Source organism: Streptomyces sp. MS06, assembly GCF_047200655.1.
Lineage (GTDB): Bacteria > Actinomycetota > Actinomycetes > Streptomycetales > Streptomycetaceae > Streptomyces.
The window spans coordinates 1-57,671 of the sequence record NZ_JBJZOJ010000027.1; the positions used below are offsets into that span (position 1 = coordinate 1).

50 protein-coding genes and 1 tRNA gene (1 of these 51 running past the window's edge) are annotated in these 57,671 nt (G+C 68.9%); 28 read left to right on the forward strand and 23 right to left on the reverse strand.

Annotated elements, in window-relative coordinates:
- Positions 1–217 precede the first annotated feature (217 nt).
- From ACL02U_RS16565 to ACL02U_RS16580, 4 genes are all read left to right on the forward strand, one after another.
- Complete coding sequence (locus ACL02U_RS16565) at positions 218–1,123, forward strand: LysR family transcriptional regulator (protein WP_412791602.1); 906 nt, start codon at positions 218–220, stop codon at positions 1,121–1,123.
- A 166-nt stretch (positions 1,124–1,289) separates the two neighbouring features.
- Positions 1,290–1,772, forward strand: coding sequence for an NUDIX domain-containing protein (locus ACL02U_RS16570; RefSeq protein WP_412791603.1), 483 nt, complete (start codon positions 1,290–1,292; stop codon positions 1,770–1,772).
- Between the two features lie 122 nt (positions 1,773–1,894).
- Positions 1,895–2,761, forward strand: coding sequence for a GNAT family N-acetyltransferase (locus tag ACL02U_RS16575; protein ID WP_412791604.1), 867 nt, complete (start codon positions 1,895–1,897; stop codon positions 2,759–2,761).
- Positions 2,762–2,879: 118 nt separating this feature from the next.
- Entirely contained in the window at positions 2,880–3,332 is a 453-nt protein-coding gene (locus tag ACL02U_RS16580; protein ID WP_412791605.1) for an N-acetyltransferase family protein, read from the forward strand.
- Between the two features lie 75 nt (positions 3,333–3,407).
- Here the strand turns inward: ACL02U_RS16580 and ACL02U_RS16585 are convergent, their stop codons facing one another.
- The 6 genes from ACL02U_RS16585 to dnaB all read right to left on the reverse strand — a co-directional run bounded on the left by ACL02U_RS16585 (position 3,408) and on the right by dnaB (position 9,450).
- Complete coding sequence (locus tag ACL02U_RS16585) at positions 3,408–4,793, reverse strand: serine hydrolase domain-containing protein (RefSeq protein ID WP_412791606.1); 1,386 nt, start codon at positions 4,791–4,793, stop codon at positions 3,408–3,410.
- A 335-nt stretch (positions 4,794–5,128) separates the two neighbouring features.
- Positions 5,129–5,455, reverse strand: a complete 327-nt coding sequence (locus tag ACL02U_RS16590; RefSeq protein WP_412791607.1) for a deoxyxylulose-5-phosphate synthase — start codon at positions 5,453–5,455, stop codon at positions 5,129–5,131.
- 66 nt (positions 5,456–5,521) lie between these two features.
- The gene (locus ACL02U_RS16595) at positions 5,522–6,043 is read right to left on the reverse strand and encodes a hypothetical protein (protein WP_412791608.1); all 522 of its coding nucleotides are present in this window, start codon (positions 6,041–6,043) and stop codon (positions 5,522–5,524) included.
- Positions 6,040–6,762: a hypothetical protein gene (locus tag ACL02U_RS16600; protein ID WP_412791609.1), complete on the reverse strand. Its 723-nt coding sequence runs from the start codon at positions 6,760–6,762 to the stop codon at positions 6,040–6,042. The genes ACL02U_RS16595 and ACL02U_RS16600 overlap by 4 nt, the downstream gene beginning before the upstream one ends.
- 338 nt (positions 6,763–7,100) lie before the next feature.
- Positions 7,101–7,592, reverse strand: coding sequence for a methyltransferase family protein (locus tag ACL02U_RS16605; RefSeq protein ID WP_412791610.1), 492 nt, complete (start codon positions 7,590–7,592; stop codon positions 7,101–7,103).
- 376 nt (positions 7,593–7,968) lie between these two features.
- Positions 7,969–9,450: a replicative DNA helicase gene (gene dnaB, locus ACL02U_RS16610; protein WP_412791611.1), complete on the reverse strand. Its 1,482-nt coding sequence runs from the start codon at positions 9,448–9,450 to the stop codon at positions 7,969–7,971.
- Positions 9,451–9,909: 459 nt separating this feature from the next.
- On the opposite strand from dnaB, the gene ACL02U_RS16615 reads away from it, so the two are divergent.
- Positions 9,910–11,247, forward strand: a complete 1,338-nt coding sequence (locus ACL02U_RS16615) for an MATE family efflux transporter (RefSeq protein WP_412791612.1) — start codon at positions 9,910–9,912, stop codon at positions 11,245–11,247.
- Positions 11,248–11,429: 182 nt separating this feature from the next.
- On the opposite strand, the gene rplI is transcribed toward ACL02U_RS16615, so the two are convergent.
- The 4 genes from rplI to rpsF form a co-directional block, all read right to left on the reverse strand.
- A complete protein-coding gene (gene rplI, locus ACL02U_RS16620; RefSeq protein ID WP_412791613.1) occupies positions 11,430–11,876 on the reverse strand; it encodes a 50S ribosomal protein L9 in 447 nt (148 codons plus the stop codon).
- Between the two features lie 18 nt (positions 11,877–11,894).
- Positions 11,895–12,131, reverse strand: coding sequence for a 30S ribosomal protein S18 (gene rpsR, locus ACL02U_RS16625; protein WP_003949403.1), 237 nt, complete (start codon positions 12,129–12,131; stop codon positions 11,895–11,897).
- 73 nt (positions 12,132–12,204) lie between these two features.
- Complete coding sequence (locus tag ACL02U_RS16630; RefSeq protein ID WP_412791614.1) at positions 12,205–12,801, reverse strand: single-stranded DNA-binding protein; 597 nt, start codon at positions 12,799–12,801, stop codon at positions 12,205–12,207.
- A 76-nt stretch (positions 12,802–12,877) separates the two neighbouring features.
- A complete protein-coding gene (gene rpsF, locus ACL02U_RS16635) occupies positions 12,878–13,168 on the reverse strand; it encodes a 30S ribosomal protein S6 (protein WP_004985983.1) in 291 nt (96 codons plus the stop codon).
- 286 nt (positions 13,169–13,454) lie between these two features.
- On the opposite strand from rpsF, the gene ACL02U_RS16640 reads away from it, so the two are divergent.
- The 3 genes from ACL02U_RS16640 to ACL02U_RS16650 all read left to right on the forward strand — a co-directional run bounded on the left by ACL02U_RS16640 (position 13,455) and on the right by ACL02U_RS16650 (position 16,172).
- Positions 13,455–13,769, forward strand: a complete 315-nt coding sequence (locus ACL02U_RS16640; protein WP_412791615.1) for a hypothetical protein — start codon at positions 13,455–13,457, stop codon at positions 13,767–13,769.
- 176 nt (positions 13,770–13,945) lie between these two features.
- Positions 13,946–15,067, forward strand: coding sequence for a peptidoglycan bridge formation glycyltransferase FemX (femX, locus tag ACL02U_RS16645; protein WP_412791616.1), 1,122 nt, complete (start codon positions 13,946–13,948; stop codon positions 15,065–15,067).
- Between the two features lie 73 nt (positions 15,068–15,140).
- A complete protein-coding gene (locus tag ACL02U_RS16650) occupies positions 15,141–16,172 on the forward strand; it encodes an alanine racemase (RefSeq protein WP_412791617.1) in 1,032 nt (343 codons plus the stop codon).
- A gap of 111 nt (positions 16,173–16,283) precedes the next feature.
- Here the strand turns inward: ACL02U_RS16650 and ACL02U_RS16655 are convergent, their stop codons facing one another.
- Positions 16,284–17,783: a glycosyltransferase family 87 protein gene (locus ACL02U_RS16655; RefSeq protein WP_412791618.1), complete on the reverse strand. Its 1,500-nt coding sequence runs from the start codon at positions 17,781–17,783 to the stop codon at positions 16,284–16,286.
- A gap of 131 nt (positions 17,784–17,914) precedes the next feature.
- A complete protein-coding gene (locus ACL02U_RS16660; protein WP_412791619.1) occupies positions 17,915–20,608 on the reverse strand; it encodes a transglycosylase domain-containing protein in 2,694 nt (897 codons plus the stop codon).
- A 384-nt stretch (positions 20,609–20,992) separates the two neighbouring features.
- Between ACL02U_RS16660 and ACL02U_RS16665 the strand changes: the two genes are divergently transcribed.
- From ACL02U_RS16665 to ACL02U_RS16680, 4 genes are all read left to right on the forward strand, one after another.
- Positions 20,993–21,667: a PadR family transcriptional regulator gene (locus tag ACL02U_RS16665; RefSeq protein ID WP_412791620.1), complete on the forward strand. Its 675-nt coding sequence runs from the start codon at positions 20,993–20,995 to the stop codon at positions 21,665–21,667.
- A gap of 44 nt (positions 21,668–21,711) precedes the next feature.
- Positions 21,712–22,794 (forward strand): inositol-3-phosphate synthase, encoded by a 1,083-nt coding sequence (locus tag ACL02U_RS16670; RefSeq protein WP_412791621.1) that lies wholly within the window; start codon positions 21,712–21,714, stop codon positions 22,792–22,794.
- An 84-nt stretch (positions 22,795–22,878) separates the two neighbouring features.
- Complete coding sequence (locus tag ACL02U_RS16675; RefSeq protein ID WP_412791622.1) at positions 22,879–24,138, forward strand: MFS transporter; 1,260 nt, start codon at positions 22,879–22,881, stop codon at positions 24,136–24,138.
- Positions 24,139–24,255: 117 nt separating this feature from the next.
- Complete coding sequence (locus ACL02U_RS16680) at positions 24,256–24,792, forward strand: hypothetical protein (protein ID WP_412791623.1); 537 nt, start codon at positions 24,256–24,258, stop codon at positions 24,790–24,792.
- A gap of 117 nt (positions 24,793–24,909) precedes the next feature.
- On the opposite strand, the gene ACL02U_RS16685 is transcribed toward ACL02U_RS16680, so the two are convergent.
- The gene (locus ACL02U_RS16685) at positions 24,910–26,376 is read right to left on the reverse strand and encodes a CCA tRNA nucleotidyltransferase (protein WP_412791624.1); all 1,467 of its coding nucleotides are present in this window, start codon (positions 26,374–26,376) and stop codon (positions 24,910–24,912) included.
- A gap of 264 nt (positions 26,377–26,640) precedes the next feature.
- On the opposite strand from ACL02U_RS16685, the gene ACL02U_RS16690 reads away from it, so the two are divergent.
- The 7 genes from ACL02U_RS16690 (at position 26,641) to trxA (ending at position 36,455) form a co-directional block, all read left to right on the forward strand.
- Entirely contained in the window at positions 26,641–29,100 is a 2,460-nt protein-coding gene (locus ACL02U_RS16690) for a DUF6049 family protein (RefSeq protein ID WP_412791625.1), read from the forward strand.
- Between the two features lie 43 nt (positions 29,101–29,143).
- Positions 29,144–31,417: a murein biosynthesis integral membrane protein MurJ gene (gene murJ, locus ACL02U_RS16695; protein ID WP_412791626.1), complete on the forward strand. Its 2,274-nt coding sequence runs from the start codon at positions 29,144–29,146 to the stop codon at positions 31,415–31,417.
- A gap of 137 nt (positions 31,418–31,554) precedes the next feature.
- Positions 31,555–33,246: a protein kinase family protein gene (locus ACL02U_RS16700; RefSeq protein ID WP_412791627.1), complete on the forward strand. Its 1,692-nt coding sequence runs from the start codon at positions 31,555–31,557 to the stop codon at positions 33,244–33,246.
- 22 nt (positions 33,247–33,268) lie between these two features.
- Complete coding sequence (sigM, locus tag ACL02U_RS16705) at positions 33,269–33,994, forward strand: RNA polymerase sigma factor SigM (RefSeq protein WP_412791628.1); 726 nt, start codon at positions 33,269–33,271, stop codon at positions 33,992–33,994.
- Positions 33,991–34,941 (forward strand): anti-sigma factor family protein, encoded by a 951-nt coding sequence (locus tag ACL02U_RS16710; protein ID WP_412791629.1) that lies wholly within the window; start codon positions 33,991–33,993, stop codon positions 34,939–34,941. The genes sigM and ACL02U_RS16710 overlap by 4 nt, the downstream gene beginning before the upstream one ends.
- Positions 34,942–35,113: 172 nt before the next feature.
- The gene (gene trxB, locus ACL02U_RS16715) at positions 35,114–36,082 is read left to right on the forward strand and encodes a thioredoxin-disulfide reductase (RefSeq protein WP_412791630.1); all 969 of its coding nucleotides are present in this window, start codon (positions 35,114–35,116) and stop codon (positions 36,080–36,082) included.
- A 25-nt stretch (positions 36,083–36,107) separates the two neighbouring features.
- Positions 36,108–36,455: a thioredoxin gene (gene trxA, locus ACL02U_RS16720; RefSeq protein ID WP_412791631.1), complete on the forward strand. Its 348-nt coding sequence runs from the start codon at positions 36,108–36,110 to the stop codon at positions 36,453–36,455.
- A 118-nt stretch (positions 36,456–36,573) separates the two neighbouring features.
- Here the strand turns inward: trxA and ACL02U_RS16725 are convergent, their stop codons facing one another.
- The 9 genes from ACL02U_RS16725 to rpmH form a co-directional block, all read right to left on the reverse strand.
- A complete protein-coding gene (locus tag ACL02U_RS16725; protein WP_412791632.1) occupies positions 36,574–37,191 on the reverse strand; it encodes a GNAT family N-acetyltransferase in 618 nt (205 codons plus the stop codon).
- 318 nt (positions 37,192–37,509) lie between these two features.
- On the reverse strand, positions 37,510–38,610 hold the full coding sequence (locus tag ACL02U_RS16730; RefSeq protein WP_412791633.1) for a ParB/RepB/Spo0J family partition protein: 1,101 nt from the start codon (positions 38,608–38,610) through the stop codon (positions 37,510–37,512).
- Entirely contained in the window at positions 38,607–39,680 is a 1,074-nt protein-coding gene (locus ACL02U_RS16735; protein ID WP_412791685.1) for a ParA family protein, read from the reverse strand. The genes ACL02U_RS16730 and ACL02U_RS16735 overlap by 4 nt, the downstream gene beginning before the upstream one ends.
- Before the next feature lie 264 nt (positions 39,681–39,944).
- A complete protein-coding gene (gene rsmG / locus ACL02U_RS16740) occupies positions 39,945–40,661 on the reverse strand; it encodes a 16S rRNA (guanine(527)-N(7))-methyltransferase RsmG (protein WP_412791634.1) in 717 nt (238 codons plus the stop codon).
- Between the two features lie 119 nt (positions 40,662–40,780).
- On the reverse strand, positions 40,781–41,287 hold the full coding sequence (locus tag ACL02U_RS16745) for a protein jag (RefSeq protein ID WP_412791635.1): 507 nt from the start codon (positions 41,285–41,287) through the stop codon (positions 40,781–40,783).
- A 15-nt stretch (positions 41,288–41,302) separates the two neighbouring features.
- The gene (gene yidC, locus ACL02U_RS16750; RefSeq protein ID WP_412791636.1) at positions 41,303–42,592 is read right to left on the reverse strand and encodes a membrane protein insertase YidC; all 1,290 of its coding nucleotides are present in this window, start codon (positions 42,590–42,592) and stop codon (positions 41,303–41,305) included.
- 3 nt (positions 42,593–42,595) lie between these two features.
- Complete coding sequence (gene yidD / locus ACL02U_RS16755) at positions 42,596–42,949, reverse strand: membrane protein insertion efficiency factor YidD (RefSeq protein ID WP_412791637.1); 354 nt, start codon at positions 42,947–42,949, stop codon at positions 42,596–42,598.
- A complete protein-coding gene (gene rnpA / locus ACL02U_RS16760; RefSeq protein WP_412791638.1) occupies positions 42,946–43,317 on the reverse strand; it encodes a ribonuclease P protein component in 372 nt (123 codons plus the stop codon). Before rnpA ends, yidD begins: the two co-directional genes overlap by 4 nt.
- Before the next feature lie 20 nt (positions 43,318–43,337).
- Positions 43,338–43,475 (reverse strand): 50S ribosomal protein L34, encoded by a 138-nt coding sequence (gene rpmH / locus ACL02U_RS16765; protein WP_003956500.1) that lies wholly within the window; start codon positions 43,473–43,475, stop codon positions 43,338–43,340.
- A 402-nt stretch (positions 43,476–43,877) separates the two neighbouring features.
- Here rpmH and dnaA point away from each other — a divergent pair, with 402 nt between their 5' ends.
- From dnaA to ACL02U_RS16810, 9 genes are all read left to right on the forward strand, one after another.
- Entirely contained in the window at positions 43,878–45,920 is a 2,043-nt protein-coding gene (gene dnaA / locus ACL02U_RS16770) for a chromosomal replication initiator protein DnaA (protein ID WP_412791639.1), read from the forward strand.
- A 1,219-nt stretch (positions 45,921–47,139) separates the two neighbouring features.
- Positions 47,140–48,270: a DNA polymerase III subunit beta gene (gene dnaN / locus ACL02U_RS16775; protein ID WP_412791640.1), complete on the forward strand. Its 1,131-nt coding sequence runs from the start codon at positions 47,140–47,142 to the stop codon at positions 48,268–48,270.
- Between the two features lie 216 nt (positions 48,271–48,486).
- Positions 48,487–49,362 carry a phosphogluconate dehydrogenase (NAD(+)-dependent, decarboxylating) gene (gene gnd / locus ACL02U_RS16780; protein ID WP_412791641.1) on the forward strand — a complete coding sequence of 292 codons (876 nt, stop codon included), beginning with the start codon at positions 48,487–48,489 and terminating at the stop codon, positions 49,360–49,362.
- Positions 49,363–49,434: 72 nt separating this feature from the next.
- Positions 49,435–50,559 (forward strand): DNA replication/repair protein RecF, encoded by a 1,125-nt coding sequence (gene recF, locus ACL02U_RS16785; protein ID WP_412791642.1) that lies wholly within the window; start codon positions 49,435–49,437, stop codon positions 50,557–50,559.
- Positions 50,556–51,107: a DUF721 domain-containing protein gene (locus ACL02U_RS16790; protein ID WP_412791643.1), complete on the forward strand. Its 552-nt coding sequence runs from the start codon at positions 50,556–50,558 to the stop codon at positions 51,105–51,107. The genes recF and ACL02U_RS16790 overlap by 4 nt, the downstream gene beginning before the upstream one ends.
- Before the next feature lie 651 nt (positions 51,108–51,758).
- A complete protein-coding gene (gyrB, locus tag ACL02U_RS16795) occupies positions 51,759–53,819 on the forward strand; it encodes a DNA topoisomerase (ATP-hydrolyzing) subunit B (RefSeq protein ID WP_412791644.1) in 2,061 nt (686 codons plus the stop codon).
- Positions 53,820–53,861: 42 nt separating this feature from the next.
- A complete protein-coding gene (gene gyrA, locus ACL02U_RS16800; protein ID WP_412791645.1) occupies positions 53,862–56,468 on the forward strand; it encodes a DNA gyrase subunit A in 2,607 nt (868 codons plus the stop codon).
- An 18-nt stretch (positions 56,469–56,486) separates the two neighbouring features.
- Entirely contained in the window at positions 56,487–57,233 is a 747-nt protein-coding gene (locus tag ACL02U_RS16805; protein WP_412791646.1) for a DUF3566 domain-containing protein, read from the forward strand.
- Between the two features lie 121 nt (positions 57,234–57,354).
- Positions 57,355–57,431 (forward strand) — tRNA-Ile (locus ACL02U_RS16810).
- Between the two features lie 55 nt (positions 57,432–57,486).
- On the opposite strand, the gene ACL02U_RS16815 is transcribed toward ACL02U_RS16810, so the two are convergent.
- Positions 57,487–57,671, reverse strand: the final stretch of a protein-coding gene (locus ACL02U_RS16815; protein ID WP_412791647.1) for a tyrosine-type recombinase/integrase. 973 nt of this gene lie beyond the right edge of the window; the window shows 185 of its 1,158 coding nt (coding positions 974–1,158); its start codon lies off the right edge, out of view; it ends in the stop codon at positions 57,487–57,489.

Sequence of the window (57,671 nt, forward strand, 5' to 3'; positions counted from 1 at the left end):
GCACTGCGAACGCCACGAAACGACCGCGCAGCGGCGTCGGACGGTCCGAGCCTCCCCCCTCGTGGCTCGGACCGTCCGCGGTTCGTGCCCCGAAGAACCGCGCGGACAAGGCTAGTTGACTGTGTGTCAGTGTCCAATCACTGGAGCGACAGAGACCTATCGACATATTTATACTTGTCCGGGGACGGGGGTCCGGGACGGCGTGAGGAGGCCTGCCGTGGATCTGGCCCTGCTGCGCACCTTCGTCACCGTGCATCGAGCCGGCTCCTTCACCCGAGCCGCCGCCCTGCTCGGACTCTCCCAACCGGCCGTCACCTCGCAGATCCGCAGTCTGGAAAGACAACTGGGCCGCCCTCTCTTCCTGCGGCAGGCCCGCGGGGTGATCCCGACGAGCATCGGCGACGAGCTCGCCCACAAGGCGGCCCCCCACCTGGACGCCCTGCTGGAGATCACCGAATCAGGGCTGGACGACGCGTCCTGCTTACGCACCCTGCACCTGGCCGGCCCTCCGGAGTTCACCACCGAGCGGGCCCTGCCCGCACTCACGGAACCGCCTGTCCGGGACGACCACCCCCTCGCCCTGCGCGTCTCCTTCGGCAATGCCGAGGAGATCCTGGAGGGACTGGCCGCCGGGCACCACGATCTGGCCATCAGTACGATCCGGCCGCGCGGCGCTCTCCTGACGGCCACGGTGCTGTGCGACGAGGAGCACGTCCTGGTCGCGGCACCGCTCTGGGCCGACCGCCTGGGCGAGGACGCTCTGCGCTGCAACAGCGCCCCCGCACTGGAGGGGCTGCCCGTCATCGAGGTCCACGAGTCGCTGCCGTTCGTGTCCCGATACTGGGCGTCCGTCTTCGACTCGCGTCCGAAGTCCTCGGGCACGGTGATCGTGCCCGACCTGCGCGCCGTGCTGGCCTGTGTCGCCGCGGGCGCGGGTCTCGCCGTCCTGCCCCGCTATCTGTGCGCGCCGGCCCTGAAGCACGGAGAGATCGTGTCCCTGCACGAGCCCGCCGTACCCCCGCTGCGGACCTATTTCCTGGTCGCCCGCACCGGCACCCTCGCCCTGCCGTATATCGCGCGGGCCCACGAACTACTCCTGCGTGCGGCGACCGGCTGGTGCTGATCCGTCCTGCTCGCCCACCGCCCGGCACCGGCTCCACCGGCGGCTTCATCCCTCCGCGTCCTGAACAGGCGCGCACCGAGCGCAGTCGTCCGGGTGCTTTTCGTGTTGTTTCACGTGAAACGAGGGGGGATGTTTTGTCGGGGAGATGCCGGGCCACATTTCCTCCATGACCGTCCGACCCGTGGTCAAGCGCACCGCGCGCGCCGTCCTGCTGGACGGCGACGACCTGATTCTGATCAAACGGACCAAGCCCGGGGTGGATCCCTACTGGGTCACTCCCGGAGGCGGGGTGGAACCGGGAGATTCGACCGTCGTCGACGCGCTCCACCGCGAGGTGTACGAGGAACTGGGAGCCAAGGTCATCGATGTGGTGCCCTGCTTCGTCGACACCGTGGAGCACATCGGCGAGGACGGCGGCGCGACCGGTGTCAAGGTGCAGCACTTCTTCGTCTGCCGCCTGGAGTCGATGGACCCCGCCCTCCGACACGGCCCCGAGGTGGACGAACCCGCCGGCGAGTACGAGATCGTCCGCGTGCCGTTCACCCGGGTCGGAATCGCCTCGGTCCACCTGGTCCCGCTGTCGCTGCGGCACTACCTCGACGGCAATATCGAGGGGGTGCTCGCACTGCACGCTCCCGATCTCGACTGACTGGCACACAGCTAGTCGAGCCCTCCGACCTCGCCGTGGCGTGGCGCGGCGTGGCCAAAAGCACGTGCCCCTCTCACGAAACGGGTGGACGGGAGGGGTGGGTGTCGGACAGCCTGACCTGCGTGCCGACTGCTTCTCCCACTGTGTCACCCATTCGCCGCCTGACCCACCGCGATCTCGCTGCCTGCGCGGACCTGTCCGAGGACCGGGGGTGGCCACGCGAGGAGCACAAATGGAGCCTCCTCCTCTCGGCCGGGACGGGCTACGGCATCGACGATCCCCACGGTGGACTCGTCAGCGCCTGCGTCGTCACCGAGTACGGTCCGCCGGACCGGCCCACCCTGCGAGCGGTCGGAATGGTCCTGGTCGCCCGGATCCACGCCCGTCAGGGCATCGGGCGCCGCATGATGCGCCACGTGCTCGCCGAGGCCGGTACCACTCCTCTGACTCTTCACGCCACTCGGCAGGGACAGCCCCTCTACGAGGAACTGGGGTTCAAGGTCACCGGCCGCGCAGAGATGCTGCAGGGCCATCTGACGACGGACGACAGCGCAAACAGTGTGGAAACGCGTCCGGCCACGGCGGAGGACCTCACCGCGATCCTCCGGCTCGACGAAGCCGTGTTCGGTGCCGACCGGACGCCGGTGATCACCCGGCTGCCCGCCTTCGCCGACCAGTTGCGGGTCGCCGAGGAGAACGGCCGGATCACCGGCTACGCGGCTGCCTGGCCCAACATGGACACCCAGGTGGTCGGACCGCTGATCGCACGGGACACCGAGACGGCCCAAGCACTGCTGGCGTCGCTGGCGGCCCACACCGACCGTCCGCTCCGCACGGACATCGACGTGCGGCACACATCGCTACTGACCTGGCTGAAGGCACGCGGGCTGGCTTCGGTCACCTTCAATGCCGTCATGACGTACGGGTGCACGGAGTTGCCGGGCGACTGGACAAGGCGGTTCGCTCCGGTGACGGTGGCAGCGGGCTAGGGGGTCGACCGACACCGCGCTCATCGGGCGCTTGTGATCGCCGCGGTTGCCCCGCGACCGACGTGTACACCCGCAGCCGCAGCCGAGCTCCCCCTACGCCTCCGCGTAGAGTGCGATCATGGAAGATCTCGACATACGGCCCGCTACCGAGGACGACGTTCCCGCGATCGTCGCCATGCTCGCGGATGACCCGCTCGGTGCGCAGCGCGAATCTCCCGATGATCTCGCCCCGTATCTCACCGCGCTCAAGCGCCTGAGCGGCGACCCCAACCAGCATCTGGTCGTCGCCGTCCGCAACGGCCGTGTCGTCGGCACCCTTCATCTCACGATCATCCCGGGACTGTCCCGGAAGGGTGCCACACGCTCGCTCATCGAGGCCGTGCGCATCCACGCCGATGACCGCGGCGGCGGGCTCGGCACGCAACTGATCGAGTGGGCCGTCGAGACCTCACGCCGCGAAGGCTGCCAACTCGTTCAGCTGACCTCCGACAAGACCCGCGTCGAGGCGCACCGATTCTACGAACGTCTGGGCTTCGCGCCCTCGCACACCGGTTTCAAGCTGCAGTTGTGACAGCGGTCGGGGGCTGTTCCACGTGAACCGGGGCTGTTCCACGTGAAACGGACCCCCGACCGCCCGAATGGTCGTCTAACCGAGGCCGCGCCATCCCCCCGGCTCCACACCGCCCGGGACTGCGGCGCCCTCCTCGTAGGGCCGGCGTGTGAACACGAAGGTGCCGAGATCCAGGTGATCCACGCTGCCGTCCGGGCGTCGCACGGTGCGCAGCACCTCTCCGGCGAAGTAGCCCTCCAGCCCGCTCCAGGTGCCGTCGCCGTTCGCCCGAAGGCGCGTCCGCCGGCCACTTCCCGACAGCGGCTCCAGGGCCAGTAGACGGTCGGCGGTGAGCCGCAGGGCGAAGGCCTTGGTTCCCCAGTACCACTGGCCCACCAGGTCCAGATCCCCCACCCCGACATCAGGCAGCGGTCGCCACGGCTCCGGGACACGCGGCTCCGCGTCGGCGACGATCCGGACCAGATCGGCGGCCACCTCGGACACCGCAGGCCCGGATGTGCAGTTGGTGAGCACCACGGCCGCGACATCGTCCTCGACGCCGAGGGTGAGACCGGCGAGGAAGCCCGGCACCGATCCCCCGTGCCCCACGAGCAGCCGCCCGTCACGATGCTGAATCTGCAGGCCCAGTCCGTAGGAGGAGCCATCCGGCAGATCCTCGGCCGGAGTGGGGGCGGCCGGCGTGCGCATCTCCCGGAGGCTGTCGTCACTCAGCACCCGGCCGTCCCCACGCGCCAGGAAGGCAGCGAACAGAGCCAGGTCCGCCGCGGTGGACCAGAGTTGCCCGGCGGGTTCCATCAGGCCGTAGTCCTGCGTCGGCTCCGGCAGCATGGCGTCGGCCCACGGGTGGACCGCCCAGCCGTCGGCGTGCGGGGGCAGTGGACGCGCGCTCGTCCGCAGCATGCCGAGTGGTTCGAATACTTCCCGCCGTAGCAGTTCCGCCCAGGCGACTCCGCGAACCTCCTCGACGAGTGCACCCAGCAGGGTGTAGCCGGTGTTCGAGTAGTGGAAACGGCGACCGACCGGGTGGCGGAGCGGGTGTTCGCCGAGCACATCGGAGAGGTTCGGCCGCAGTGACCCCGCCGTGCGCTCCCACCACGGGCCGGTGGACTCCGCCGCGAGTCCACCGGTGTGCGCGAGCAGGTCCGCGATGGTCGCCTCGCCGGCTCCGGTGCCTGGCAGATGCTTCTCAAGCCGGTCACCGAGGTCGAGCAGCCCCTCGTCGCGCAGTCTCAGGACGAGCACGGCCGTGAAGGTCTTGGTGATCGAACCGATCCGGTACTGCGTGTTCTCGTCCGGTCCCGGCCCGTCCGACGAGGACCGCCCGCCGTTCCACACCCGCTCCCCGCCTCGTACGACGGCCGCGACGAGGGACGGAGTACGCTCTTCGGCCTGGGCCACGGCGATCCGGTGCAGCAGTGCCCGGCGGGTGGCGGGAAGCAGCCCTTGCTGTGGTGTCGTCATGGCTCCAGTCCACCGGGCTCGAGGCGACCCGTCGAGCCCATTTACCCGTGCCGCCGCCACTCAACGAGCCGTGGGGTCCCTCGTGATCGCCCCGCTGCGTATGAGCAGACCAGCCAGCCGGTGGGGTCTTCACGGGGCCGGAGCCACGTTATCGGTCGAGCTCCCGACACTCCTCTTCCGTGACCGCCTCCCAGCCCCACCCATAGGTCCCGGCGTGCCACTTGTAGTCCTCGGGCAGCCGCACCCGGAGCGCGCTCCCGGAGACGGTCCAGTCCCCGGCGGCATCAATGGGTTTGGCTGGCGGCGCAACGAGGCGCGTCAGGTGTGGTGCCTCATCAAAGAACGTACCGCACGAGGGACTTGGCGAGCGGCTCGCCGGCGCGCTGCGCATACGCCATCCGCTCCCGCACCTCGCGCGGCGTGCGGGGCCGATACCCAGGGCCGCCACAGCAACTCTTGTGGAAACCCACACCTGCGTTCACCAGAAGCGAGAGAGTTCGCCAGGCCCTGGTGTCCCGCCGCCGGGGGGCAGCGAAGGCCGAACCCACGTGGATCAGCGGCTCCGAGCACTGCGGGCAGATCCGCTGCCGTTCCCTGTCGTAGGGCTGCTTGTACGAGGCCCGGCAGGGCAGGCAGATGTACGAGGTCTTCCCATGGGCCATGCCACCAGCGTAGACACCATCAGGTGAGGAGTTCGACAGGTATTTCGGACCGCACTCGATGTGGCGTCAGCGCTCGGGCGTGTCCACGTTCCACTCCCGTGGCAGGGACTCGTCGCAGAAGACGCAGACGAAGTCTTCCTCGCGCACGATGTTGAGCTGTCGGCAGGAGTGGCAACGTCGGAACACCACCTCGTGGGTGAAGCCGGACGGACGATCGATCCCGGCCAGGTCCAGGGCCTGGGCAACGGCCGGCCACGAGCTGACGTCCGGGCAGTAGCCGGTCGACTGGTTGCTGATCTCGTCGACCGTCCAACGCCCGGACTCCTCGCGGAAGCTGATTTCACCGGCGCTCAGGACCGGTCCTCCTCCAGCACACACGACGTGCTCACTGCGGCGCGGCGCGAGCCGCAGAACACCTGCCGCGTCAACTACGAAGGTGAAGGGCTCGGACAACTCCGCCGCTGTCCGAGTCACAGCCCACTTGTCGAAGTCGGCCGGTGAGCGCATGCTCTGACCTCGGCACTCGGGCCGTACGAGCGTCTTCAATTCGGCAGGCCCGACGTAGCAGTAGTCCGCCTGTCGAGTCACGCGTAGGTGACCTCGGCGTCCGATGCCAGTCGCAGGCCGGCCACGGCGAGGAAATCGGCAAGTCCGATCAGGCCGCCGTCGGTCCCGTCGTCCCAGGTGGTCCGGAGTCCGGATCCCTCACCGTCCCAGGTGTCCGGGTCTTCGCTCGGATGCTGTTCGACGGTCCCCTCACCGTGCCGGTATCGCAGGTACAGGTACTGGCCGCCGGTTGTCCACGCATCCCACTGCGACGGGCAGCCCCTGGACGTCTGCACCACCCGCGCGAGGGCCGCGTCCTCGTGCAGGAGCGCCTCCGCGGTTCCCAGGTGCTGATCGTGGGCGAGGACGAGCTCGTCGTCGAGGGCGAGCAGGCGGATGCTCCCGCCGGGGAACCGGAGCCTGAGGCCGGCCACGAAGTCGACGCGGCCGTCCCGGTAGCTGATCTCCCGGGCCGAGTGGATCGGCTGGCCGACGAACCGGGTCGCCGGAACGTCCGGCGAATCGTCCACTACCGAGACACTGCCGTGCTGCCTCGTTGAGTACGGCTCGGGGGGCTGGTCGCTCCCCAGCAACAAGCCGGTTCCGGGCGTGTGGAACCGGACTGGTCCCAGACCCTCCAGATGGAGCCACAGATGCAGCAATGACGGCTCGTCCCCGGCGTAGTGGTGCCAGGACGCGGTCACCCGCAACAGCCGCTTGCCGACCAGGTCGGCGGCGAACAGCTCCTCACCCTCGATCACCCTCCGATGCTCGCATGTGCCTTCACCGCCTGGACACCCGCTTTCGCGCACCTCATGGACATGGCTTTCACGGAAACGGACTGACGGCAGGACAGCCGACTCAGCAGTCCTGTCTTCGGCGCAGCTGCCCGTAGTCTCCCTGAGACGGTGCTGTGCTGCATCCAGACGCTCCGCATAGTCGGGGCACCGATGAATCCCAATCCTCCACACGGACGAAACAGCTGACGGCGATGGGACGGCTTGGTCCACTCCGTGTCTTCCTGGCCGGTCCGGTGGGTTCCCTGCGTGACGACAGCCTGGGTCACGGGCGGCCCGGGCTCGTTGTGTGCCCTGGGGCGTCAGCCCTGCCATGGGCGCAGCCTTGGCCACCAGCCCGGTACCGCCCGGCGGTAGGACTCGTACTCCGCGCCGAACGTGTGCAACAGCTTCGGCTCCTCGTACCATCTGGCGAACGCCCACATCGCCGTTGCGGCGAGCAGCCCGTAGGCGAGCAGAATCGGTCGGCCAAGGAGCAGTGCCTGTCCGCCGATTGACGCCGTGACCGCGACGTACATGGGGTTGCGCACATGGCGATACAGCCCTCCCACCACCAGATGCTCGGTGGGTGCGATCGGCGCCGGAGTCCCCAGCCCCTCCACGACGAACCGTGTGAAGGCGTGCACCAGCACCGCCGCAACCGCCAGGAGGACGACGGCGCCCAGCAGTCGGACGGGCAGCCACCAGTAACCGGTCTGCCACCCCGTCACCCACCAGGGCACAACTCCGGCCACCGTGCCCGGCGCAAGCGCCATGAACACCGAACTCCCCACGGCCGCCCTCGATCTGCGCATGCAGTCAGGATGGCCGCCGCGCCCCGCGCAGTAAACGGGACTGCCGGCCTCCGGTCCCCACGACCCCGATCGGTGCTACCGCGAAACTGACGCGTCCATCGCCACCCCCGGCTCCACATATCCGCCGAAAGCGACCGTGACAGGTGCAGTGAGAGCGAGACCAGCGAAGTGAGATCAAACCCCACGAACGAAGCAAACGCCGCCGCTCAGCGCGTGACGCGATGAGAATGCGACAGTGCGAATGAGAGCGAGCGAGAATCCGGCAGCTTCGATGCGACAGGACAGCTGCAGGTCTCAGCACAACGCCATATGCGGCTCTGATATGTAGTCAGCTCTGCGAATATGGGGCCGCTTTTGAGAACCTACAACACCCCGGTCAGGTCTGGGCCATGTCGACGAACCGCGAGTAGTGGCCCTGGAAGGCCACCGTGATCGTGGCCGTCGGACCGTTGCGGTGCTTGGCCACGATCAGGTCGGCCTCGCCCGCGCGCGGCGACTCCTTCTCGTAGGCGTCCTCACGGTGCAGCAGGATGACCATGTCGGCGTCCTGCTCGATGGAGCCGGACTCACGCAGGTCGGAGACCATCGGCTTCTTGTCGGTGCGCTGCTCGGGGCCGCGGTTGAGCTGCGACAGCGCGATCACCGGGAGCTCCAGCTCCTTGGCGAGCAGCTTCAGGTTGCGGGACATGTCGGAGACCTCCTGCTGACGGCTCTCGGCCCGCTTGGAACCTCCGGACTGCATCAGCTGCAGGTAGTCGATGACGACGAGCCTGAGGTCGTTGCGCTGCTTGAGGCGGCGGCACTTGGCGCGGATCTCCATCATCGACAGGTTCGGGGAGTCGTCGATGTACAGGGGTGCGGCGGAGACGTCCGGCATCCGCCGGGCCAGACGGGTCCAGTCCTCGTCGGTCATGGTGCCCGAGCGCATGTGGTGCAGCGCCACCCGCGCCTCCGCGGACAGCAGGCGCATCGCGATCTCGTTGCGGCCCATTTCGAGGGAGAAGATCACGCTCGGCAGGTTGTTCCTGATCGAGGCTGCCCTCGCGAAGTCCAGCGCCAGCGTGGACTTTCCCATAGCGGGACGGGCGGCGATGACAACCATCTGGCCCGGATGCAGGCCGTTGGTGAGGGAGTCGAAGTCGGTGAAGCCGGTCGGCACCCCGGTCATCTCACCGGTGCGGGAGCCGATCGCCTCGATCTCGTCGAGCGCGCCTTCCATGATGTCGCCCAGGGGCAGGTAGTCCTCGCTGGTGCGCTGCTCGGTGACGGCGTAGATCTCGGCCTGGGCGCGGTTGACGATCTCGTCGACGTCGTCGTCCGCCGCGTACCCCATCTGCGTGATGCGGGTTCCTGCCTCCACCAGCCGGCGCAGGACCGCGCGCTCGTGCACGATCTCGGCGTAGTACTCGGCGTTCGCCGCTGTCGGCACGGTCTGGACGAGGGTGTGCAGATAGGAGGCGCCGCCCACTTTGTTGATCTCGCCGCGCTTGGTGAGTTCGGCGGCGATGGTGATGGGGTCGGCCGGCTCGCCCTTGGCGTAGACGTCGAGGATCGCCTGAAAGATCGTTTCGTGGGCGGGTTTGTAGAAGTCGTGGCTCTTGAGGACCTCGACGACATCCGCAATCGCGTCCTTGGACAGCAGCATGCCGCCCAGGACGGACTGCTCGGCCTCCAGATCCTGCGGAGGCACCCGCTCGAAGGCCGGGGAGTTCCCTCCGTCCCAGGAAGCGCCGTCCCGGCCACGCTCGTGCTGCTCCTCGCGCCCCCCGGCCCCGTCGCTGCGGCGGCGCGAGAAGGGCAGGCGATCACTCGGTCCGCTGTCGGCCCACGGGTCGTCCAAGGGCTCGGAAATGCTCACCGAGCCACCTCCTCCCGTCCGCCGAGCGGACCTCGCCGTGCCCCTCTTTTCTACGGCACGGCACTGACAAATGAGGGACCCAACTCCAGTTCAGCGTCGCCGGTTTTGTGATGCTTTGGAAACCGGCGGACGGAGCGGGCGCCGGACAACGGTAGGGCGGTCGGCACCGTCAGCCAATCTGGTTATCCACAGGGCATGTGGATGACGGCCCATATGCTGTGGAGAACTCGCCGAAACCTGTGCACGACTCAGTGGACAGTGCTGTGAACAAGCTCGCCCAACCTCTTCCGCCATCGCTTTGACCTGCGAGTTCACCATCCACCGGCTGTGCAGAAGAAAAACTTGCCCACTCGGCCCAAGATCTTCGCGATCGGCGTTCGAGCCCACACGGCAAGAGACTCCTCGTAAGGGTCGGGGCGCGATTGCGTCTCTTACCTGTGGACGATTAGATTGATGCTCATGACACAGGCTCCCGTGACCCCCCAGGCCACCCGGCGCAGACACGACAGAGAGATCGTGGCGCTGGCCGTCCCGGCCTTCGGAGCACTTGTCGCCGAGCCGCTGTTCGTCATGGCCGACAGCGCGATCGTCGGCCACCTGGGCACGGCGCAGCTCGCCGGACTCGGCGTCGCCTCCGCCCTCCTCACCACAGCCGTCAGCGTCTTCGTCTTCCTGGCCTACGCCACCACGGCAGCCGTGGCCCGCCGGGTGGGAGCAGGCGACCTGCGGGCCGCCGTCCGGCAGGGCATGGACGGCATCTGGCTGGCACTGCTTATCGGTGCGGCTGTGATCGTCCTCCTGCTGCCCACAGCACCGACCGTCGTCGACGTGTTCGGCGCCTCGCACACGGCCGCCCCGTACGCGACCACCTACCTCCGCATCTCCGCCCTCGGCATCCCGGCCATGCTCGTGGTGCTCGCCGCGACCGGTGTTCTGCGCGGGCTGCAGGACACCAGAACGCCCCTCTATGTAGCGGTGGCGGGTTTTGTGGCCAACGCCGCACTGAACGCCGGTCTCGTCTACGGTGTTGGCCTGGGAATCGCGGGTTCTGCTTGGGGAACCGTCATCGCCCAGGTCGGAATGGCCGCAATCTACCTTCTGGTGGTCGTTCGCGGAGCCCGCAGGCACGGCACCTCTCTACGTCCTGACGTTGCCGGCATCCGGGCCTCGGCACAGGCCGGCGCACCGTTGCTGGTGCGCACCCTGTCACTACGGGCGATCCTGATGATCGCGACGGCGGTCGCGGCTCGACTCGGAGACGCCGACATCGCGGCCCACCAGATCATCCTCTCGCTGTGGAGCCTCATGGCCTTCGCCCTGGACGCCATCGCCATCGCCGGGCAGGCCGTCATCGGACGCTACCTCGGCGCTGACGACACTCGGGGGGCTCGAGCCGCCTGCCGTCGCATGGTCCAGTGGGGCCTCGGTGTAGGTGTGGTGCTGGGCGTGCTGGTGGTCATCACCCGACCGGTGTTCCTCTCGCTGTTCACAGGGGACTCCGGAGTCAAGGACACGGCTCTCCCCGCGCTGGTGATCGTGGCGCTGTCACAGCCGGTCTGCGGTGTGGTCTTCGTCCTGGACGGCGTGCTCATGGGCGCGGGGGACGGCCCCTATCTGGCCTGGGCGATGCTCCTCACCCTGGCGGTCTTCACTCCGGCGGCACTACTGGTACCGGTCCTGGGCGGCGGGCTGACCGCCCTGTGGGCAGCCATGACGCTGATGATGACGGTCCGCATGCTCACCCTGTGGCTGCGCGCCCGGTCCGGCCGCTGGCTGGTGACCGGAGCGAGCCGCTGACCTGGCAATGCGATGTCAGTGCAATGCGATGTCAGTTTCACGTGAAACGGACGTCGCCTTCCTTCGGCGATGATGCGGGCTCCTGGAGCGAACCGGGATGTCCGGGAACGAGAAAGGGGTGCCGTACCTCAGAGTCAGAGGTACGGCACCCCTTTCTCGGCTGTTCAAACCGAGCGGAGCGGTCAGGCCGCGACGACCTCGATGTTGACCTTGGCGGCAACCTCGGGGTGCAGACGCACGGACGTCTCGTGGGCGCCCAGCGTCTTGATCGGCGTACCGAGCTCGATACGACGCTTGTCGACCTCGGGACCACCGGAGGCCTTGATCGCGGACGCGACGTCGGCCGGGGTGACGGAACCGAAGAGACGACCGGCATCGCCGGAGCGGACGGCCAGGCGAACCTTGACGCCCTCGAGCTGGGCCTTGATGACGTTGGCCTGCTCGATGGTCTGGATCTCGTGGATCTTGCGGGCGCGGCGGATCTGCTCGACGTCCTTCTCGCCACCCTTGGTCCAGCGGATCGCGAACTTCCGCGGGATCAGGTAGTTGCGAGCGTAACCGTCCTTGACGTCGACGACGTCGCCCGCGGCACCGAGGCCGGAGACCTCGTGGGTGAGGATGATCTTCATGAATAGGTCACCCTTCCCTTATCGCGCGGTGGACGTGTAGGGCAGCAGCGCCATCTCACGGCTGTTCTTGACGGCCGTGGCGACGTCACGCTGGTGCTGCGTGCAGTTGCCGGTCACGCGGCGGGCACGGATCTTGCCGCGGTCGGAAATGAACTTCCGCAGCATGTTCGTGTCCTTGTAGTCCACGTACGTGACCTTGTCCTTGCAGAAAGCGCAGACCTTCTTCTTCGGCTTGCGCACAGGCGGCTTCGCCATGGTGTTTCTCCTGTGTGATCAAGAAGTTGGGGTACGACCCGCCCCCGGCTCCGGAGCCCGCAGGCCCGGCGCCCTAGAAGGGGGGTTCGTCCGAGTAGCCGCCGCCACCGCCGCCGGAGCCTCCGCCCCAGCCGCCGCCACCGCCCTGGTTGCCACCGGCAGGTGCGCCGGCAGCCCAGGGGTCGTCGCCGGAAGCGCCGGAAGCGCCGCCCTGCTGGCCGCCGCCGGGACCGCCGCCCCAGCCGCCGCCCTGCTGCTGGCCACCACCACCGCCGCCGCCGTAACCGCCACCCTGGCCCCCACGACCGGTCGTCTTGGTGACCTTGGCCGTGGCGTTGCGCAGGCTGGGACCGACTTCGTCGACGTCCAGCTCGAAGACCGTGCGCTTGATGCCCTCACGGTCCTCGTAGGACCGCTGCTTCAGCCGGCCCTGCACGACGACGCGCATGCCTCGCTGGAGCGACTCGGCGACGTTCTCCGCCGCCTGACGCCAGACCGAGCAGGTGAGAAAGAGGCTCTCGCCGTCCTTCCACTCGTTGGTCTGGCGGTCGAAGGTGCGGGGAGTGGACGCGACACGGAACTTCGCGACCGCCGCACCGGAGGGGGTGAAGCGCAGCTCGGGGTCATCGACAAGGTTGCCGATGACCGTGATGACGGTCTCGCCTGCCATGGGGAACCTCTCGGCGGGTTTGCTGCTGGCTGCTGGTGCTGCTACTCGAATCCCGGACTGGACTGAGCGGAGGAGCTCAGTGGGTCTCGGGACGGAGGACCTTGGTCCGGAGGACCGACTCGTTCAGGTTCATCTGGCGGTCGAGCTCCTTGACGACCGCAGGCTCGGCCTGCAGGTCGATGACCGAGTAGATGCCCTCGGGCTTCTTCTTGATCTCGTACGAGAGACGACGACGGCCCCAGGTGTCGACCTTCTCGACCTTTCCGCCACCGTCACGGACGACGGAAAGGAAGTTCTCGATCAGCGGGGAGACAGCACGCTCCTCGAGATCGGGGTCGAGGATGACCATCACCTCGTAGTGACGCATGTGGAACCCACCTCCTCTGGACTCAGCGGCCACGGTCGTTCCGTGGCAGGAGGGTTGTGATGCGTGGTGCAACGGTGCCCAGTAAAGCAGTCGGCACTGACAACGGGGGTCGGTCGGCCGATCCCCGGCCGCAGCCTCGGCCCATGGGGCGGACAGACACCGGTGCAGACGGTACAGAGTACCCGCACACCGGCTTCCGGTTGAAATCCGGCCCGGGGGACCGTCAATCTGTACACATCGGGTGTGTACGGCGCTACGATGCGCCGCTTTCCGCAGGAGGTGCCCTATGGCACAGGCATTGCGACCCAAGACCGCCAGCGGCCTCTTCGCCACCGACGGCAAGCCCCATCCGCTCCAGGACACCCTGCTCGTGGTGACCCTGGCGCTGGGCGCCACCGCCGCGATCTCGGCGATCTTCCATGATCTGCACCTGCTGAGTTCCTGGGCCGGACTGGTCGGGATCCTCACCGGCGCGTACGGGCAGTGGATCTCCGAGACCACCCGCGAACGATTCGGACTGATCCTGGGCCTCGGTGCCTCAGCCATCGGCTTCTTCCTCGGCATGGCCCACGGCGGCCTCTTCGGAGGCATCGTCGGCTGACCGCCGGCGGCGCACCGGAAGGTCCAGGGCCCGGTGCGTGAGCGCCCCGGCCGAACGGCAGGCCGGGGCGCGGGTTCGCACGCCCAGTCGAGCTGCTCGCAGGGCGCAGTAGGCTTCGGCGCGTGAGCCGGAGCCCCTGTACCCATGGGGACACACCAGCCCGAGGAGCGCCCCGAATGAGCCTGACCCTGAGGACCATCAGTCGCGAGCAGCATCTGGCCTACATCCAGAGTCTGCCGGCGGCGAGTCACATGCAGGTTCCGGCCTGGGCGGACGTCAAGGCGGAATGGCGCACGGAGAGCCTCGGCTGGTTCGACGAGCGTACCGGCGAACTGGTCGGCGCGGGCCTGGTTCTCTACCGGCAGCTTCCCAAGATCAAGCGATACCTCGCCTATCTGCCCGAGGGCCCGGTCATCAACTGGTTCGCGCCCAACCTCCAGGACTGGATCGAGCCGATGCTGGCCCACCTGAAGCAGCAGGGGGCGTTCTCGGTGAAGATGGGCCCGCCGGTCGTTATCCGTCGTTGGGAAGCGGGGACCATCAAGAAGGGTATCCAGGACCCGGACGTGAAGCGCCTGCGTGACCTGGAGGCCGACTTCATCGAGCCGCGCGCCTTCGAGGTGGCGGACAAGCTGCGCCGTATGGGCTGGCAGCAGGGCGAGGACGGCGGCGCCGGCTTCGGTGACGTCCAGCCCCGCTACGTCTTCCAGGTGCCGCTGGCGAACCGCTCGCTCGAAGAGGTGCACAAGAACTTCAACCAGCTCTGGCGCCGCAACATCAAGAAGGCCGAGAAGGCCGGCGTGGAGGTCGTCCAGGGCGGCTACCACGACCTGGAGGAGTGGCAGCGGCTGTACGAGATCACGGCGGTCCGCGACCACTTCCGGCCCCGCCCGCTGTCGTACTTCCAGCGCATGTGGACGGCCCTCAACAGCGAGGACCCGAACCGTATGCGGCTGTACTTCGCCCGCCACAACGGGGTGAACCTGGCGGCGGCGACGATGCTCGTGGTCGGCGGCCACGTCTGGTACTCCTACGGGGCCTCCGACAACATCGGCCGCGAGGTCCGCCCCTCGAACGCGATGCAGTGGCGGATGCTGCGGGACGCCTACGCTCTCGGGGCGACCGTCTACGACCTGCGCGGCATCTCGGACTCGTTGGACGAGACCGACCACCTCTTCGGTCTGATCCAGTTCAAGGTGGGCACGGGTGGGCAGGCTGCCGAGTACCTCGGGGAGTGGGACTTCCCGCTGAACAAGCTGCTCCACAAGGCTCTCGACATCTACATGTCGCGCCGCTGAGCCCGTGCGGTCCGCTTCAATGGACCGCAGGCTCTGACACACCGCAACCACGAGAAAGGTTCCAGGACCGGCCATGGCGCTCACCCTCTACGTCGACACCGCGCGCTGGCGGGCGCACCACAAGCACGTGCAGGAGCAGTTCCCGGGACTCGTACCGGTCTGCAAGGGCAATGGCTACGGCTTCGGTCACGAGCGGCTCGCGGAGGAGACGACGCGGCTGGGCGCGGACATGCTCGCGGTCGGCACGACGTACGAGGCCGCGCGCATCAAGGACTTCTTCGGCGGTGACCTGCTGGTTCTGACGCCCTACCGGCGCAGCGAGGAGCCGGTGCCGCTGCCCGACCGGGTGGTGCGTTCGGTGTCCTCGGTCGACGGCGTCTACGGCCTGGTGGGCGCTCGTGTGGTCATCGAGGTGATGTCCTCGATGAAGCGGCACGGTGTCACCGAGCAGGACCTGCCGCAGCTGCACGCGGCGATCGAGAACGTCCGGCTGGAGGGTTTCGCGATCCACCTGCCGCTGGACCGCACCGACGGCTCGGACGCCGTCGAGGAGGTCATCGGCTGGATGGACCGGCTGCGCGCCGCGCGGCTGCCCCTGCACACGATGTTCGTCAGCCATCTGAAGGCCGACGAACTCCAACGGCTGCAGCAGCAGTTCCCGCAGACCCGCTTCCGGGCCCGGATCGGCACGCGGCTGTGGCTGGGGGACCACGAGGCCACCGAGTACCGCGGTTCGGTCCTGGACGTCAGCCGGGTCTCGAAGGGCGACAGGTTCGGGTACCGGCAGCAGAAGGCGGCCTCCGACGGCTTCCTGGTGGTGGTGGCCGGGGGTACGTCGCACGGTGTCGGCCTGGAGGCGCCGAAGGCGCTGCACGGCGTCATGCCGCGTGCCAAGGGAGTCGCCCGTGCCGGGCTCGCCACGGTGAACCGGAACCTTTCTCCATTCGTCTGGGCCGGCAAGCAGCGCTGGTTCGCGGAGCCCCCGCACATGCAGGTGTCCATCCTCTTCGTACCGGCGGACGCCCCGGAACCCAAGGTGGGCGAGGAACTGGTGGCTCACCTGCGGCACACCACCACCCAGTTCGACCGGCTCGTGGACCACTGAGCCTGCGCAGGCAAAGACGAGGGCCGTCCACGGAGTCGCCGTGGACGGCCCTGACCGTCTCCGCTGCCGCCGCCCGCGCCTCCGGGCCGGGACCGGGGCGAAGCAAGTCCGTCAGAACGAACCGTCGGCAGGCTCCTTCGAGCCCCAGTCGACCGAGGGCCCCTCGAAGGCTTCCTGGTGCCGGGCGGGCTCGGAGGCGGTTCCCAGCACGAACCTGTCCTCCGCGCCGTCGAGCACTCCACCCGACGGATCGTCGTCACCGGCCCGCCGCACCACGTCACGCTCCGGCTTGAGGATGTCGCGCACGACGACGGCACACAGGTACAGCGTGCCCAGCAGATGCACGCCGATCGCCCAGTGGTAGCCGTCCGTCGACAGTCCCTTGTGGGCGTCACCGCTGGTCGTGTAGGCCAGGTACATCCAGATGCCCAGGAAGTAGACCACCTCGCAGGCCTGCCAGACGAGGAAGTCCCGCCACTTGGGCCGAGCCAGCACCGCCAGCGGGACCAGCCACAGGACGTACTGGGGCGAGTAGACCTTGGTGGTGACGACGAACGCCGCGATGACCAGGAACGCCAGTTGCGCGAAGCGCGGACGGCGCGGAGCCGTGAACGCCAGCACCGCGATACCCAGGCAGCACAACAGCATCAGCAGAGTGAAGAGGGTGTTGACGCTGTCGGTGGTGAGCGGGTTGCTGGACTTCTGCGCCAGAACGAGCCAGATGGACCCGAAGTCGGCGCCCCGTTCCTCGCTGAACCGGTAGAACTTCGACCATCCCTCGAAAGCGAAAGCCATGACGGGCAGGTTCACCAGCAGCCAGGCGACGACCGCGCCACCGATCGCCTTTCCGAAGTCGCGCCACTTGCCGGCGCGCCAGCACAGCACCAGCAGCGGGCCGATCAGCAGGAACGGGTAGAACTTGGCGGCGGTGGCCAGGCCCAGCAGGACGCCGAAGGCGAGCGAGCGGCCCCGGGACCACATCAACATCGCCGCGGCCGTGAGTGCGACCGCGAAAAGGTCCCAGTTGATGGTGGCGGTCAGCGCGAAGGCGGGTGACAGGGCGATCAGCAGACCGTCCCAGGGGCGGCGCGCGTGGGTCCGTGACACGCACACAACGATGACGGCCGCGCAGACCATCAGCATTCCGGCGTTGACCATCCAGTACCACTGCTCCTGGTGCTGGAGGCTGCCTCCGCCGGGGGTGAGCCAGGCGGCCACCTCCATGAAGACACCGGTCAGGACCGGGTACTCCAGGTAGTCCATGTCACCGGGCAGTCTGTCGAAGTACGGCACCAGCCCGTCGGCGAAGCCCCGCCCCTGGTAGAGGTGCGGAATGTCGGAGTAGCAGGCATGCGTGTACTGAGAGCTGGCCCCGAAGAACCAGCCGCCGTCGTAGCAGGGCGCCTTCTGCACCAGTCCGAGGGCGAACATACCGATCGCCACCAGCGCGATGATCCGTACCGGCGTCCACCAGGACGTCCCGGTCAGGGCGCGTCGCCCCAGCGGGCCGCCGATCAGCTCGCTACCGCTGGCAGCCACCTCGTCTTCCTGGGTCGGCCGCACCGGGTCCGGCCTGTGCGTCTCAGTCGGCGTCGATTCTGCACTGGGCATGGGGCACATCCTGCCGTACGAGTCTGGGAAAAGACCGAGGGCCGCCGCACCTGTGTCGGTACGGCGGCCCCTGTTTCACGTGAAGCTTCCAGATGTTTCACGTGAAACAGTCATTTCGGGCAATGCATCGACTAGCCGCCGGGCCCTCCGAAAAGGGTTCCGGATCCGCCGCGCCCCTTGGACGTACTGGTGGGCGTCGGACTGGGTGACGCGCTGGTACTTCCCGTGGGCTGCGGAGTGATCCCTCCGGTACCTCCGTCGGTGGGGCCGCACTTCCAGCTCCAACCGCTGCATGTGGTGGTCGGCGAGGGAGACGGCCGTCCCTGGTGCTTGCTCGGGCTCGGCGAGGGCGACGGCGTGGGACTGGCCTCCTGCGTCTCCGTGGCCGACGGAGTGGGAGTGGGCGAGGGGAGATCGTTGAGGACTTCGCCGATCGACTCGGGCTTGGGGAACTTCGCCTTGGGCATGCCCTTGAGCGCATCGATCATGTAGTCGTGCCAGATCCAGGACGGGAACGAGGCACCGTGCACCTTCGGCTGCCTGCCCGTGTTGTACATCTCCAGGAACTTGCGTTCCTTGTTCTTCTCGTTGTCGTCCAGTCGGAACATGCTGACCGCAGTGGACAGCTGCGGGGTGTATCCGACGAACCAGGCGGACTTGTTGCCGTCGGTGGTACCGGTCTTGCCGGCCACCTCACGGCCGGGCAGCTGGGAGTGCGTACCCGTACCCTTCTCCACCACGGTCTTCAGCACGTCGGTGACGTTGTCCGCCACCTGCTCGGTGAACGCCTGCTTGGCCACGTCCTTGTGCTCGAAGACCTGACCGTCCTTGCTGGTCACCTTGGTGACGGAGAACGGGTCGCGCTGCTTGCCGCTGGCCGCGAAGGTGGCGTAGGCGCCCGCCATGCGGATGGCGCTGGGGTCCGAGATGCCGATCGAGAACGAGGGGGAGTGGGTACCGGTCAGGTTCTGCTTCAGCAGCCCCGCGTCCAGCGCGGACTCCTTGACCTTGTCCAGGCCGACATCCATACCGAGCTGCACGAAGGGCGAGTTGACCGACCAGCGCATCGCCTCGCGGAGGGTGATCCGGTAGTCGGGCGGAGAACCGTACGACTGCTCGTCGTCGTTGGTCTGCCGCCACTCGTTGCCCTTGTCGTCCTTCCAGACGTCGCCCCGGTAGTCCTTGACCTTGTACCCGTTCCGGCCGCTGTACAGGCTCTTCGGCGAGGCGATGGTGCGCTCGTCCTGGGCCTGCTCCGCGGGGCCTTCGGGATCCCGGACCCCCCACTTCATGGCGGCCGCCAGAACGAAGGGCTTGAACGTCGAACCGACCTGGGCACCGGTCACATCGGCGTTGTTGGTGAAGTGCTTGGTGGCGTCCTGGCCGCCGTAGACGGCGACGATCGCGCCGGTCTCCGGGTTGACGGACGCGGCACCGAACTGAACATAGGTGTCGTACTTGGGGTATTTCTTCGGGTCCAGGTACTTTTTGCGGTACTTCTTCACCACCGACTCGAGTTTCTGCACCTTCTTCTTGTCGAAGGTGGTGTAGATCGAGTAACCGCCGCGCTGGAGATCGTCGGCCGTGATGTCGGTGTTGTTGATCAGATAGCCCTTGGCCAGGTCGACGAGGTAGCCGATCTGACCGCCGAGGCGCGTGTTGGACCGGGGGTTCTGCCACTTGGGAAGCGTGCGGAACTTGGCCCGGTCCGTGGGGCTCAGATAGCCGTACTCGACCATCTTGTCGAGGGTGTCCTGCATCTGGTGCAGAGCCCGCTGGCTGTTCGCCTGGGGAGTGGCGGAGGGGTCGATCGACACCGAGCCGGCCGGGTCGTAGTACGTGGCGCCCTTGAGCATCGCGGCCAGGAAGGCGCACTCGCCCTGGTTGAGGTCGACGGCGTCCTTGTTGAAGTAGGCCCGGGCGGCCGCCTGGATGCCGTAGGCGTTGCGCCCGTAGTAGGCGGAGTTCAGGTAGCCGGCCATGATGTCGTCCTTCTTGACGGTGGCCCCTACCTTGATGGAGACGAAGATCTCCTTGAACTTGCGCGACAGGGTCTGCGACTGGTCGGCGAGCATCGCGTTCTTCACGTACTGCTGGGTGATGGTGGAGCCACCCTGCGTCTCGCCGCCCCGCGCCATGTTGAACACGGCGCGGGCGATGCCCTTCGGGTCGATGCCGCTGTCGGTGTAGAACGTCTTGTTCTCCTGCGAGACCACCGCGTGCTGCATCGCCTTGGGGATCTGCGAGAGATCGACGATCTGGCGGTTGGTCTCCCCTCCGGTGGCGACCATCGGGGTGTTGTCGGCCCAGTAGTAGACGTTGTTCTCCGCGGTGGCGGTCTTGTCCACGTTGGGGACGCCCACCATGGCGTACCCGATGCCGGCGACGGCGACCATGGACCCGAAGAAGCCGACGAACAGGGCCGAGACGAGTTTCCAGGAGGGCACCCAGCGCTGCCAGCCGTACTTGCCCGCGCGCGGGTAGTCGATGAACCGCTTCCTGGCGGGGGGACCGGTGCGTCCCCGTCCCGGGGCGGAGCGCCGGGATCCGCGTGCCGGCTCCGCCGCTCTGCGACGGCTGCCCTGGTTCCGCTGACGCCGTGCGTCGGCTCGTCCGCTGTAGGGCCGCTCCTCCCCTCCGGAACCGTAGGGGTCCGGCCCGTGGGAGTCCCCCCCATCGGAATCGGACCGGTACGAGCCGGCGGAAGACCCGGTGGTGCCTCGCGGTGCCGCACGGCGGCCGGAGGACGAGCCGGACGGACCGCGTCGGGCCGCGGCACGCCCGCCTCCCGGCGGCTGCGGCGGTTTGCGACGGTGCTCGCTCATCGAACGATTACTCCTCGGGCAGGCGCACCGCGGCGCGCCTGGAAACGTCGGCTGGTTTCCGGTCCCCCCGAAGTACGGAAGCGGCTGGTCCCGCATTCACCCGTACTGCACCAGGGACGGGGACGCACACCGCACGCCACATGGTTCCCGGTGGTTTTCATGGCGCACAGACTACGCACCGCCCACACCCACCGGGCCCCGAAGGTCACCCACACCCCCGCATCCTGCCGCCGCCGAGTCGGCATGTGATCACCTTCACCACTTCCCCCCTTGTCGTGGACGGGAGGGCGTTCTATCGTCTAGATGTATCGAGTCGATACATCAGCTCGGCATAAGGCCGTCACGGCACACGACACCGCGGGTCGCGGCAGAGAGGAGGCGAAGATGAGCCGGCGTTCCGGGATCCTCGAGTTCGCCGTCCTCGGCCTGCTCCGCGAGTCCCCGATGCACGGCTACGAGCTGCGCAAACGACTCAACACGTCCTTGGGCGTGTTCCGTGCCTTCAGCTACGGGACGCTCTACCCCTGCCTCAAGACGCTGGTCGCCAACGGCTGGTTGATCGAGGAACAGGGCAACGTCCCCGATGCGGCGCCCCTCACGGGGCGCCGCGCCAAGATCGTCTACCGGTTGACCGCGGAGGGCAAGGAGCACTTCGAGGAGCTGCTCTCCCAGACCGGGCCCGACGCGTACGAGGACGAGCACTTCGCCGCGCGCTTCGCCTTCTTCGGGCAGACCTCGCGGGACGTGCGGATGCGCGTCCTGGAGGGCCGCCGGAGCCGGCTGGAGGAGCGGCTGGAGAAGATGAGTGCCTCGCTGGCACGCACGCGAGAGCGCCTCGACGACTACACGCTTGAGCTCCAGCGCCACGGGATGGAGTCCGTGGAGCGCGAAGTGCGCTGGCTGAACGAGCTCATCGAGAGCGAGCGGGCCGGGCGGGACCGGAGAGGTTCCGTCCCCGGGGGGCCCGCTCAGCAGGACACCACACATGGAACGACGGGCGGCCTGCCCCGGTCCGGAGGCGACTCCGGACCGGATACGCCCGGCGACACCGCCACGTGAGAGCTCGTTCAGGGCCTCACTCGTACACACAGGGAGCAACCGGAATGGGTTCGGTTCGCGTAGCGATCGTCGGCGTGGGCAACTGCGCCGCTTCGCTGGTGCAGGGAGTCGAGTACTACAAGGACGCCGACCCGGCGTCCAAGGTGCCGGGCCTGATGCACGTCCAGTTCGGCGACTACCACGTCAAGGACGTCGAGTTCGTCGCGGCCTTCGACGTGGACGCCAAGAAGGTCGGCCTCGACCTCTCGGACGCGATCGGCGCCTCCGAGAACAACACCATCAAGATCTGCGACGTGCCCTCCACGGGGGTGACCGTCCAGCGCGGCCACACCCTGGACGGCCTCGGCAAGTACTACCGGGCCACCATCGAGGAGTCCGCCGAGGAGCCGGTGGACATCGTCCAGATCCTGAAGGACAAGCAGGTCGACGTGCTCGTCTGCTACCTGCCGGTGGGGTCCGAGGACGCGGCGAAGTTCTACGCCCAGTGCGCGATCGACGCGAAGGTCGCCTTCGTCAACGCGCTCCCGGTGTTCATCGCGGGCACGAAGGAGTGGGCGGACAAGTTCACCGAGGCGGGCGTCCCGATCGTCGGTGACGACATCAAGTCGCAGGTCGGTGCCACCATCACCCACCGCGTCATGGCGAAGCTGTTCGAGGACCGGGGTGTCATCCTGGACCGCACGATGCAGCTGAACGTCGGCGGCAACATGGACTTCAAGAACATGCTCGAGCGCGAGCGCCTGGAGTCCAAGAAGATCTCCAAGACGCAGGCCGTCACCTCGCAGATCCCCGACCGGGAACTGGGTGAGAAGAACGTCCACATCGGCCCGTCCGACTACGTGGCCTGGCTGGACGACCGCAAGTGGGCGTACGTGCGCCTCGAGGGCCGTGCCTTCGGCGACGTCCCGCTGAACCTGGAGTACAAGCTCGAGGTCTGGGACTCCCCGAACTCCGCGGGTGTCATCATCGACGCGCTGCGCGCCGCGAAGATCGCCAAGGACCGTGGCATCGGCGGCCCGATCCTGTCGGCGTCCTCGTACTTCATGAAGTCCCCGCCGGTCCAGTACTTCGACGACGAGGCCCGCGAGAACGTCGAGAAGTTCATCAGCGGCGAGGTCGAGCGCTAGGCCGAGAACGCTCCTGCCAGGGCTGCGGAGGGTCCCCGAGGCGTTGCCGCCCGGGGACCCTCCCCTTGTGTGAGGCTGTGCGCCATGGCCGTCGTCCGTGATCTGCGCGTACTGCTCCGATTCCGCGATTTCCGGCGTCTGCTCACGGTCCGGCTGCTCTCCCAGGGCGCTGACGGGGTCTACCAGGTCGGCCTCGCCACCTATGTCGTCTTCTCACCGGAGAAACAGGCCTCGGCCACCGCGATCGCCTCCGCAATGGCCGTCCTGCTGCTGCCCTACTCCCTCGTGGGGCCGTTCGCCGGTGTCCTGCTCGACCGCTGGCGGCGCCGCCAGGTACTCGTCCACGGCAACCTGCTGCGCGCGGCGATGGCGACGGTCACGGCGGTGCTGATCGTCGGCCGGGTACCCGACTGGCTCTTCTACCTCTCCGCGCTGTGTGTCACCGGAATCAACCGCTTCGTCCTGGCCGGCCTTTCCGCGGCCCTGCCGCGCGTGGTCGACGAGGAGCGACTGGTGATCGCCAACTCCCTCACGCCGACCGCCGGCACCCTCGCCGCGACCGCGGGCGGTGGGCTGGCCTTCGCGGTGCGGCTCCTGGCGGCGGAGTCCGACACCGCCGTGGTGCTGCTGGGCGCCGCCCTGTACCTGTGCTCCGCGCTGGCGTCACTGCGCATGGCACCGGAGCTGCTCGGCCCCGACGCGCCGGCACGGGAGCCACTGGCCCGGACCCTCCGCGGTACCGCACGCGGCCTCGCGGCCGGCGTACGCCATCTCGCCGCCCCTCGGCGGCGGGAGGCGGCCTGGGCGCTGGGCGCGATGACGTTGATGCGGTTCTGCTACGGCGCCTTGACCGTGCTGGTGCTGATGCTGTGCCGATACGCCTGGTCGTCCGGAGTGGACCGGGGGCTCGCACTGCTCGGGCTGGCCGTCGCCTTCTCCGGGGCGGGGTTCTTCGCGGCGGCGGTGGTGACGCCGGCCGGGGCCGGGCGGCTCGGTCCGGGCCGCTGGATCGCGGTCTGCGCCGGGATCGGCGCCCTCCTCGAACCTGCGCTCGGCCTGCCGTTCGCGGCAGGTCCCGGCTTCGTCGCGGCCTTCTTCCTGGGGTTCGTCACCCAGGGAGCCAAGATCGCCACCGACACCGTGGTGCAGTCCACGGTGGACGACGCCTTCCGGGGTCGGATCTTCTCGCTGTACGACGTGCTGTTCAACGCCGCGTTCGTCGGTGCCGCCGGGGTGGCCGCGGCGCTGCTGCCACCCGACGGGCGCTCGTCCGCGCTGGTCGTCGGCGTGGCCGTGCTCTACGGAACGATTGCCCTGTCTTTGGCCCGTTTTGAGGCCCGCTGAGTGTCACATCAGCGCCACGAAGTGGCGACGGGAAAGCAAAGTCACCTGTGGGAACAAGTAACTTACGTGGGTCTTATCTCGCGCTTCGCGCAAACACGTTCGAGGGGGACCCCCAAAGTGACCACTCCGCCGCCCCACGGCCAGAACCCTTACGCAGGGCAGACGCCGCCGCCGCCCGTGGGACAGCAGCCCGGCCAGCCGGGAGTTCCGCCCCAGGGCGCGCCCTACGCACCGTTCCCGAACCAGGGCGCCCCCGGCGCGCCTGGTGCTCCCGGCGCGCCTGTCCCTCCGCCGGCGCCCGCTCCTGCCAAGCGTGGCGGCAAGAAGATCCTTCGCGTCATAGGCGCTGTGGTCGTCGTCGCCATCGTCGCGCTGCTGAAGTTCGGTGGCGCGCTGGGCATCGGCTGGTTCCTGGGTCGGGACGACGCGGAATCGACCTCCGTGGGTTCCTGCATGCACAACAAGGGAACCGACAGCAAGCCCGATCTCGAAGAGGTCGACTGCTCGGCGGCCAACGCCCAGTACAAGGTCGTCGAGAAGTTCAGCTTCACGAGCGACGGCGACAAGTGCCAGAACGTCCAGGAGGCCACGATCTCCTACTACCAGTCCGGTGGCGGCCATGACGTGGTTCTCTGCCTGAAGGAGAACAAGTAGGGCAGTCGTGCCGCCCGGCGGGGCGGCACACATGGAGGGGCGGTGTTTCACGTGAAACACCGCCCCTCGGTGCATGCCGGGGTGCGTTTCACGTGAAACGCACCCCGGCATCGCTGCTCACTGCTGAGCGGTCCACCATTCCTTCAGCGCCGCCACCGCTTGATCATGTTCCATCGGTCCGTTCTCCAGCCGCAGCTCGAGCAGGTGCTTGTACGCCTTGCCGACGGCCGGGCCGGGCCGGACACCCAGGATCTCCATGATCTGGTTGCCGTCGAGGTCGGGGCGGATCGCATCCAGCTCCTCCCGCTTCTGCAACTGCGCGATGCGTTCCTCCAGGCCGTCGTAGGCGCGGGAGAGCGCGGCGGCCTTGCGTTTGTTGCGCGTGGTGCAGTCGGAGCGGGTCAGCTTGTGCAAGCGGTTCAGAAGAGGGCCGGCGTCCCGGACGTAGCGGCGGACGGCGGAGTCCGTCCATTCGCCGGTGCCGTAGCCATGGAAGCGGAGGTGGAGTTCGACCAGCCGGGAGACGTCCTTCACCAGCTCGTTGGAGTACTTCAAGGCCGTCATACGCTTCTTGGTCATCTTCGCGCCGACCACCTCGTGATGGTGGAAGGAGACCCGGCCGTCCTTCTCGAAGCGGCGCGTCCGCGGCTTGCCGATGTCGTGCAGCAGCGCGGCGAGCCGGAGGGAGAGGTCGGGTCCGTCGTCCTCCAGCGCGATCGCCTGCTCCAGGACGATCAGCGTGTGGTCGTAGACATCCTTGTGTCGGTGGTGCTCATCGCTCTCCAGACGCAGGGCGGGCAGCTCGGGCAGGACGCAGTCGGCGAGGCCGGTGTCGACCAGCAAGGACAGGCCCTTGCGCGGGTGCGCGGAGAGGACGAGCTTGTTGAGTTCGTCCCGGACGCGCTCAGCCGAGACGATGCCGATCCGAGCGGCCATCTCCTTCATCGCGGTGACGACCTCGGGCGCCACTTCGAAGTCGAGTTGAGCGGCGAAGCGCGCGGCGCGCATCATACGCAGAGGGTCGTCGGAGAATGACTCCTCGGGAGTGCCGGGCGTGCGCAGCTCGCGCGCTGCGAGGTCGTCCAGTCCGCCGTACGGGTCGATGAACCGCTTCTCGGGCAGCGCCACGGCCATCGCGTTGACCGTGAAGTCACGTCGTACCAGATCCGCCTCGATGGATTCGCCGTAGGACACCTCCGGCTTGCGCGAGGAGCGGTCGTAGGCCTCGGAGCGATAGGTGGTGATCTCGATCTGGAAGGAACGGACGCCTTCCTCGAAGCGGGCTTCCTTCTGAGCTCCGACGGTGCCGAAGGCGATACCGACCTCCCACACCGCGTCCGCCCAGGGCCGGACGATCTTCAGTACGTCCTCGGGGCGAGCATCGGTCGTGAAGTCCAGATCGTTGCCGAGCCGGCCGAGCAGCGCGTCCCGGACGGAACCGCCGACCAGCGCGAGGGAGAAGCCGGCCTGCTCGAAACGGCGGGCGAGATCATCGGCGACGGGGGCGACCCGCAGCAGTTCGCTCACCGCGCGCTGCTGCACCTGGCTCAGGGCAGTGGGAGTGTCTTCGTTGGCGTTCGGCACAACAGAAGAGGGTACGTGGCCCGGCCGGAGGGCAGCGTCCCCGCTTCGACGGGGGCGGACGGCAGACAACAGGCCGCCCCCACCCGGGCTTCCGCTGCGAGGCTTCGCCCAGGAGTCCCCCTCTTCGCGCGGCATGCAAAGGGGGACCGGACCGTGATCGCCCGATCTTGTGGAGGACTCCGCGGCACTTCCCCTCAGCGCACATCGTTACCATGCGTGGACGCACATTCCGACGACCACTGACGACGAGGGACGGGCGAGCGCGTGGCCGAGGCGGCAGACTTCCAGGGAATGAGTCCCTCACCTGCCCGCCGGTGGCTCCGGCGCACCGCGGCCCTGCTGGCCGGAGCGCCCCTGCTGGCCGGCCTGCTCCAGTTTCCCGCCGCCGTGCCGGCCCGGGCCGCGGTACCGGAGACTCCCAAGGAGGCCTCCGGGTCCCACACCGTCGCGGTGGCCGTGGATTCGCTGAGCCCCGCCGTCCTGACCGGGGGAGACACTCTCACCGTTTCGGGCACCGTGACCAACAAGAGCAAGCAGACGGTCACGGACGCCCACGTGGGCCTGCGAGTGGGGCATGAGCTGACCACCCGGTCGGCCGTCGCCTCCGTAGCCGACCGCGGCGGCTATGTCGCCGGGGTCGACGGCTCCGAGATCGGCGGCAAGTACGTCGCCGAGTTCCCCGAGCTCTCTCCGGGTGTGGCGCAGCACTTCAGCATCTCCGTCCCGGTGGACAAACTGGGCCTCGGCGGCAACGGGGTCTACCCGCTCGGTGTGTCGCTCACCGGAGAGACGTCGACGCAGCGCTGGGACCGGGTGCTGGGCATCCAGCGGACGTTCCTTCCCTGGGAGCCCGACGAGGCGGACACCCAGACCAGGGCGACCTTCCTGTGGCCACTGGTCTCCTCAGTCCACATGACGGCGGAAACCGGTTCGAACGAGCAGCAGACCCCGGTCTTCCGCAACGACGATCTCGCCGCGGAGATCTCCCCGGGCGGCAGACTGGACCGCATGCTGTCGCTGGGCGAGAAGCTCGACGTCACCTGGGTGATCGACCCGGATCTGCTGGCATCCGTCGACGCCATGACGGGGAGCTACCGCATCGGAACCGAGGGTGACACCACCACGGCCGGCACCCACCAGGACGTCGCCAAGCGGTGGCTGGCCTCGTTGCAGCAGGCGGTACGGGGGAAGGAAGTGGTCGCACTGCCGTTCGCCGACCCGGACCTGGCCTCCCTCGCTCACAACGGAACGAGCGTCACCGGTTCGCTCAGCCAGCTCAAGGCCGCCACCGATGTCGCCGCCACCACGGTGCGCACGGTGCTGCACGTGACGCCGACCACCGATTTCGCCTGGCCCGTGGACGGTGCTGTCGACCCCTCGATCGTGAAGGTCGCCACATCGGCGGGCGCGGACAAGGTGATCGCCCGCAGCGACAGCATGAGGGACGCCGGCCGGCTGTACTACACGCCGTCGGCCGCCCGGCCCATCGGTGGCGGTACCTCGGCGGTCGTCGCCGACGCCCCGATGTCCACGGCGTTCCAGGGGGACATGACCACGGCCTCCGCGTCGACTCTGGCCGTGCAGCGATTCCTCGCGGAGAGCCTGTCGCTCAACCTGCAGACCCACCGGCAGCGCAGCATCGTCGTCGCCCCCCAGCGGATGCCGACCGGCTATCAGGCACAGGCCATGTCCAAGGCCCTGACCGCCCTGAACAGCGGCAACTGGTCTGTGCCCCAGGACCTCACGGCGGCCGCGAAGGCCGAGCCGGATCCGGACGCCACCACGAAGGTGCCCTCCACGAAGAGCTACCCCTCGTCGCTGCGTAAGCGGGAGCTGCCGCGGGCGGCCTTCCAGACGATCGCGGACACCCAGGACGAGCTGGAGAACTTCCAGCTCGTCCTCACCTACCCGTCGCGCGTGGTGACGCCCTTCGGACGGGCTCTGAACCGCGGGATGTCCGCGTCCTGGCGCGGCAAGACCGACAGGGCGAGCGTCTTCCGCCACGGTGTGCAGTTCTATCTGGAGACCCTCGCCGGCCAGGTGAGACTCATCGACAAGTCCGACACCAAGCTGTCCGGACGCAGCGCCACCATCCCGGTCACGGTGCAGAACAACCTGGTGCAGGGCGTGGACCACCTGGTGCTGCGGCTCACCTCCACCAACCCGACCCGGCTGAAGATCGACGGCAACCGCTTCGCCGAGCAGCCCGTCACGGTTTCCGGCGGTCACAGCCAGACCGTGAAGTTCAGCACGTCCGCCAACGTCAACGGCCAGACCACGGTGGTGGCGCAGCTCTACACCCAGAACGGGGAGACGTACGGGGACCCGGTGACCTTCGACGTCCAGGTCACCGAGATCACCGCGACCGTGATGCTCGTCATCGGCGGTGGAGTGCTGCTGCTGGTCCTGGCCGGGTTCCGCATGTACACCCAGCGCAAGCGGGCCGCGGCGCGGTACGCGGACGAGACTGGCCCCGCCTCGGAGGCCCCCGAGAACGGCCCCCAGGAGGGCTCCGACGCAGCGGAGGAGCCCCGGACGGACACGGAGGCGGACGGCGGCTCCGGGGACGGCAGAGAGGGCTCCGAGGGGGCCGGAGAGCCTCACCCGGGGGATTCGGGCTCCGCGACGGAGACGGACACCCCGCAGCAGCCGAGTGACCCGGCACCGGACACCGCAGCGGAAAGCGCCGGCCCGTCCGGCACGGGTGAGAGAGTGGACCGCTGAGGATGACGTGGCCGTGGGCCCGGGACGATGAGGTGGGGTAACCATGAACGCGCCGTACGACGGTGACCGCGGCCGGGCCGTGGGCGGCTCGGACCGCCCCGAGGGCCCGCCGCCCGAGCACGGTCAGGTGCCGCCGCAGCAACCCGCGGACATGTACCTCCAGGACGCCTACGACCAGGACCCCTACCGGGCGCAGGACCTCTCCGCCCAGGATCCGGTCGCCGAGGCCCTGTACGACCGCGCCGCGCATCCTCCGCCGCCGCCCGGAGCCCGGCAGCCGCTGTACGGGCAGCCGCCGCAGACGCCGTACGCCCCGGACCCCCGGGTATGGGCGCAGACCCCGGCGCCGGAGCCGGAAGGCCCCTCCCAGCGGCTGCCCTACGGGGACGACCCCCGCACGACCCAGTACGTGGGGGTCGACGATCTGGTGACCGGGTCGGGTGAGGAGCAGCCCCCCTCGGACGCCTTCGCTCATCTCTTCCGCGACCAGCAGCCGGGCGGTCCCTCCGCGCCGCCGGCCGGTCTGTCGGTTCCGGGCCCCGCAGCGGCGCCGGGAAACCCGGTACCCGGGTCGCAGAACCCGGCGTCGGAGGCCGACGCGGACGACCGGACCATGAACCTCGGGACCGTGCCCGCCGAGGCGCCCGCCGCGACAGCCACCCCGGCCGCCCCGGCCGCCCGGAAGGGCGGACGCGCCTCGGGACTGCTCCAGTCCAGTGCCGTGATGGCGGCCGGCACGATGGTCTCCCGCCTCACCGGCTTCATCCGCTCCGCGCTGATCGTGTCCGCACTCGGTGTGGGCCTTCTCGGCGACACCTTCCAGGTCGCGTACCAGCTGCCGACCATGATCTACATCCTCACCGTCGGCGGCGGTCTCAACTCCGTCTTCGTGCCCCAGCTGGTGCGCTCCATGAAGGAGGACGAGGACGGCGGAGAGGCCTACGCCAACCGCCTGCTCACCCTCGTCATGGTCGCGCTCGGGCTCCTCACCGTGGCCGCGATCTTCGCCGCTCCCCTGCTGATCCGGCTGCTGTCGGACTCGGTGGCCAGTGATCCGGACGCGCACCAAGTCGGCGTCACCTTCGTGCAGTACTTCCTGCCCTCGATCTTCTTCATGGGCATCCACGTCGTGATGGGCCAGATCCTCAACGCGCGCGGCAGGTTCGGCGCGATGATGTGGACTCCGGTCCTGAACAACATCGTCATCATCGTGACGCTGGGGATGTTCATCTACGTCTACGGCACCGCCGCCGACTCCGGCATGAAGGTGACCACCATCCCGCCGGAGGGCCAGCGGCTCCTCGGCATCGGCGTACTGCTCGGCCTCGCCGTCCAGGCCCTGGCGATGATCCCCTACCTGCGGGAGACGGGATTCCGGCTGCGGCTGCGTTTCGACTGGCGGGGCCACGGGCTGGGCAAGGCCGTGACACTCGCCAAGTGGACCTTCCTCTTCGTCCTCGCCAACCAGGCCGGCGCCCTCGTCGTCTCCCAGCTCTCCACCTCCGCCGGCAAGTCCTCACCCGTCGACGGCACCGGCTTCGCCGCCTACGCCAACGCCCAGTTGATCTGGGGCCTTCCCCAGGCGATCATCACCGTCTCGCTGATGGCCGCGCTGCTGCCGCGCATCTCCCGCTCCGCCGCCGAGAGCGACGCCGGTGCCGTACGCGACGACATCTCCCAGGGGCTGCGCACCACCGCGGTGGCCATCGTGCCGATCGCCTTCGGTTTCCTCGCCCTGGGCATCCCGATGTGCACCCTGATCTTCGGCTCCTCGGGCACCAGCGAGGCCACCAACATGGGCTACATGCTGATGGCCTTCGGCCTCGGCCTGATCCCCTATTCCGTGCAGTACGTCGTGCTGCGCGCCTTCTACGCCTACGAGGACACCCGCACGCCCTTCTACAACACGGTCATCGTGGCCGCGGTCAACGCCAGCGCCTCCGTCGTCTGCTACCTCCTCCTGCCCGCACGCTGGGCGGTGGTCGGCATGGCGGCCTCCTACGGCCTCGCCTACGCGATCGGTGTCGGCGTGGCCTGGCAGCGGCTGCGCAAGCGGCTGAACGGCGACCTGGACGGCGCGCACGTCCTGCGTACCTATGCCCGGCTGTGCATCGCCTCCGTGCCGGCCGCCGCACTGAGCGGGGCCGCCATCTACGGCATCGGCCACTCGCTCGGCCAGGGCGCCCTGGGCTCCTTCACCGCGCTCCTGGCCGGCGGGGCCGTCCTGCTGGGCACCTTCTACCTCGCCGCCCGCCGCATGCGCATCGAGGAGCTCAACTCGCTCGTCGGTATGGTTCGCGGACGACTCGGCCGCTGAAAGGGGGTAGGCGCACAACCTATGTCCGCCTCCGCATGTCGTGCAGAGCGGCGGACTGTGGGCACAATTGGTCTCGGCGTCGGACGGCGCGCACGGTTGTCGTACGGCGCGCGATGAATGGGGAGGCAGGAACGACGGTGGCGGAACGGAGCACAGCTGCCGTCGACGTGGCAGACAACAGCGGTGACGAGCCGCTGACCGCACAGGCGGACCAGTCCACGGCCGACGGGGTGGCCAAGAACCGGGAGCGGGACACGGACAGGAACGAGGCACAGGGGAGCGGCGGGACGGAACGTTCCGAGAAGGCCTCACCACCCGAGCTGCACAGTGGTCACAAACTCGCCAGACGCTACCGGCTCGAGGAGTGCGTCACCCGTCTGGACGGATTCAGCAGTTGGCGGGCGGTGGACGAGAAGCTCCGCCGGGCGGTGGGCGTTCATGTGCTGCCGGCCGATCACTCGCGCGCACGCTCCGTCCTCGCCGCGGCCCGGTCATCCGCGCTGCTCGCCGATCCGCGTTTCGTACAGGTCCTGGACGCCGTGGAGGAGAACGACCTCGTCTACGTCGTCCACGAGTGGCTGCCTGATGCCACGGAGCTCACCGCGCTCCTCGCCGTCGGCCCACTGGAGCCGCACGACGCCTACCAGATGACCAGTCAGGTCGCCACCGCAATGGCCGCCGCGCACCGCGAGGGGCTGGCGCATCTGCGCCTGAACCCGAACGCCGTCCTGCGGGCCTCCACAGGTCAGTGGCGTATCCGCGGGCTCGCCGTCAACGCAGCACTGCGTGGCATCAGTTCCGACACTCCGCAGCGCGCGGACACCGAGGCGATCGGCGCACTGCTGTACGCGGCTCTCACCCAGCGCTGGCCGTACGAGAACGATGCCTACGGCCTGTCCGGGCTGCCCAAGGACGTCGGTCTGATCGCTCCCGACCAGGTGCGCGCCGGGGTTCACCGCGGTCTGTCGGAACTGTCCATGCGCGCCCTCGCCAACGACGGTGCCACCGCTTCCCGGCATGAGGCCCCGTGCACCACGCCGGAGGAACTGGTCCGGGCGATCGGTGAGATGCCCCGCGTCCGCCCGCCGGAGCCGGCGTTCACCGCTCCGCCGGAGTACCAGCGCACGACGTATCAGCAGGGCACCTACGGCCGTACCGCACCGCGCCCGGGGATCGCCCCGACGGTGGCCACTCCACCGCCGCCGCTGCAGAGCCGTACCGGCCGGGCGCTCAAGTGGGCGGTGTCCGCCCTGCTGATCGTCGCGCTCGGTCTGGGGAGCTGGCAGCTTGCGGACGCCCTGATGGACCGAGGTGGCGAGGCCGACAACACGGGTCCCACCCAGACGACCGACACTGGTGAGAAGGGGCCCACGAAGTCGGCGGGCCAGCCGATCGCCATCAGCGGCGCCCGGGACTTCGACCCCTTCGGCGATGGTTCCGAGAAGCCGTCCGATGTGGGCAAGTCCTACGACGACGACCCCGGGAGCTACTGGGAGACGTACTTCTACAAGGGCGCGGACTTCGGGAACCTGAAGCCCGGTCTCGGCCTCATCCTCGATCTCGGAAAGGCCCAGCAGGTCGGGAAGGTGACCGTCACCTTCGTCGGACGGACGTCGGTGGAGCTGCGTGCCGCCTCCGGTTCAGCGGCCTCCGAGCCCAAGGCCTTCGACGCCTACGCGAAGGTCGCCGAGGGATCGGGCACCACCGTGACGCTGCAGCCGAGCAAGGCCGTCACCACCCGCTACCTCCTGGTCTGGCTGACCGAGCTGCCGCCGACCGGTGACGGTACCTACCGTGGCCGGGTGGCGGACATCAAGGTGAGCAGCTGAAGGCGAGAGGGGGAGGGGGCTGATGGCGGAGGGAGCCGGATACGGCGGAGTGAGCGACCGGGATCTGCTCGCCCGCCATGTGGAAGGCGAGCCGGATGCGTTCGGTGAACTCGTGCGGCGTCACCGCGACCGGCTCTGGGCGGTCGCCCTCCGGACGCTGGGCGACCGGGAGGAGGCCGCCGACGCCGTTCAGGACGCCCTTGTCTCGGCGTATCGCGCAGCTCACACCTTCCGCGGCCAGTCCGCGGTCACCACGTGGCTGCACCGCATCACCGTGAACGCCTGTCTCGACCGCGCCCGCAAGGCCGCTTCCCGAAGAACCTCTCCCGTCGACGACACCGACCGCCTGGAACAGCTACTGGAGCCACACGAGTCGGCATCGGCGCCCGCCGAGCGCGCGGAGCTGCACCGCCAGCTCCTCGCAGCGCTCGCCACGCTGCCGGCCGACCAGAGCGCCGCCCTGGTCCTGGTGGACATGCAGGGTTATCCGATCGCCGAGGCGGCCCGGATTCTCGATGTACCGGCCGGCACGGTGAAGAGTCGATGCTCCCGAGGCCGAGCCCGGCTGCTGCCGCTCCTCGTCCATCTGCGTCCGGGGAACAGCGACGGCCACGGATCCTCCAGCGGGGGACGGAACCGGACGCAGGGGGCATCCGTCCCACCCTCAGCAGGTCCGCGAGACGGTGGGCCAGCCAATCAAGGATCGAGCGACTCAGCTGCGGTGAAGGGCGGAGGTGGGCGAGCGTGACTTCCACGACGGACCGGGCCCGGCACCCGGATGTCGCCGAGATCTCCGACCTCACCGAGGGGCTGCTTTCGTCGTCCCGTGCCGGCGAAGTCCGGGAGCACCTGAGTCTGTGCGAGCAGTGTGCGGACGTGCGCGCCTCACTGGAGGGAGTCCGGGGGTTGCTCGGCGCCCTGCCGGACGTGCCGCCCATGCCCGCTGACGTCGCCCGTCGCATCGACGCCGCTCTGGCCGCCGAGGTGCCCCTCCAGGTCGGAACGGCCAACCACGGGGCCGACTCGGCCGACGCTGACGACGCGGCCCCGGCTGCCCCTCCGGTCTCCGGAACGGGCCTGTCAGGCCATGGCGACCGCGTGGATGTTTCACGTGAAACGGCGGAGCCGGGACGTCCCGCGGGTCATGCCAGAGCCGCCACCGGACCGGGTCGCAAGGACCGCAAGCGGCACGGGGGCCGTCGCAGGGCACTCCTGGGGACCGCACTCGGGGCGGCCGTGCTGGGCCTCGGGTCCGTGCTGGTGTCCTCGCTCACCGGCGGAGGCGGGTCGGGCACGGTTGCCGAGGGCCGGCCGTCGACCGCAGCGGACACCTTCTCCTCGGACACTCTGCAGCAGCAGGTCACCGCCCTGCTCGCCACCGAGTCGAAGCCGACCAAGGACTCCCGCTCCCCGCACAGCTTCGGCATCCAGGGCGAGGTCGACTCCGCGAGTCCGAAGGTCTTGCAGGGGAGCGTGCTTCCTGAGTGCGTCAGGCGCGGTCTGGGCTCCCAGGACGGGCCCGCCCTGGCCACCGAGAACGGCACCTACCAGGGGAAGGACGCGCTCCTCGTGGTGTTGCCCGACGGCACCGACAGCTCACGGGTCACCGCCTACATCATGGACGCGACCTGTATCAAGAACCCGTCGTCCCCCACCGCCTCGGTGCTGTGGAAGGACTCCTACCCCCGCCCCTGAGCGTTTCGCACCGCGGGTCTTCTCCGCACCGCGTGCCGCGCGGTGTCGCCCGTTCCGTGTGCCCGGACCGGACGGGAATGCGCGCCCCGTAGGATCCGTTGGGTGGGGTGTGAGTCCCGGAAGGGAACTCCCACCGGCCGTACGACGCAGTCCAGAGACGAGGAATCCAGCCGTGAGCGACGTCCGTAACGTGATCATCATCGGCTCCGGGCCCGCCGGCTACACGGCGGCGCTGTACACCGCGCGCGCGTCGCTGAAGCCGTTGGTCTTCGAGGGCGCCGTCACTGCGGGTGGTGCCCTCATGAACACCACCGACGTGGAGAACTTCCCCGGCTTCCGGGACGGCATCATGGGCCCGGACCTCATGGACAACATGCGGGCGCAGGCCGAGCGGTTCGGTGCCGAGCTGATCGCCGACGACGTGGTCTCCGTCGACCTCTCCGGCGACGTCAAGACGGTCACGGACACTGCGGGCACGGTCCACAAGGCCAAGGCCGTGATCGTCACCACCGGCTCGCAGCACCGCAAGCTGGGTCTGCCGCGCGAGGACGCGCTCTCCGGCCGCGGGGTCTCCTGGTGTGCCACCTGCGACGGTTTCTTCTTCAGGGAGCAGGACATCGCTGTGATCGGAGGCGGGGACACCGCGATGGAGGAAGCCACCTTCCTCTCGCGCTTCGCCCGGTCCGTGACGGTGGTCCACCGCCGGGACACGCTGCGCGCCTCCAAGGCAATGCAGGAGCGCGCGTTCGGCGATCCGAAGATCACGTTCGTCTGGGACAGCGAGGTTGCGGAGATCGAGGGCGACGAGAAGCTGTCGGGCCTGAAGCTGCGGAACGTCAAGACGGGCGAACTCTCCGCTCTGCCCGTCACCGGTCTGTTCATCGCCATCGGCCACGACCCGCGCACCGAGCTGTTCAAGGGCCAGCTGGATCTTGACGGGGAGGGCTACCTCAAGGTTGCCGCGCCCTCCACCCGGACGAACCTGACCGGGGTGTTCGCCGCCGGCGACGTCGTCGACCACACCTACCGCCAGGCGATCACCGCGGCCGGCACCGGATGCTCCGCGGCCCTGGACGCCGAGCGCTTCCTCGCTGCCCTCTCGGACGAGAACGAGGCCGAGCCCGAGAAGACCTCCGTCTGAACCCCAACCGCCCCGCGCACCGAAAGTGAAGGAACCCGCTGTGGCAGGCACCCTGAAGAACGTGACCGACGCCTCCTTCGACGAGGACGTCCTCAAGAGCGACAAGCCCGTCCTGGTGGACTTCTGGGCCGCCTGGTGCGGTCCGTGCCGTCAGATCGCGCCCTCCCTGGAGGCAATCGCCACCGAGTACGGTGACAAGATCCAGGTCGTCAAGCTGAACATCGACGAGAACCCCGGCACGGCTGCGAAGTACGGCGTCATGTCCATCCCGACGCTGAACGTGTACCAGAACGGCGAGGTCGCCAAGACGATCGTCGGTGCGAAGCCGAAGGCCGCGATCGTCCGCGACCTGGAGGACTTCATCGCGGAGTAGGACGGCGGAGGTGACACCTCGCGTTCCACGTGAAACAACGGAAGGGCCGGCGCCTCAATGGGACCGGCCCTTCCGCATGCCCGCCCCCGGGCGTGCATCCCCCGACGGCGAGAAGCAGTCACAGAGGTCGCAGCGCCGGTTCCTTCTGTACCGCGCCCAGAAGCCGGTCCAGGGCCATCTCCACGTCCTCCTTCCATGAGAGCGTGGAGCGCAGTTCCAGCCGCATCCTGGGGTGGACCGGGTGGTGCCGTACGGTCTTGAAGCCCACCGCCAGGAGGTAGTCGGCGGGAAGCAGGCAGGCCGGTTCCTTCCAGCGCGCATCGCCGAAGGCCTCGATCGCCTTGAACCCGCGACGCAGCAGGTCCTTGGCGACCGTCTGCACCATGACACGGCCGAGCCCCTGACTCCGGTAGCCCGGCATAAGGAAACCCGTCATCAGCTGCACGGCATCCGGTGAGACAGGGCTCGTCGGAAAGGCCGTCGCGCGCGGGACGTACGCGGGAGGTGCGTAGAGGACGAACCCCACCGGGGTGTCATCCACATAGACCACCCGCCCGCAGGATCCCCAGTCCAGCAGCACGGCGGAGATCCAGGCTTCCTTCTCGGTCTCGGCCGTGCCCGCCCCTACCGCTGCCTCACCGCTGACCGGGTCCAGCTCCCAGAAGACGCACGAGCGGCAACGCTGAGGCAGGTCCGCCAGGTTGTCCAGCGTGAGCGGTACGAGCCGACGCCCCATGACAGCTTTTCCTCGCTTCCGTCGCCCGCTGTGTCACGGGCTGCCGCCAGGGCACTCCGTTCCCTGAGCAGACTGCCGACGAACCCACCGAGCATGCCCAGCCCCAGACAGGTGGTCACCAGACCGCCCCGGCTCATGGTCCGCATGGCCCGCCTCCCTCTCAGAGGAGCCGCCAGGTGGATGCGCCGTACCCGCTCGCATCGTATCCACGAAGCGATTGCATCGATACCGACAGAAAGCAAAGAGCGGACCGTGTTCCGGTACACACCGGACACGGTCCGCTCCGTCGGCGAAAGGAAGTCGCCCGAAGCCGCGCGGTCAGACCTCGGTCTCCGTGGACTCCTCGTCCTCCCAGGCGTTCTGCAGCACCGGACCCTCTCCCGGAGCGAGAGTGCCGAGGATCCGCTCAAGATCCTCCATGGAGGCGAACTCGACAGTGATCTTGCCTTTCTTCTGCCCCAGGTCGACCTTCACCCTGGTCTCGAAGCGGTCCGAAAGACGCGTCGCCAGGCCGCTCAGCGCCGGGGAGACCCGCGCGCCTGCCCGCGGACCCTTGGCACGTGAGGCCTTCTTCGGACCCGCGCCCATAAGGGTCACGATCTCCTCGACGTTGCGCACCGAAAGACCCTCGGCCACGATGCGACGGGCCAGATGGTTCTGCTCCTCGGCGTCATCGACTGCGAGCAGCGCCCGCGCGTGCCCAGCGGAGAGAACTCCGGCGGCAACCCGACTCTGAACCGCCGGCGACAGCTTCAGCAGACGCAAGGTGTTGGAGACCTGCGGACGCGAGCGGCCGATCCGATCCGCAAGCTGATCGTGGGTGCAGTTGAAGTCCTTCAGCAACTGGTCGTAGGCCGCGGCCTCTTCCAGTGGATTGAGCTGCGCCCGGTGCAGGTTCTCCAGCAGGGCGTCCAGAAGGAGCTTCTCGTCGTCGGTGGCCCGTACGATCGCGGGGATGGCATCCAGCCCCGCCTCACGGCAGGCCCGCCAGCGCCGCTCACCCATGATGAGCTCATAGCGGCCGGACCCCAGCTGCCGTACGACGACGGGCTGGAGAAGGCCCACCTCCTTGATGGAGGTGACGAGTTCGGCCAGCGCGTCCTCGGCGAACACCTCGCGAGGTTGCCTCGGGTTCGGTGTGATGGCGTCGAGCGGGATCTCGGCGAAGTGCACACCCGGAGGAGCTCCCGACTCCTCCACTCCCCCCTGCGCCGGGTACTCCTCGGTTTCACGTGAAACGGACGCCAGCTTGGCCACCTTCGCCGCAGCCACTCCACGCTCGCCCGCCAGCGCAGGTGCCGCTCCCGAAGAAGAGGAAGGTGCATTCCCCACTGCGGTCGCCGCAGGTGTTCTTTCCGTCGGGGCGGCGGGAATCAGTGCGCCAAGACCTCGGCCCAGCCCCCTTCGTCGCTCGCTCACTGAATCCCCTCCACCATGTTCGGGTTGGTCTGGGCACCGACGTGGGCGTGGGTGGCGTCGTAGCTGACACCGACGCCCTTCAGCGCGATCTCACGTGCGGCCTCAAGATAGGAGAGAGCACCGCTTGACCCTGGATCGTAGGTCAGCACGGTCTGCCCGTAGCTCGGCGCCTCGGAGATACGGACCGAGCGGGGAATGCTCGTCCGCAGCACTTCGTCGCCGAAGTGGCTGCGCACCTCTTCCGCCACCTGTGACGCCAGACGGGTACGGCCGTCGTACATGGTGAGCAGGATGGTCGACACGTGGAGGTCGGGATTGAGATGCCCCCGCACCAGGTCGACGTTACGCAGCAGCTGACCGAGGCCCTCCAGCGCGTAGTACTCGCACTGAATCGGGATGAGCACCTCCTGGCCCGCGACGAGCGCGTTCACCGTCAGCAGGCCGAGCGAGGGCGGGCAGTCGATGAGAACGTAGTCCAGCGGCTGCTCGTAGGCCTGAATGGCACGCTGGAGCCGGCTTTCCCGAGCCACGAGGGAGACCAGTTCGATCTCCGCACCGGCCAGATCGATCGTGGCGGGGGCACAGAAGAGGCCCTCGACGTCCGGGACCGGCTGCACGACCTCCGACAGCGGCTTGCTCTCGACCAGCACGTCGTAGATCGAGGGAACCTCGGCGTGGTGATCGATTCCCAACGCGGTGGAGGCGTTGCCCTGGGGGTCGAGGTCGACGACCAGGACGCGCCCACCATGCAGCGCCAGGGAGGCAGCCAGGTTGACGGTCGTCGTGGTCTTGCCGACGCCGCCCTTCTGGTTGGCGACCACGATCACTCGCGTGTGCTCGGGTCGCGGCAGGCCCTCGCCGGCGCGGCCCAGAGCGTCCACCGCCATCTGGGCAGCGCGACCGATCGGAGTGTCGTCCATCGGAGGCGGCGTTTCACGTGAAACATCGCCCCCCAGAGACTCGGTACGGGGACCGGGGACCGGATCGGTCATCGGTCCCGCGATGTTGGCGTCGGACCGCAAGGATTCACTCTCCTCGACTTCAGGCTCGCAATGAACAGAGCCTCCCATGCCTGCCGGGTCGTGAACCAGTGAGCCCTGGCCTTCTGTGGAGAAATCCACCTCTGTGGACAACTCCGCTCCCTTATCGAGTGACCCGAGAGGCTTACGGTCGCGGGGTTCGGCCGCGGCGCGGCCCCGACTGATGATGCCGTGCAGCAGTGAGCGACGTTTCACGTGAAACACGATGCCTAGCGGTCCCGGCCCGGACCGCGCGACACTCCGGCACGCACATGCGAGGCAGCTTATGTGGAGTACGCGGCCTCTCCGGAAGAGTCAGCGTCGACGACGCGTCCTCCCCGTACGAGCAGCCTTGGCGCGCTTTGCAGCGAACCGCACCCCGCCGGGGCTTTCCCCGACCTCCACCCGCACGACCGTGGACAACGGATCCACGACGCCTTCTCCGACATGCAGGATGGATGTGTCCACGGCACCGAGCTTGCTCAGCGCCGTCGCCGCGCTCTTCAGCTCGTCCACGGCAGTGTCACCCTTGAGCGCCAGCATCTCGCCGTACGGTCGGAGCAACGGGATGCCCCAGGTGGCCAACCGGTCAAGCGGAGCCACGGCGCGTGCGGTCACCACGTGGACGGGAGGAAGCTTGCCCATCACTTCCTCCGCCCGGCCACGGACGACGGTGACGTGGTCCAGGCCCAGCAGCTCCACGACCTCGGTCAGGAAGGTGGTACGCCTCAGCAGCGGCTCCAAGAGCGTGATCTTGAGGTCCTCTCTGACGAGGGCAAGGGGGATGCCGGGAAGACCGGCACCCGAGCCGACGTCGCAGACGGTGACACCCTCCGGCACCACCTCCGAGAGCACCGCGCAGTTGAGCAGGTGCCGTTCCCACAGGCGGGGAACCTCGCGTGGCCCAATGAGCCCGCGCTGCACTCCCGCCTCAGCCAGGAGCTCGGCGTACCGGACCGCATCCGAGAAGCGATCACCGAATACGTCACGTGCCTGCTCGGGCGCAGGGGGGAGCTCCGCTGCCTCCGTCACGGGGACCGTCCTTCCGTACCGCATCAGCGCACCGGACTGGGCGCCGACCACCAGAACTACCAGGCTGACAAGTTCGGCCCCGCCTGCGCTCCAGACGGGGCCGAGAAGACATGCGTATATCAGTTGGGCAGCACGACGACGAAGCGCTGGGGCTCCTCGCCCTCGGACTCGCTGCGCATGCCGGCCGCCTTGACGGCGTCGTGCACGACCTTGCGCTCGAACGGCGTCATCGGCTTGAGCTGCTTGGGCTCGCCGCTGCTCTTGACCTCGGCCGCGGCCTCGGCGGCCAGCTCGGTCAGATCGGCCCGCTTCCTGGCGCGGTACCCGGCGATGTCGAGCATGAGCCGGCTCCGGTCCCCGGTCTCCCGGTGGACTGCCAGCCGGGTCAGCTCCTGCAGCGCTTCCAGTACCTCACCGTCGCGGCCGACCAGCTTCTGGAGGTCGCGGGTGCTCACATCACTGATGATCGACACCGAGGCTCGATCTCCCTCGACGTCCATGTCGATGTCACCGTCGAGATCAGCGATGTCCAGCAGACCCTCGAGGTAGTCCGCCGCGATGTCGCCCTCCTGCTCCAGGCGGGTCAGGGTGTCTGCACCCTCGGCGGAGGTGGTGCCTTCCGTCACGGGATGGGCTCCTTCTTACTTCTTGGACGGGGACTTGGGACGCTGCGGTCCGCCCTTGCGCTGGCCGGACTGGGCCTTGCTGCGGGTGCCGTTGCCCGGCTTCGCAGCGGGCTTCTTGTCTGCTGCCGGCTTGGTGCCCTGCGGCTCGTCCGACTTGCTCAGCGACGTCGACGACGGGGACGAGGAGGACGAGTCGTCGGTCGTCCTGGTGCTGCCCGACTGCCGCTGGGACTTCGACTGCCGCTTGGGCTGCTGCCGCCTCGGCGTTCCGGCACTCGCGGGGGCACCGTCCTCGACCTCGGTGACGACCTGGGAGTCGCTCTTGACCACGGTGCCGTCGGCCTGGGCCGCGAGACCGGCCTTGCTCAGACCGTTGATGAACTTGCGCTCGAACTCGTTGCGGTCACGGCCCTTGGCGACGATGGCCTTGATGATGATGCGCTCGCTGCGCTTGCGGGCCTTGCCGTGGTGCGTGACGTGGTTGTAGAGCCGGTCCAGGTACGAGGCCTGCGCCTTGGAACCCGGGGTCGGGTTGTTGTGGATGACGTACATCTGCTGGCCCATGGTCCACACGTTGGTGGTCAGCCAGTACACGAGCACGCCGACGGGGAAGTTGATGCCGAAGACGGCGAACATGACCGGGAAGACGTACATCAGCATCTTCTGCTGCTGCATGAACGGCGTCTTCACCGTGGTGTCGACGTTCTTCGTCATCAGCTGGCGCTGGGTGAAGAACTGCGAGGCCGACATCATGACGATCATGACCGCGGTCACGACCCGCACATCGGTCAGGGAGGCGCCGAGCGCCTCCACCGTCGACGCGCTGTCCATGAACTTCGCCGCCAGGGGGGCACCGAAGATGTGCGCCTGCCGCGCGCTGGCGAGCAGCTGCTCGTCGATGACGCCGATCTTGTTGCCGGAGGCAATGCCGTTCAGCACGTGGTACAGCGCGAAGAAGAACGGTGACTGGGCCAGGATGGGGAGGCACGAGGAGAGCGGGTTGGTGCCCGTCTCCTTGTACAGCTTCATCATCTCTTCGGACTGGCGCTGCCGGTCGTTCTTGTAGCGCTCCTGGATCTTCTTCATCTCCGGCTGGAGCGTCTGCATCGCTCGCGTCGCCTTGATCTGCTTCACGAAGAGCGGAACCAGGCAGATCCGGATCACGATCACCAGGGACACGATGGACAGGCCCCAGGCCCACCCGGTGTCAGGGCCGAAGATCGCGCCGTACACCGTGTGGAACTGGACGATGACCCAGGAAACGGGCCAGGTGATGAAACTGAAGAGGCTGGCAATCGTGTCCACTAATCATGCTCCTTGGGCATGGGGCGAGGTCTCTGCGGCCGGGCACGAGGAATCGTTCTCCTCGGTGGCCGTTTCGGCGGCGGAGGGCCCGCCCTTGCGTGCACGCCAGGCGTCACGCAGCCTTTCGTGCCACCGCGGACGCTTGCGCGGCGGAACGTGGTCCACACCGCCCGGCGACCAGGGGTTGCAGCGCAGGATGCGCCAGGCCGTGAGTGCCGTTCCCTTGATCGCGCCGTGCCGGTCGATGGCCGTGTAGCCGTAGTGGGAGCACGACGGGTAGTACTTGCAGACCGGCCCGAGCAGTGGACTGATCGTCCACTGGTACAACTTGATCAGGGCCAGCAGTGGATATTTCATCGCGCGCCCCCTCCCAGCAGCCGCCGGAGAGCGGCATCCAGGTCTTGGGCCAGTTGTGCTTGGTCGGCGTCGCCCGCACCGGGCAGCGCCCGTACCACTACCAGGCTACCGGGGGGCAGCTCGGCGATGCGGTCGCGCATCAGGTGACGGAGTCGGCGCTTGACCTTGTTCCGGACGACCGCGCCACCCACTGCCTTGCTCACGACGAAACCCGCACGCGTCGGGGATGCGCTCTCCCCAGGCGCGTGCGGGTCCGTGGCACCGCTACGAAGGTGGACGACGAGCGAAGGGCGACCGGCCCTCCGCCCGCGTCGTACCGCGGTCGCGAAGTCCTCGCGCCGCCTCAGCCGGTTCTCGGTGGGCAGCACGACTCATGACCTGACCGGGATCAGGCGGACAGACGGGCGCGACCCTTGCTGCGGCGGGACGCGAGAATCGCGCGGCCGGCACGGGTGCGCATACGCAGCCGGAAGCCGTGGGTCTTCGCGCGACGACGGTTGTTCGGCTGGAAGGTGCGCTTGCTCACTCGGGGGCTCCAGAAAGAAATCGGTGGTGGCGGGGTGCCGTCCTGGCTGTCACCGTGCGCCCACGAGTAGCTCGCGTTAACGCCGCAGTGCACCGCTGACCGATCACCTTGTACGCGATCTGTGCCCTTCGGAGGCAGGCGGCAGCAGCCATCGACAACTCGACCTCGCCACGGTACGCGCGGCTGCGCCAATCGGTCAAACCAGGGGTGGCACCGAGACACTGTCCACAGCCTGGGGACAACAACTTGAACCGTACCCGCCGCGCTGACTACCGTGGCTGGACTCCGATTCGTTCCCTTGTCCCCCGACCACCTGCTTCGTCCCTGATCCCGCCCCGCCGCCCCGGATTCCGACCCTTCCCCGGACCACACGTTCGAGGGACCTGTGAGAGAGCGTGCCCTGTGGCTGACGTACCTGCCGATCTTGCCGCAGTGTGGCCACGAGTTCTGGAGCAACTCCTCGGAGAGGGCCGCGGCCAGGGTGTGGAGTCGAAGGACGAGCACTGGCTGCGCCGGACCCAGCCGCTGGCGCTGGTCGCGGACACGGCCCTGCTCGCCGTGCCGAACGAATTCGCGAAGAACGTGCTGGAGGGCCGGCTGGCCCCGATCGTCAGCGACACGCTGAGCCGCGAGTGCGGCCGTCCCATCCGGATCGCGATCACGGTGGACGACTCCGCGGGCGAGCCGCCGGCGCCCCCGGGCGGCCAGGCGCAGCACTACGAGGAGCCCGAACTGCCCTCGGCGCCCTACGACGGCGGCTACGACAGCGGGTACGACGGCTACGGCCGCCACCGGGCCGAGCACCGCGGTGAGCCTCAGCCCGGGCCCGCGGGCGACCCGCACCCGGGCATGCGGGGCGACCAGCGCCCGGGCGTGCGGGGCGACCAGCGCCCCGGCGCACGCGGCGATCAGCTGCCCGCCGTCCGCCCCGCCTACCCCTCCGAGTACCAGCGGCCCGAGCCGGGCGCCTGGCCACGCCGCCCGCAGGACGACTACGGCTGGCAACAGCAGCGGCTCGGCTTCCCCGAGCGCGACCCCTACGCCTCGCCCGGTTCCCCGGACTCCTACGGCGGTACCGGCCAGGACGGGTACCAGGACCCCTATCCCCAGACCGCGCCGGACTACCGCCCGCAGCCGGTCGAGCGGCCCTCCTACGAACAGCAGCGCTCCGACTACGAGGCACCCCGCTCCGACTACGACGGAGCGCGCGGCGAGTACGAGCCCCCGCGCGGCGGCTACGACCAGCGCGACGGCTACGACCAGCGCGACGGGGGCCGCCGCGAGCTGTCCGAGCCGCCGGCCGGGTCGGGGCACGTCCACCGCGGCGGGCCGGTCGGCCCCAACCTGCCGGCGAGCGGCGCTCCCGGCCCGCTGGCCGCACAGCCCGCACCGGCGACCGGGCCCGGCGAGCCGACCGCGCGGCTGAACCCCAAGTACCTGTTCGACACCTTCGTCATCGGCGCTTCCAACCGCTTCGCGCACGCGGCCGCGGTCGCCGTCGCCGAGGCGCCCGCGAAGGCGTACAACCCCCTGTTCATCTACGGGGAGTCCGGCCTCGGCAAGACGCACCTGCTGCACGCCATCGGGCACTACGCACGCAGCCTCTACCCGGGTACGCGGGTGCGGTACGTCAGCTCGGAGGAGTTCACCAACGAGTTCATCAACTCCATCCGCGACGGCAAGGGCGACAGCTTCCGCAAGCGCTACCGCGAGATGGACATCCTGCTGGTCGACGACATCCAGTTCCTGGCGGACAAGGAGTCGACGCAGGAGGAGTTCTTCCACACCTTCAACACGCTGCACAACGCCAACAAGCAGATCGTGCTGTCCTCCGACCGGCCGCCCAGGCAGCTGGTGACCCTGGAGGACCGGCTGCGGAACCGTTTCGAGTGGGGCTTGACCACCGACGTCCAGCCGCCCGAGTTGGAGACGCGCATCGCGATCCTGCGCAAGAAGGCGGTCCAGGAACAGCTCAACGCCCCGCCGGAGGTTCTGGAGTTCATCGCCTCCCGCATCTCGCGCAACATCCGCGAACTGGAGGGCGCACTGATCCGGGTCACGGCGTTCGCCTCGCTGAACCGGCAGCCGGTGGACCTGGGCCTGACGGAGATCGTCCTGAAGGACCTGATCCCCGGCGGTGAGGACTCGGCGCCGGAGATCACCTCGACGGCCATCATGAGCGCCACCGCGGACTACTTCGGGCTGACGGTGGAGGACCTGTGCGGAACCTCGCGAGGACGGGCACTGGTCACGGCCCGGCAGATCGCGATGTACCTGTGCCGCGAGCTGACCGACCTCTCCCTGCCGAAGATCGGGGCGCTGTTCGGGGGGCGGGACCACACCACGGTGATGCACGCCGACCGGAAGATCCGCAACCTGATGGCCGAACGGCGCTCGATCTACAACCAGGTCACCGAGCTGACCAACCGCATCAAGAACGGCTGACGGCGGCGGGCACCCTGCGGCGGGGCCGGCAGGGCCCGAAGCGGGCGCAGACGGACGGTACGACGGCGCAGGGCGCCCCAGGATCCGATCCGGGGCGCCCTGCGCGGTTCTCCCCGGCCCCGAGCCCGCCGCAGACCTCCCGGCCCGACGCAGACCTACGGCTGGGCCCGACGGCCCCCGGTCCTATCGGCGCGGCCTCCAGTCCTGCCGGCGCGGCCTCCGAGCCCGGCTCCGCCGTCGGGGACACCCTCGGCGTCCCTCCCCGGCCGCCCTCCGGCTCCCGTCCCCTCCCGCCCCGGCCGGGAAGTGCGCCGCCGCGCCCCTTCCGCCGGTCCCGGCACACCTCCCAGCCGCCGTCCGCCTCCCTCAGCACGCCCGGCAGCCCCAGACCCCGCCACCGCCGGCCTCCGCATCGTGGGCACAGCCGTACCAGCCGCTGTTCGAATACCTGCGGGGTTACGGTCATCGTCCACAGATTGGCCAACTTTTTCGTATCCACATCCTGGGGACCGTCGAGTTGTCCAGACTGTGTCCACAGCGGTCTCCGTCGAAAACCTGTCGTCCCAGCTCAGCCGCCTGTGGATTGGTGGACGACGAATCTCCACAGCCTGTGGACGAAGAAATGATCCACAGGCTGTGTACAAAGTTTTCCACTGGCCACCCACAAGCCGGGCCGTGTTGTCCCCAAGGATCGTCGGCTTCTCCACACCGCTGTCCACTGTTCGGCAACGCGACTCCCCCGCTCACCGCGTCGAGTGAAAGCCGTCACACCGGGCGGTCCCGGAGGGCTGTGGGAAAGCCGGTCGAAACTGGGGACGCAGCTGGGGAGAACTCGGCCGGACCTGTGCACGGGGTGTGCAGAACTTTCTGTTCTCCACAGCAAGGCCTAGTTGTCCACTGCCTCCGCCCACAGGGCCCGTGGACAAAAACTCGCGGCTGAGCTGGGCAAACGTGGTTATCCACGGTATCCACAGGCCCTACTACTACGAACGACTAGAGAGAGAGCTGCATTCGTTTCGAAGCGGGACCTGTGCACAACTTGCTCCCGGCAGCCCGACCGTCGCGCATCACGACTTGACCCCGAGCGGCACCTACTGTCAGTGCGGTGCGTCAGACTGTTCCCCGGTGTCCTTCCCCCCACGAGGGCCGGTGACACCGAGACAGACGACGAAGGCGAAGCAGGGCGAGAAGCGCCGGCAACAGCAGGAGGCGGCTTACGGTGAAGATCCGGGTGGAACGCGACGTACTCGCGGAGGCAGTGGCCTGGGCGGCGCGCAGCCTCCCGGCCCGTCCGCCGGCGCCGGTTCTCGCCGGCCTGCTGCTGAAGGCGGAGGACGGTCAGCTCAGCCTGTCCAGCTTCGACTACGAGGTCTCCGCCCGGGTCGGGGTCGACGCGGAGGTCGAGGAGGACGGCACGGTGCTCGTGTCCGGCCGCCTGCTGGCCGACATCGCCCGCGCCCTCCCGAACCGGCCGGTGGAGATCTCCACGGACGGTGTACGGGCGACGGTGGTCTGCGGCTCCTCCCGGTTCACGCTGCACACGCTGCCGGTGGAGGAGTACCCGGCGCTGCCTCAGATGCCGAACGCGACGGGCACCGTCCCAGGCGAGGTCTTCGCCTCCGCGGTGCAACAGGTCGCCATCGCGGCGGGGCGCGACGACACGCTTCCCGTCCTGACCGGTGTCCGCATCGAGATCGAGGGCGACACGGTCACCCTGGCCTCCACGGACCGCTACCGCTTCGCGGTCCGCGAGTTCCTGTGGAAGCCGGAGAACCCGGAGGCCTCCGCGGTCGCGCTGGTGCCCGCCAAGACGCTGCAGGACACCGCCAAAGCGCTGACCAGCGGCGACAGCGTGACCCTGGCGCTGTCCGGCTCGGGTTCGGGCGAGGGACTGATCGGTTTCGAGGGCGCCGGCCGGCGGACCACCACCCGGCTGCTGGAAGGCGACCTGCCGAAGTACCGGACGCTGTTCCCGACCGAGTTCAACTCCGTCGCCGTGATCGAGACCGCCCCGTTCGTGGAGGCCGTCAAGCGTGTGGCCCTGGTCGCCGAGCGCAACACCCCGGTGCGGCTCAGTTTCGAGCAGGGCGTGCTCATCCTGGAGGCCGGTTCCAGCGACGATGCACAGGCTGTGGAAAGGGTCGACGCGCAGCTGGAGGGCGACGACATCTCGATCGCCTTCAACCCGACGTTCCTGCTGGACGGGCTGAGCGCCATCGACTCGCCGGTGGCCCGGCTCTCCTTCACCACGTCCACCAAGCCCGCGCTGCTGTCCGGCAAGCCGGCCGTGGACGCCGAGGCGGACGAGGCGTACAAGTACCTGATCATGCCGGTGCGGCTGAGCGGCTGAGCGGCTGAGCGGCTGAGCGGCCGCAGCCGTCCACAGGCCGGGTGCAGTCCGGCCCGGCCTGTGGAGAAGCCGCAGGTGAGGGGGCGTACGTATGAGCGCGTATGCCCACAGCTGTGCATGGCCGTCCGGGTCTAGGCTCGGGCAGGGGGTGCGCAGGCGCCCCGGGGGCGCGAGCGCGCCCCGCACGCCACACAGCGACCTTAAGGAACGCAACTGATGGAGCTCGGTCTCGTCGGCCTCGGCAAGATGGGCGGCAACATGCGCGAGCGCATACGCCGCGCCGGCCACACCGTCATCGGATTCGACCGCAACCCGGACCTCGCCGACGTCCACAGCCTGCCGGAGCTTGTGGGCAAGCTCTCCGGCCCCCGCGTGGTGTGGGTGATGGTGCCGGCGGGCGGGCCCACCCAGTCCACGATCGACGAGCTGGCCGAGCTGCTCTCGCCCGGCGACGTGGTCGTGGACGGCGGGAACTCGCGCTGGACGGACGACGAGAAGCACGCGGAGCAACTGGCCGCCAAGGGCGTCGGCTTCGTCGACTGCGGAGTCTCCGGCGGCGTCTGGGGCCTGGAGAACGGCTATGCGCTGATGTACGGCGGCGACGCGGCGGACGTCGCCAAGGTCCAGCCCGTTCTCGACGCGCTCAAGCCGGAGGGCGACTTCGGTGCGGTGCACGCCGGCAGGGTCGGCGCGGGCCACTTCGCGAAGATGGTCCACAACGGCATCGAGTACGCGATGATGCAGGCCTACGCCGAGGGCTGGGAGCTGCTGGAGAAGGCGGACTCGGTCACCGACGTGCGCGAGGTGTTCCGCTCCTGGCAGCAGGGCACCGTCATCCGTTCCTGGCTGCTCGACCTGGCCGTCAACGCCCTCGACGCGGACGAGCACCTGGAGGACCTGCGGGGCTACGCCCAGGACTCCGGCGAGGGACGCTGGACGGTGGAGGCGGCCATCGACAACGCGGTGCCGCTGCCGGCGATCACCGCCTCGCTGTTCGCCCGGTTCTCCTCCCGCCAGGAGGACTCGCCGCAGATGAAGATGATCGCCGCGCTGCGCAACCAGTTCGGGGGCCACGCGGTCGAGAAGAAGTGACCGCGCCGGGGCAGCGGGCGCGGAGAAGCAGCAGAACCACCTGAACGACACCGGGGAGGTCGGCGAACGACCATGCACGTGACGCATCTGTCGCTGGCCGACTTCCGCTCCTACGCCCGGGCCGAGGTCCCGCTGGACCCGGGTGTCACCGCCTTCGTCGGCCCCAACGGGCAGGGCAAGACGAACCTCGTGGAGGCCGTCGGCTACCTCGCCACGCTCGGCAGCCACCGGGTCGCCTCCGACGCGCCGCTGGTCCGCATGGGGGCCGACCGGGCGGTGGTCCGGGCGCAGGTCCGACAGGGCGAGCGGCAGCAGCTCATCGAGCTGGAGCTCAACCCGGGCAAGGCGAACCGGGCTCGCATCAACCGGTCCTCGCAGGTCAGGCCGCGCGATGTGCTGGGGATCGTGCGGACGGTGCTGTTCGCGCCGGAGGACCTCGCGCTGGTGAAGGGCGATCCGGGGGAGCGGCGGCGCTTCCTCGACGAGCTGATCACGGCCCGGTCGCCGCGGATGGCGGGGGTGCGCTCCGACTACGACCGGGTGCTCAAGCAGCGCAACACGCTGCTGAAGACCGCGGCGCTGGCCCGCCGGCACGGCGGCCGCAAGGAGCCAGACCTGACCACGCTGGACGTGTGGGACCAGCATCTCGCGCGTGCCGGTGCGGAGCTGCTCGCCCGGCGACTCGACCTGATCGCCGCGCTGCGCCCGCTGGCCGACAAGGCCTACGAGCAGGTGGCCCCGGGCGGCGGCCCGGTCGGACTGGACTACAAACCGTCGGCGCCGGGCGAGGGGCACACCCGTGAGGACCTGTACGCGCAGCTGACCGAGGCGCTCGCGCAGTCCCGCAAGCAGGAGATCGAGCGGGGCGTCACCCTCGTGGGCCCGCACCGGGACGACCTGGTGCTCCGGCTCGGGCAGCTGCCCGCCAAGGGCTACGCCTCCCACGGCGAGTCCTGGTCCATGGCGCTGGCGCTGCGTCTGGCCTCCTACGATCTGCTGCGTGCCGAGGGCAACGAGCCGGTGCTGGTCCTCGACGACGTGTTCGCCGAGCTGGACGCCCGGCGCCGGGAGCGGCTGGCGGAGCTGGTGGCGCCGGGGGAGCAGGTGCTGGTGACGGCCGCGGTCGACGACGACGTGCCGCAGGTGCTCAGCGGGGCGAGGTTCGCGGTGTCGGACGGCGAGGTGGTGCGCGCGTGACCGGTCAGCAACCCGATCCGGGCAGGGGCGCCGATCCGGGCAAGGGCCCCGAGCCGTCCGGTGTCGATCTGGCCCGGGTGGCGCTGCGCGCGGCCCGGGAGGCGGCGCGGGCACGCGGTGACGCGGCGCTGCAGAAGAAGCGGGCGCGGCGCGGAGGGCTGCGCTGCGGCGCCCGGTCCGACGGGCGCGATCCCCTGGCGCTCGGTGCGGCGATCAACCGGCTGATCACCGAGCGGGGCTGGGAGGCCCCGGCCGCGGTCGGCGGGGTGATGGGCCGCTGGCCGCAGATCGTCGGGGCGGACCTGGCCAAGCACTGCGAACCGGAACGGTACGACGAGGACGAGCGGGTGCTGGTCGTGCGCTGCGACTCGACGGCGTGGGCCACCAACCTGCGGCTGCTGGCTCCGACGCTGGTCGCCCGGCTCAACGAGGATCTGGGGCACGGCCGGGTACGCATGATCAAGGTGATCGGTCCCGGGGGACCCGCCCGCCGCTACGGTCCGCTGCGCGCTCCGGGCAGCAGCGGCCCCGGCGACACCTACGGGTAGCGGCCCCGGCGACGTCTGCGGGGCGGCCGGCCCCGGCGACACCTCCCGGCGGATGCCACGGCGGCACTTCCGGGGGCGGAGGCCGCGGCGACGCGCACGGGGCCGTCCCGCGGCACGTACAGGCAGTGGCCGGGCGGTGTCCGCGGGCGGCACCCTTCAGTCCGGGGTTCCGGCGGTCCCCGCTGGTGGAGCCCCGGCGGCGCCCGCCGGCCGCGGTTGCGGGGTACCCGCCGGCAGTGGTTCCGCGGGTGTCCGCGGGCCGCTCGACGGTACCGGCACCACGGGTGAGGGACGTCACATTCCGGCGCGGTTCCGTCCTTCGCGCGGAGCGGCGATCACCGAGCTGACCCGGGAGTAGCAAAGGGTTGACGGTCGGAAGCGCTGAGTGCCGCTGTGAGGCACTTGGGGCCCCCATCCGTATATCGGGAGTCGGGAGAGACCGGTTCAGGGCGGCACATGCGGACTCAGGGACCGGCAAACCCCCATCAGTGTCAGTGCTACCGGTAGACTGGAGGAGAATCCCGCCCCAGTCGTGGGGACGTCCGGGAAACGCTGAGCAACGCTGATCAAGGCTGACCAACGCAACATGCCGCAGCCGCTCCGGCAACCCGCCGACGAGCCCGGCTCGTGCTGTGCCAGAAAGGGCGCTTCGTGGCCGATTCCGGCAACCCCAACGAGAACATCCCGTCCACCGACGCAGGCGCGCTCGACGCCGCTCCCACCCCGACCGGCGAGGCCTCGGCCTCGTACGACGCGAGCGCCATCACCGTCCTCGAGGGTCTGGACGCGGTCCGCAAGCGACCCGGTATGTACATCGGTTCCACGGGCGAGCGCGGCCTGCACCACCTCGTCTACGAGGTCGTCGACAACTCGGTCGACGAGGCGCTGGCCGGCCACGCGGACACGATCGACGTGACGATCCTCCCCGACGGCGGTGTGCGGGTCGTCGACAACGGCCGCGGCATCCCGGTGGGCATCGTGCCCTCCGAGGGCAAGCCGGCCCTCGAGGTCGTGCTGACCGTGCTGCACGCGGGCGGCAAGTTCGGCGGCGGCGGCTACGCGGTCTCCGGCGGTCTGCACGGTGTCGGCGTCTCCGTCGTGAACGCCCTGTCCAGCAAGGTGTCGGTCGAGGTGCGGACCGAGGGCCACCGCTGGACGCAGGAGTACAAGATGGGCGTCCCGACGGCGCCGCTGGCGCAGCACGAGGCGACTCAGGAGACGGGCACCTCGGTCACCTTCTGGGCCGACGGCGACATCTTCGAGACCACGGACTACTCCTTCGAGACGCTGTCGCGGCGCTTCCAGGAGATGGCCTTCCTCAACAAGGGCCTGACGCTCAGGCTGACCGACGAGCGGGAGTCGGCGAAGGCCACCTCCGGCGCGGACGAGGCCGGTGCGGACGAGATCGCCGAGGTCAAGTCGGTCACGTACCACTACGAGGGCGGCATCGTCGACTTCGTGAAGTACCTCAACTCGCGCAAGGGCGAGGCGGTGCACCCGACCATCGTGGACCTGGAGGCCGAGGACAAGGACAAGAGCCTGTCCCTCGAGGTCGCGATGCAGTGGAACAGCGGCTACAGCGAGGGCGTGTACTCGTTCGCCAACATCATCCACACCCACGAGGGCGGCACCCACGAGGAGGGCTTCCGGGCCGCGCTGACCTCGCTGATCAACAAGTACGCGCGGGACCGCAAGCTGCTGCGCGAGAAGGACGACAACCTCACCGGCGACGACATCCGCGAGGGCCTGACCGCGATCATCTCGGTGAAGCTGAGCGAGCCCCAGTTCGAGGGCCAGACCAAGACCAAGCTGGGCAACACCGAGGCGAAGACCTTCGTGCAGCGGGCCGTCTACGAGCACCTCGCCGACTGGCTGGACCGCAACCCGAACGAGGCGGCGGACATCGTCCGCAAGGGCATCCAGGCCGCCTACGCCCGGGTGGCGGCGCGCAAGGCCCGGGACCTGACCCGCCGCAAGGGCCTGCTGGAGAGTGCCTCCCTGCCGGGCAAGCTGTCGGACTGCCAGTCCAACGACCCGACCAAGTGCGAGATCTTCATCGTCGAGGGCGACTCCGCCGGCGGTTCGGCCAAGTCCGGCCGGAACCCGGAGTACCAGGCGATCCTGCCGATCCGGGGCAAGATCCTCAACGTCGAGAAGGCCCGGATCGACAAGATCCTGCAGAACCAGGAGATCCAGGCGCTGATCTCCGCCTTCGGCACGGGCGTGCACGAGGACTTCGACATCGAGAAGCTCCGCTATCACAAGATCATCCTGATGGCGGACGCCGACGTCGACGGCCAGCACATCAACACCCTGCTGCTGACCTTCCTGTTCCGCTTCATGCGGCCGCTGGTCGAGGCCGGGCACGTCTTCCTGTCCCGCCCCCCGCTCTACAAGATCAAGTGGGGCAAGGACGACGTCGACTACGCGTACTCCGACCGCGAGCGCGACGCACTGCTGGAGATGGGCCGCCAGCGCGGCAAGCGGGTCCGGGAGGACTCGATCCAGCGCTTCAAGGGCCTCGGCGAGATGAACGCCGAGGAGCTGCGGGTCACCACGATGGACCAGGACCACCGCGTCCTCGGCCAGGTCACCCTGGACGACGCCGCCCAGGCCGACGACCTGTTCTCGGTCCTGATGGGCGAGGACGTCGAGGCGCGCCGCCAGTTCATCCAGCGCAACGCCAAGGACGTCCGCTTCCTCGACATCTGAGTCGGTCTCAGCTGACCGCACCAGGAAGGATCTTCACCAGCAATGACCGACGAGAACCCTGACCTGCCCGCCGGTTCCGCGACGCCGGCCGAGGAGGCGCTGGCGCTGCGTGTCGAGCCCGTCGGGCTCGAGACCGAGATGCAGCGCTCGTACCTCGACTACGCGATGTCCGTCATCGTCTCGCGTGCGCTGCCGGACGTCCGGGACGGCCTCAAGCCCGTCCACCGGCGCGTCCTGTACGCGATGTACGACGGCGGCTACCGGCCCGAGCGGGGCTTCTACAAGTGCGCGCGCGTCGTCGGCGACGTGATGGGCAACTACCACCCGCACGGCGACTCCTCCATCTACGACGCCCTGGTGCGCCTCGCCCAGCCGTGGGCGATGCGGATGCCGCTCGTCGACTCCAACGGCAACTTCGGCTCCCCGGGCAACGACCCGGCGGCGGCGATGCGCTACACCGAGTGCAAGATGGCGCCGCTGTCGATGGAGATGGTCCGCGACATCGACGAGGACACCGTCGACTTCACGGACAACTACGACGGCCGCTCCCAGGAGCCGACCGTCCTGCCGTCCCGCTTCCCGAACCTGCTGATCAACGGTTCGGCGGGCATCGCGGTCGGCATGGCGACCAACATCCCGCCGCACAACCTGCGCGAGGTCGCCTCCGGCGCCCAGTGGTACCTGGAGAACCCGGAGGCCTCGCACGAGGAGCTGCTGGACGCGCTGATCGAGCGGATCAAGGGCCCGGACTTCCCGACCGGTGCCCTGGTGGTGGGCCGCAAGGGCATCGAGGAGGCCTACCGGACCGGGCGCGGCTCGATCACCATGCGCGCGGTGGTCGAGGTCGAGGAGATCCAGAACCGCCAGTGCCTGGTGGTGACGGAGCTGCCGTACCAGGTCAACCCCGACAACCTGGCCCAGAAGATCGCCGACCTGGTGAAGGACGGCAGGATCGGCGGCATCGCGGACGTCCGCGACGAGACCAGCTCCCGTACCGGCCAGCGCCTGGTCATCGTCCTCAAGCGGGACGCGGTCGCCAAGGTCGTGCTGAACAACCTGTACAAGCACACCGACCTGCAGACCAACTTCGGCGCGAACATGCTGGCCCTGGTCGACGGGGTGCCGCGCACGCTGTCGCTGGACGCGTTCATCCGCCACTGGGTGACGCACCAGATCGAGGTCGTCGTCCGCCGCACCCGCTTCCGGCTGCGCAAGGCGGAGGAGCGCGCGCACATCCTGCGCGGCCTGCTGAAGGCCCTGGACGCGATCGACGAGGTCATCGCGCTGATCCGGCGCAGTGAGACGGTGGAGGTCGCGCGCAACGGGCTGCGGGGCCTGCTGGAGATCGACGAGATCCAGGCGAACGCCATCCTGGAGATGCAGCTGCGCCGGCTGGCCGCCCTGGAGCGGCAGAAGATCGTCCAGGAGCACGACGAACTCCAGGCGAAGATCAACGAGTACAACGAGATCCTCGCCTCCCCGGTCCGCCAGCGCGGCATCGTCAGCGCGGAGCTGGCCGCCATCGTCGAGAAGTACGGCGACGACCGCAAGACCAAGCTGGTGCCCTACGAGGGCGACATGTCCATCGAGGACCTGATCGCCGAAGAGGACATCGTGGTCACCGTCAGCCGCGGCGGCTACGTCAAGCGCACCAAGGCGGACGACTACCGGGCGCAGAAGCGGGGCGGCAAGGGGGTGCGGGGCACGAAGCTGAAGGAGGACGACATCGTCGACCACTTCTTCGTGTCCACCACGCACCACTGGCTGCTGTTCTTCACCAACAAGGGCAGGGTGTACCGGGCGAAGGCGTACGAGCTGCCCGAGGGCGGCCGGGACGCCCGCGGCCAGCACGTGGCGAACCTGCTGGCGTTCCAGCCGGACGAGGCGATCGCGGAGATCCTGGCGATCCGGGACTACGAGGCGGCGCCCTACCTGGTCCTGGCCACCAAGTCGGGCCTGGTGAAGAAGACCCCGCTGAAGGACTACGATTCGCCGCGTTCGGGCGGGGTGATCGCGATCAACCTGCGGGAGCGGGAGGACGGCACCGACGACGAGCTGATCGGCGCGGAACTCGTATCCGCCGACGACGATCTCCTGCTGATCAGCAGGAAGGCGCAGTCGATCAGGTTCACCGCGTCCGACGAGACGCTGCGCCCGATGGGGCGGGCCACGTCGGGTGTGAAGGGTATGAGTTTCCGGGAAGCGGACGAACTGCTCTCGATGAATGTCGTTCGACCCGGTACGTTCGTGTTCACTGCCACCGACGGCGGGTACGCGAAGCGCACCCGCGTCGACGAGTACCGCGTCCAGGGTCGCGGCGGCCTCGGCATCAAGGCCGCCAAGATCGTGGAGGACCGCGGCTCGCTGGTCGGCGCGCTGGTGGTCGAGGAGCTCGACGAGATCCTGGCCATCACGCTCTCGGGCGGTGTGATTCGTACGCGAGTCAACGAGGTCAGGGAGACGGGCCGTGACACCATGGGCGTCCAACTGATCAACCTGGGCAAGCGCGATGCCGTGGTCGGTATCGCCCGTAACGCCGAGGCGGGACGCGAGGCGGAGGAGGTCGACGGCGAGGACGCCGTGGACGAGGCCGCCGAGGGTTCCGCGCCCACCGGCACGGACGAGGGCGAGACGCCCCCGTCCGAGTAGCACGAGGAGTGAGACAGCGTGAGCGGAGCCACCGGCGCCGGATCGGCCGGTACCCCTTCGGGTACGGAATCGGACGGCGGCAGCGGTGGCTCCGCCGCACACGCAGGTGACTCGCCCTCCACTCAGATTCATGGATCCCAGGGGGGAACTGTGACGGACACCCGAGGCCCGCACACCCAGCAGTACGCGGCTGGAGCGGGCCCGGCCGCTCCGGGCGCCCACAACGGCCAGGCGCCGGTGCAGCCACCCGGCGCCCCGCCGGCCTCGCCGCTGCCGGGGGAGCGGCAGCAGCCCCAGCAGCCCGCCGGCCCGTACCATCCGCCGCAGGCCTACGACACGCCCGCTCCGGCCGGCGCGGTCCGCCGCCCGCGTACCGGGGCACGCACCACACCGAGGGTCCGCAAGGCCCGGTTGCGCGTGGCCAAAGCCGATCCGTGGTCGGTGATGAAGGTGAGCTTCCTGCTCTCCATCGCCCTCGGGATCTGCACCATCGTGGCCTCGGCCGTGCTGTGGATGGTGATGGACGCCATGGGCGTGTTCTCCACCGTCGGCGGCACGATCTCGCAGGCGACCGGGTCGAACGAGTCGAACGGCTTCGACCTCCAGTCGTTCCTGTCCCTCCCCCACGTGCTCATGTTCGCGACGGTCATCGCGGTCATCGACGTCGTCCTGGCGACGGCTCTGGCGACTCTCGGCGCGTTCATCTACAACCTCTCCGCGGGCTTCGTGGGCGGGGTCGAGTTGACGCTCGCCGAGGACGAGTGAGCCGGTGCCGACCGGCCCGGGGAACCGCCGGACGGTGACCCGGGTATCGATTTTGGGACTGCCCCGGTCGTGCGCTAATCTTCAGGGGTCAGCGCGCGGGACATACACCGCAGAGCGCGGCGGGGCTATAGCTCAGTTGGTTAGAGCGCATCCCTGATAAGGATGAGGCCACAGGTTCAAATCCTGTTAGCCCCACCAGCGAAAAGACCCCCAGTCGGTACCGGCTGGGGGTCTTTGACATCCACGGCTGACATCAGCCGATCAGCGGATCTTCCAGAAGCTCGGCGAGCATCCCGACAGCTTCCCGCTCACTGTCGCCGACCACGTGGGTGTAGACGTCCATGGTCATGCTGATCTGGCTGTGCCGCAGGATCGCCTGAGCCACCTTGGGGTGCACCTTCAGGAAGGCCAGCAGCGTCCCGCAGGTGTGCCGGGCGA

Bases quoted from the DNA above. Each gene is read 5' to 3' on its own strand.
- ACL02U_RS16615 (WP_412791612.1), top strand. From the start codon at position 9,910: ATGACACAGGCTCCCGTGACCCCCCAGGCCACCCGGCGCAGACACGAC.
- gyrA (WP_412791645.1), top strand. From the start codon at position 53,862: ATGACCGACGAGAACCCTGACCTGCCCGCCGGTTCCGCGACGCCGGCC.
- ACL02U_RS16585 (WP_412791606.1), bottom strand. From the start codon at position 4,793: ATGACGACACCACAGCAAGGGCTGCTTCCCGCCACCCGCCGGGCACTG.
- ACL02U_RS16670 (WP_412791621.1), top strand. From the start codon at position 21,712: ATGGGTTCGGTTCGCGTAGCGATCGTCGGCGTGGGCAACTGCGCCGCT.
- ACL02U_RS16590 (WP_412791607.1), bottom strand. From the start codon at position 5,455: ATGGCCCATGGGAAGACCTCGTACATCTGCCTGCCCTGCCGGGCCTCG.
- ACL02U_RS16725 (WP_412791632.1), bottom strand. From the start codon at position 37,191: ATGGGGCGTCGGCTCGTACCGCTCACGCTGGACAACCTGGCGGACCTG.
- ACL02U_RS16580 (WP_412791605.1), top strand. From the start codon at position 2,880: ATGGAAGATCTCGACATACGGCCCGCTACCGAGGACGACGTTCCCGCG.
- ACL02U_RS16665 (WP_412791620.1), top strand. From the start codon at position 20,993: ATGAGCCGGCGTTCCGGGATCCTCGAGTTCGCCGTCCTCGGCCTGCTC.
- ACL02U_RS16640 (WP_412791615.1), top strand. From the start codon at position 13,455: ATGGCACAGGCATTGCGACCCAAGACCGCCAGCGGCCTCTTCGCCACC.
- rplI (WP_412791613.1), bottom strand. From the start codon at position 11,876: ATGAAGATCATCCTCACCCACGAGGTCTCCGGCCTCGGTGCCGCGGGC.
- ACL02U_RS16570 (WP_412791603.1), top strand. From the start codon at position 1,290: ATGACCGTCCGACCCGTGGTCAAGCGCACCGCGCGCGCCGTCCTGCTG.
- rpsR (WP_003949403.1), bottom strand. From the start codon at position 12,131: ATGGCGAAGCCGCCTGTGCGCAAGCCGAAGAAGAAGGTCTGCGCTTTC.
- yidD (WP_412791637.1), bottom strand. From the start codon at position 42,949: ATGAAATATCCACTGCTGGCCCTGATCAAGTTGTACCAGTGGACGATC.
- rpsF (WP_004985983.1), bottom strand. From the start codon at position 13,168: ATGCGTCACTACGAGGTGATGGTCATCCTCGACCCCGATCTCGAGGAG.
- ACL02U_RS16650 (WP_412791617.1), top strand. From the start codon at position 15,141: ATGGCGCTCACCCTCTACGTCGACACCGCGCGCTGGCGGGCGCACCAC.
- ACL02U_RS16605 (WP_412791610.1), bottom strand. From the start codon at position 7,592: ATGCGCAGATCGAGGGCGGCCGTGGGGAGTTCGGTGTTCATGGCGCTT.
- sigM (WP_412791628.1), top strand. From the start codon at position 33,269: ATGGCGGAGGGAGCCGGATACGGCGGAGTGAGCGACCGGGATCTGCTC.
- murJ (WP_412791626.1), top strand. From the start codon at position 29,144: ATGAACGCGCCGTACGACGGTGACCGCGGCCGGGCCGTGGGCGGCTCG.
- ACL02U_RS16735 (WP_412791685.1), bottom strand. From the start codon at position 39,680: ATGGGAGGCTCTGTTCATTGCGAGCCTGAAGTCGAGGAGAGTGAATCC.
- femX (WP_412791616.1), top strand. From the start codon at position 13,946: ATGAGCCTGACCCTGAGGACCATCAGTCGCGAGCAGCATCTGGCCTAC.
- ACL02U_RS16655 (WP_412791618.1), bottom strand. From the start codon at position 17,783: ATGCCCAGTGCAGAATCGACGCCGACTGAGACGCACAGGCCGGACCCG.
- gnd (WP_412791641.1), top strand. From the start codon at position 48,487: ATGGAGCTCGGTCTCGTCGGCCTCGGCAAGATGGGCGGCAACATGCGC.
- ACL02U_RS16660 (WP_412791619.1), bottom strand. From the start codon at position 20,608: ATGAGCGAGCACCGTCGCAAACCGCCGCAGCCGCCGGGAGGCGGGCGT.
- ACL02U_RS16675 (WP_412791622.1), top strand. From the start codon at position 22,879: ATGGCCGTCGTCCGTGATCTGCGCGTACTGCTCCGATTCCGCGATTTC.
- recF (WP_412791642.1), top strand. From the start codon at position 49,435: ATGCACGTGACGCATCTGTCGCTGGCCGACTTCCGCTCCTACGCCCGG.
- ACL02U_RS16630 (WP_412791614.1), bottom strand. From the start codon at position 12,801: ATGGCAGGCGAGACCGTCATCACGGTCATCGGCAACCTTGTCGATGAC.